The sequence below is a fragment of the Vineibacter terrae genome (genome assembly GCF_008039615.1).
Lineage (GTDB): Bacteria > Pseudomonadota > Alphaproteobacteria > Reyranellales > Reyranellaceae > Vineibacter > Vineibacter terrae.
The window spans coordinates 55,055-111,468 of sequence record NZ_VDUZ01000025.1; the positions used below are offsets into that span (position 1 = coordinate 55,055).

The following is a 56,414-nucleotide window of genomic DNA, read 5'->3' on the forward strand; positions in this document are numbered from 1 at the left end:
ATAGTAGTTCGCAAGGAAGTGGACCTGTGCATGCAGCACGTTGTGCAGGACCCTATCCGTCGGCGACGGAACGAAGAACCGGCGGCCCTGCACGACGATCTGGTCGGCACGCCGCCACACGTCCTGGGCCGGAAGGACATGCGGGGTGTCGATCAGCTCGAAGTGGAGGTCGACCGCTCCCGGCTCGCCCGGCCGCGCAAAATCGCCATAGGCGTGATGTCCGGCCGGGTAACGGGCGATGGCTCGATAGCCCAGGTTGTCAAGAGTTGTGAAAACCCGGTCAGCGGCGTGTCGCGGCACCAAGAGGTCGAGATCGCGGATCATCCGGGCGCTTGGCGCGGGAGCGCTGAGCAGCGTGGCACCGCCCTTCAGAAGCAAAGCATCAACCCCGGCATTGCCGAGCGCGCCGATCAGCTCCAAGGCCTGTTGTCGCAGGCAGTCGTTGCGGGCTGCATTGCTCTGATGCAGCAATGCAAGATAGTCGCGCACCGCGTCGGGGATATCCGCCAACCTCCCGGTTCTTTCAAGCGCGGCATGGAGGGCAGGCCCAACGAGGTGCTCGTTCGCCAGCGCGATTGCGTAGCTCCAGGTCGTGTCGTCGATTTTGCGCAGCCGCTGCAGGTGGCCCGCCGCATCCGTCCGAAGGCAGTCGCAAACAAGATGCAGCGCGCGCAGGGATCTGATCATGGCGCCAGGAGGCGCAACCGCTCCACGGCCGCGTCGAGTCCGTTGAATCGCAGCTCGAAGCAGGAGATCGTGGCGATCCACTGCACCAGTTGCGCAATTTTCTCGGGGTCGAGCGTGTCGAGCGGACAACATTCACGCAGCAGGCGGGCCAGCGCCTCGGCGCGGCTCAACGGCACAAGCTCGGCCGGCGATTGGCGGATACGCCGCGGAAATACGATCCACTCGACCGGTGTTTGCACATCAGGCGCGATCCGAGGTGCCGTCTCCGCGGGCAGCAAATAGCGCACACGCTTCCCGTCGGGACGATTGTGGATCGGTTGCCGCGCCAATTGCGGTAGCTGCTTGCGCAGCAGCCGCCAGGCGCCTGGCTTGAGGCAGATCGCAAAGGGCATCTGCCGCGCCGCCAGCGTATCGTGCGCGAGAACGATGGTGTCATCGCCGAGAAGACCGCAGCCCGCCATGACCAGCGCCGCGGTCAGCGTGCTCTTGCCGCTGCCGGAGGCGCCAGGCAGCAGCAGACACCGTTCACCCAAGGTGACCCCTGCAGCATGGATGGCGTAGGCGGCGCGGCTGTGTCTGAGGGCGAAGCGGACCAGGGAGATTTTGACGAGCGGAGCGAGTTGGTCGCGCCGCTGGCACCGCTCGATGGCGCCATCCGGTCCCTGGAGGATGAAGCCGTCCCGATCGGCGGTGATCTGAATGGTCAGAGCGTCGGAGATCTCGGCAGTCACCAAGTGTTCGACCAGCGGCGTGAGGTCGCTCAGGAGATCACCGGGCGATGCCTGCAGCCGGAATGCGGTATCAAGCAATCGCAGGGTGACGGTGTCGCTCGTGGCAGGCCCGCCGAGGCTGCCGCCAGTCGTTTGGCGGAGGAGGCCGAGATCCTGCCACTGCCGCAGGATCGTGCCCAGGTGAGCCTTGGCAGCATCGGGATCGAAGCCGAACGTCTGCTCAAGGCCTTGCTCGATGCGCGCGAAGCCGAACCCTTCCTCCAGGCAACACCAGACGTAGGTCGCCGTGGTGTTGAGGCTGTAGAGCTGATGTGTGCCGGCATTGAAAAGCACGCCGGCCTCGTCAAGGAGATGCAAGGTCACGTCAGGAGCGGGGCCTTGCTGGTGATCGGCTCTTGGTTGCATCGCCTCGCTCGGCCGCTGGCGGGATCAGCTTGCCGTTTGATGATGCAATAGCCCCGTCCTCACCGGATGTGTGATGACCATTTCGGGGCCGCGTGACGCTCAATAATCAACGTATATGTTGATTATCAACAGAGCGTTTGATAAAATACGCCATGCAGGGAGTTCCGGCCATGCTTCAGGTCGTCGGCGGCGCGGACCCCGCTGCGGATCTGCTCGACCGGGTGTTCTTCGCGCTGTCGGATCCGGTGCGCCGTGCAATCCTGGATCGTCTGGGCGAGGAAGCGTTGCTGGTCTCGGAGCTTGCGGCGCCGTTCGATATCTCGCTGCAGGCGGTATCGCGCCACATCCAGGTCCTGGTGCGCGCAGGCCTGGTCCGGCAGGAGCGGACCGGCCGTATCAGCCGATGCAGCCTCGTCGTCGGACCCATCCAGGCTGCGGCGGTATGGATCAACCACTACAGCAAGTATTGGCAGGCACAGTTCGACACATTGGCGGCGGCGCTGGAGGAGATCGAAGAACGGCGATCCGGCGCGGCGCGGCTCACGACGCTGCGGAAGCGGCCGCGACGGCGCTTGCCGGACCCCTGATGCGCTGCGACGCGCGAGGAGGCTGGCGTGAAGAGCGGAATCATCCCGCGGGGAACGGCCCGAAGCATGCGTCGGCTATTCGTGAGGAATCTCACGCCACAACGCGACGTGATCAGTCGGCAACGGATGGAAGGGAGTGAGCGCCATGAAATATGTCGATGCCACCCGGCGTCTCGCCGAGCACCGTGACCGTATCGCGGCCTTGCGCGAGGAGATGCGCAAGATGCAGGACGCGATCGAGCCGCAGGAGGTCGCCGACTACAGCCTGGCGACGCCGCAGGGCGAGGTGCGGCTCTCGGCCCTGTTCGGCGACAAGGATGACCTGTTCGTCATCCATAACATGGGCGCTTCGTGCCGCTACTGCACGATGTGGGCCGATGGCTTCAACGGCGTCTACGATCATTTGGCGAGCCGCGCCGCATTCGTGGTCTGCAGCCCCGACGCGCCGGCGGCGCAAAAGCGCTTCGCCGACAGCCGCGGCTGGCGCTTTCCGATGGTGAGCCATCAGAACACCAGCTTCGCGGCCGACATGGGCTATCGCGCCGAGAATGGCAGCCACCAGCCCGGCATCTCCGTCTTCAGGCGTGACAACGGGCGGATCATGCGCGTGTCCGACACCGACATGGGGCCGGGGGATGCGTTCTGCTCGGTGTGGCACTTCTTTGACATGCTGCCCGGCGGGGCGGGCGATTGGGCACCGCAATTCAAGTACCGCTGACCTGTTGCCCGCGGAGCGTATGCCATGGCTTGGCGCAAAGCGCCGCCGCAGCTCGTGTCGCTGTTCGATAGCGTGGTACCGCGCGATCCTCGGGTCGTGCGGCGGCCGATGTTCGGCTATCCGGCGGCATTCGCCAACGGCAAGCTGTTCGCGAGCCTATTTGAGGACAGCGTCGTCCTGAAGCTGTCGCCGGAGGATTGCGGCCAGCTGCAGGCGGCGCACGGCGCGTCGGCGTTCGAGCCGATGCCGGGCCGGCGCAAGCGCGAATACATCGTGCTGCCCGAGGCATTGCTGTCGGATCGTGTTGCGCTGGATCGCTGGCTGTCGCGGGCGCTGGATTACGTTCTGTCGCAGTCCAGCGCCACGAAGAAGGCGCCGCGCGCCGCATCGCCCCGCAAAGGCAAGCGGTAGCGGGCGGCCTTCAGGCCGTCGCGCTCCAGCGATGGTCGGCGCGCAGCGGTGAATCTTCCTTCACGAACAGCAGATCGAGCTGGGCCAGCGCGCTGTCCAGCGGGCGGCGGCCGCCGCCCAGCACGTCGTAGATGACGAAGCCGCGCTGGCGCAGGAAGCTGACCACCTCGGCGATCTCCGGCCCGTCGTGGATGGTGGCGATGACGCTGGCCTCGATCAGGATCGCATCGACATCATGGATGCGCTCGCCCATGCCGCGCAGCACGCTCATTTCCGAGCCCTGGACGTCGATCTTGCATAGCGCCGGCCGCTCGAAGCCGTCGATCACCTGGTCGAAGCGCTGCACCGGCACCGGGTACCGGCGCGTCGGGCCGAGCGGTCCGACCTCCTCATAGAAGGTCGAGCCGCCGATATCGTTGGTGCGCACCCCGATCTCGAGCTCGCCCTCCGCGTCGCCGAGCGCGACATTGAGGATCCGGGCATCGAGCTGCTTGGCGATCCGTTCCATGTAAGGCAGCGATTCGCGCGTCGGGTCGATCAGGTAGTACTGCGAGTCGGGGAAGACGGCATAGAGCTCGGGCGTGCCCTGCGCGACGCCGATATCGAACACGGTACGCGGCTCGAAGCCCTGGGCGCGGAGGTTGCGCAGGACGAAGGGCCATGCCGGCACCACGCCGACCACCCGATGCAGCACCAGCGTCGAGTAGCTCAGCATGCGCTTGATCACGGCCTTCGCTGGATTGCGCACCATCATGCCTGTCGTCATGGTCATGCCGCCTCACGTGCAGTGGAAACGCCGCCCTGCGCCCGCCAGGCGAGGGACCGTCAGCAGATGTAAGGGGGCAGCCCGCCGATGGTCAGCAGGGGGCAGTGACGGAACACGGAATGATCACCGCCTGGACTCGCGCGATCCCGGGCTGCATGCTTCGTGCTGGAAGGCAAGGGAGGACACGGTGGACGAACGCATCGAAAAGACGCTGATCGACGTGGCTGACCTGGTCAAGACCGGCCAGCAGGCAGCCGCCGCTCAGGAATCGGCCTGGGCGGGCCTCGAGCAGCTGGCTGTCGCCCTGGGCGTGCTGGCCACGCATTGCGCCGCGCTCGAGAAGCGGCTGCAGGAGGTGGAGAGCAAGCTGGCGCATTGAGCCGCTCGAAACGGCCCAAGCTGGCGCGTGGCGGCAAATGACAGCAGGAAGCGCGGCGGCTTCCTGGCTGGTTCGTACGGCCTCAGCGCTGGCCCTGGGCGGCGCGGTCGCGGTTGATCAGCTCGACGACTCCGTCCGCCGCGGCCAGCGCCACGATCGGCGCCAGCTTGTCCCAATTGCCCTCGAGGCTGCCGGCCTGGACCGTGTTGGCCTGCTCGAGGTCGCCGATCTGGGTGCCATCGCCGCGCTTGATGATCCAGCGGATGACAACGCGTTGGCGCCCCTCCGCCGGCGCCGCGAGCGCGACGCTACCCTGAATCTGGAACACGGTCGCCTCGGTGCGGTCGACCAGCACCATCTGGCTTTCGCCCATGGCCCGGCGCATGGCTGACGCGAGCGCCTTGTTGGCGGTGTCTGGACCACCGGTCACCGTCAGCACGCGCACGCGCGGCGCGTTGCTGGCAGCCGCCAACACAGGCGGCGCGGCAGAAGGCGGCGCTTCCGGCCCGGGAGGAGCTGCCGGGGGCGATGGTGCGCCGGGTGGAGGGCCGCCCGGCTGGTCGGCGGCCGGCGCTGGTGCGCCGGGGCCGGCGGGCTCGCTGCTGGGGGGCGGCGGCAGTGTGCCCGGCGGCAACGCATCGGGCAGCGCGGCGATGGGGACATTGGCAAGATCGCCGCGGCCGAGCTGGCGGCCGATGCGGAATGCGGCTTGCGTGGCGATGCGCGAGATCAGACGGTCCTCGGCGTTGAACCAGTCCTGCGGGCTGCCCAGCACACGCTGATCGTTGCCGGCGATGCGCGTGCCGCGTTCGTCCTGCACGGTCCAGGTGATGTCGATCTGCACTGCGCCGTCCGCGTCGCGTGTCGCTACCGTGGCGCTGATTCGCTTGAGGCCGCGCGCCGTGGCTGGTATGGCGACGATGCCATGATCGCGCAGGGCCAGAGCCAGCGCCGTTGCGATCTTCTCGGCGACCTCCGTCCGGGGGCCGACGGGCGGCGTGATGACGAATTCCGGCGCTTCGGCGGTTTCAGGCCCGACGCCCGGCGGCGCGGCCGATGGTGCCGAGAGCCTGTTGTCGGGCGCGAAAGGGCGCGGTGTCTCACCGCACCCGATCAGGGCAACCGCCATTGCGCCCGCGATCGCTGCGCAGCGGATCAGCTCAGACCAGCGCACAGGTGGCCACCAAGCCAAGCAGGCAGAGAAAACCAAAGATCACCAGATAGGGCATGGGGCCGATGCTGCTTCAAATCATACGAACATGGATCATTTGACCAGGGCAATGGCCGACAAGCCGCGGCCGTAGTCGCGTATGCCGTTGAGCGTGTTGTAGCGGAAGCTGAAGAACTGTTCCTGGTTCGGGAGCGTGTCATGGCCGCTGGCCTCGGCCGACGCCACGCCCAGAAGAGCGAGCCGGCGCAGCAGATAGCCCGGCAGGTCGAACATGTGGTGGCCGGCACGGCGCGACGGGGTGAAGAACGCGCCGTTGGCCCTATCCTGGGCCGTGAACGGCGCCGGAAATTCCGGCCCGACCTCGTAGGAAGCGTGCGCGATGCAAGGGCCGACGGCGGCGTGGATCGATCCGCGTCGCGCGCCCAGCCCCTCCATGGCCGCGACTGTGGCATCGACGACACCGGCCAGCGCCCCGCGCCAGCCGGCATGGGCCGCGCCGATCACCCGGTTCTCGTGATCCGCCAGCAGAACCGGCGCGCAGTCGGCCGACAGAACGCCCAAGGCGATGCCGGGCTTGTCGGTCACCAGGCCGTCGGCCTGCGGCGCGCCCGGCGATCGCCACAGGTTCGAGCCGTCCACTGTCAGAACCTGCGTGGAGTGGATCTGATGCAGGGTCAGCAGGCGCTCCGGCTCGAGCCCGAACCGGCCGGCGGCACGCGCCCGGTTCTCGGCGACATTGGCCGGCGAATCGGCCGAGCCGTAGCCGCAGTTCAACGAGGCGAACAGGCCCGTGCTGACGCCGCCCTCGCGGGTGAAGAAGGCATGTTGCACGTGCGGGATGCGGGCAAGGTTGGGCAGCGTGATCACGGTCCGGGTCCGAAGTTCGGGTCGCAGGCCATATCGGGTGTCGGGAAGCCGGGCGCCGCCGGCATCGCAGGGTCGCGCAGGGCAAGGACGCGGAACAAGGTGCCCATTCGATCCGGCGCGATCAAGCGCGCCATGGCGTCGTCGATGTCCTGTGCTTGCCGCGGCGTGGCGCGAGCCCGCAGCGCCTGTGCTCGATGCGCGATGCCCAGCGCCTGCAGAAAGTACCCCTGGCTGGTCGGGCCGTCGATCGCCGCGCCGGCCTCGCGCGCCGCCCGCGCAAGGGCGGCGAAGTCGACATGGGCCGTCAGGTCGCTCTCGCCGATGCGCTCGAAGACGCCGACCTTGGCATGGCGATGCACGGCCTGCAGGGTGTCGCCGTGCCCGCCGGCCTCGTAGCCGTAGTCGATGACGAGGGCTGCGCCGCGATGACGCACAAGGCGGTCGGTGATCGCATGCATGACAGAGAGCGCTGCCGGCGACACTTCGGCGACGGCACCGGCCGGCATTCCGGCGCGGTGCGCCGCATCCAGCAGCGCTGACAGCGGCGACGGGCCCGGCGCCACGGCGAAGGCGAAGCCGTCCGGCGATTGGGCCTGGCCGGCATCGCGCGCCAGCCCGATCATGCGCTCGCACCAGCCGGAGTGCGTGCGCACGAGCTGCCGGATCGGCAGGGCGTCGAAGAACTCGTTGGCGACCAGCAGCATGGCGACGTCGTCGGGCACATCTTCGAGGCGCTCGTGCCATGCGCAGGCCGGCACCGCCCCCGCCAGGGCTGCGCGCTGCCGGTCGCGCAGCGTGGCGTCGATCTCGACCAGATGCAGGCGCAGCGCGGCATGGAAGCCGGGCACGCTGCGCGTGGCGCGCAGCGCGTCGACCAGCAAGGTGCCGCGGCCGGGGCCGAGCTCGACAAGCCGCACCGGGTCGGGACGGCCGATCGCGATCCAGCGTTCGGCAAGCCACGCGCCGATCAGCTCGCCGAACATCTGGCTGATCTCGGGCGCCGTCACGAAATCGCCCGCCGCCCCGACAGCGGCCGCCCGCCGGTAGTAGCCGAACGCGGGATGCGCCAGCGCTTCGACCATGAAATCGGCGACGGTGATCGGGCCGGCCAGCGCGATGCGCCGCTGCAGGCGGGTGGCCAGCGCCGTGCTCATGCGGCCGTGGCGGCCGGTGGCCGGCGCAAGGCACGCACGATCAGCCAGGCGCCGAACGCGACCAGGGGCAGCGACAGCAGCATGCCCATGGTCAGCCAGCCACCCAGCAGGTAGCCAAGATGCGCATCCGGCTCGCGCCATAGCTCCCCGGTCATGCGGGCAAGGCCGTAGCCGCCCCACATGACGCCACATATCAGTCCAGGGCGCCGCCGCAGCCCGAAAACGCGCCACAGCACCACCACGATCGCGAACAGCAGCGCGCCCTCCAGGAAGGCCTGGTAGAGCTGGCTGGGATGGCGCGGCACCTGCAGCGGATCGCGCGGAAAGATCATGGCCCAGGCCACGTCGCTGGGCCGGCCCCAGAGCTCGCCGTTGATGAAATTGGCGATGCGACCCAGCATCAGGCCGATGGGTGTCGCGATGGCAATGACGTCGGCGAAGGCGAACAGCTCGATCTTGTGCCGCCAGGCGTACCAGAGCACGGCCGCGGTCACGCCCAGCAGCCCGCCATGGAACGACATGCCGCCTTCCCAGACGGTGAAGATCTTCTCCGGGTTCGCCAGATAGAATGCCGGCTTGTAGAACAGGACGTAGCCCAGCCGGCCGCCCAGGATCACGCCCAGCGCGGCGTAGAACAGGAAGTCGTCGACCTGCTGCGGCTTCATCACGACCGGGGGCTGCACCACGATGCGCCGTGCCAGCCACCAGGCGAACACCAGCCCGGCGACATAGGCCAGCGCATACCAGCGGATGGCGAACGGCCCGATCGCGATCAGGACCGGATCGATGTCGGGATAGGGGATGACCAGCGGACTCATGCGTCAGGGGTTTACCCAGCCCGCCGCCCGCTGTCATCAAACCGTGTGTGGGCAATGGGTTAGGCCGGGCCATCCAGCCCTTCCGTGCCCCCACACGGCGAAGTGTCCGCGTCATGGAAATTCGCGAGAGTAAATCAATCGAATGATTGACTAAATCACGGCAAATGTCTAAAATTGCGGCAACGGCACAGGATGTCGGCTCGTGACAACTGCGAAAATCCCGCCGCGGCGCGCGCCGGCCCGAGCTGGCAAGCACGAGCCGCGCGTTCGTGGCGCGGCGGACGGCGATGCGACGCGGCAGCGGCTGATCGAAGTGGCGCTGGACCATTTCGGCCGCCGCGGGTTCGAGGCCACCTCGACGCGCACCATCGCGCAGCAGGCCAGGGCCAACATCTCGGCGATCCTCTACCATTTCGGTGGCAAGCACGGCCTTTACATCGCCGTCGCCGAGCACATCGCCGATTTCATCGGCAGCCGCGTCGCGCCGCTGCGGATCCAGATCGAGGCGGCATTGGCGAATGGCAGCGTTGATGCCGATGGCGCCGTCAGGCTGGTGGAGGCGGCAGTCGCGCGCATGACGGCGCTGATGGCCGAGCCCCAAACCGAGGCTTTCGCCCGCTTCATCGTCCGCGAGCAGCAGGAACCGACCGAAGCCTTCGCCGTGATCTACGATCGGGTGATGGGCGTCATGCTGCCGCTGCTGCGCCACCTGGTCGCCATCGCCACGCATGACGATCCCGCAAGCGAGACGGCCGGAGTGCGCACGATCACGATCGTCGGCCAGCTCCTCGTCTTCCGGGTCGCACGCGCGGCCGTGCTGCGCCAGATGGCGTGGCAGGAGGTCGGTCCGTCGCAGGTGCAGGCGATCACCGCCATCGTCCAGCGATCGGCGCGCGCCATGCTGCTCACGGCCCGGGCGGAGAACACGACATGATGTCCTTCCTGTGCGGCTGGGCCATCGTCGCCAGCCTGTTCTCGGGGTGCAACGACGCCAGGGCGCCCGTCGTCACCGGCTACATCGAGGGTGACTACGTGTTCGTCGCGCCGGTCGAGAGTGGCCGCATTGCGCGCGTGGCGGTGCGTCGCGGCCAGCACGTGCGGGCAGGGGAGGTCCTCGCCGAGCTGGTGACTGACGACGTGGTCAACGCGCGTGCCGAGGCGGCCGGCCGGCTGAAGGAAGCCGAAGCCAAGCTGGAGAACCTGCTGGTCGGCAAGCGCCCGCAGGAGATCGCGGTCACGGAGGCGACGCTGGCGGCGGCGCGTGCCGACGCCGTCGAGGCCGAGGCCAACTATCGCCGCCAGATGGAGCTGGTCGACCGCAAGGTGGCGTCCGAAGCCGTGGCCGATCAGGCGCGCTCGCGGCGCAACCAGGCCAAGGCGCGGGTCGAGCAGATCGAGGCCGAGATCGTGGTGTCGCGGCTGGGGGCGCGGCCGCAGGAAATCGAAGCGGCGCGCCGCGCCGTCGAGGCCGCCCGCGCGGCCCTGAGCCAGACCGAATGGCGGCTTGCCGAGCGCACGCTCAAGGCGCCGTCCGATGGCCTCGTCGATGACGTCGTACGCCACATGGGCGAGACGGCTGGCCCGACCGCGCCCGTGATCTCGTTCCTGCCCGACGGCGCACGCAAGATCCGATTCTACGTGCCCGAGCCGCTTCTGGCACGGGTGCGGATCGGCGGCCGCCTGTCGTTCGGCTGCGACAGCTGCGCAGCCGGGCTGCAGGCGCGGGTCACCTATATCGCCAGCACGCCGGAGTACACGCCGCCAGTGATCTATTCGGTCGAGAGCCGGCAGAAGCTGGTGGTCCTGATCGAGGCGGCGCTGGACGGCGAGGCGGCGCGGCTGGCGCCCGGCCAGATCGTCGATGTGCATCTGGCTCCGGTCGGCGCGCCATGAGCGTCATCGCCGTCGAGGGCCTCACCAAGCGCTTCGGCACGCGCACTGTCGTGGACAACGTCTCGTTGTCGGTCGAGGAGGGCGAGATCGTCGGCTTCCTGGGGCCCAATGGCTCGGGCAAGACCACCACCATCCGCATGCTGTGCGGCCTGCTCACGCCCGACGCCGGCACCGGCACGTGCCTGGGCCACGACGTGCGCAGCGAGGCGTGGAAGATCAAGCAGGCGGTGGGCTACATGACCCAGCGCTTCTCGTTCTACGAGGACCTGACGATCGCCGAGAATCTCGACTTCGTCGCCCGCCTCTATGCGCTGCGGCCGCGGCAGGCGCATGTGGCGCGCACGCTCGACGCGCTCGGCCTGACCCATCGCCGCGATCAGCTGGCCGGCGCCCTCTCGGGCGGCTGGAAGCAGCGGCTGGCGCTGGCCGCCTGCGTGATGCACCAGCCGCGGCTGCTGCTGCTCGACGAGCCGACGGCCGGCGTCGATCCCAAGGCGCGGCGCGAGTTCTGGGACCAGATCCACACGCTGGCCGGCGACGGCGTGACGGTGCTGGTGTCGACCCACTACATGGACGAGGCCGAGCGCTGTCACCGCATCGTCTATATCTCCAGCGGCAAGGTGATCGCGCGCGGCACGGTCGAGGAGGTGGTCGCGAACTCCGGCCTGGTGACATATGTCGCGCGCGGCGGCGACCTGCACGCGCTGCAGACGCGGCTGGAGGGCGTCGACGGCATCGAGCAGGTGGCGCCCTTCGGCGCCACGCTGCACGTCGTGGGCTCGGATCTCGGCCGCCTGGAGGCTGCGATCGCGCCATACCGCACCGATCCGGCCACCGCGTGGAGCCGCGGCGAGACCAGCCTGGAGGACGTCTTCATCCAGCTCATGGCCGGAAAGGACCGGCCGTGACGGGTGAACCAAACCTTTCCTTCCCCCGGAAGGGGAAGGTGCCCGAAGGGCGGAAGGAGGATGTCAGACGAGAGCCGATGTCGGCGGGATGGATCGAGTTCGATCCCACATCCCTCTGCGCGCCATCTTCGCCCTCCGGGGCAGGGGAAGCGCATATGGCGCGACGCCGCGCTGGCGCCCTTTCTGTCATCCCGAGCGCAGCGAGGGATCTCCTGCGAATAGCGCACCGTGCGCCTTGCCGCAGGAGATCCCTCGCTGCGCTCGGGATGACAGGAGGGCCATATGCGATCGCCCTGCCCCCCGGGGGAAGGGAGGGCGCGCCATGACCCGCATCTCGCTTGCCCGTATCGGGGCGGTGCTGGTGAAGGAGCTGATCCAGATGAAGCGGGATCGGCTGACCTTCGCCATGATGCTGGGCGTGCCGCTGATGCAGCTCTTCCTGTTCGGCTTCGCCATCAACACCGATCCCAAGGACCTGCCGACGGCGCTGGCCGTGGCCGACCAGAGCCGCTTCGCCCGCACCTTGACCACGGCGCTGCAGAACTCCGGCTACTTCCGCATCACGCATGTGGTGGGCAGCCGTGCCGAGGTCGAGCGGCTGATCGCCACCGGCGCCGTGTCGTTCGCCGTCACCATCCCCGACGGCTTTGGCCGCACCCTGCTGCGTGGCCAGCGGCCGCAGCTTCTCATCGAGGCCGACGCCACCGATCCGGCGGCCGCCTCCAACGCCGTGGCCGCCGCCGTCCAGATCGGCGAGAGCGCGCTGGCACGTGATCTGATCGGCCCGCTGGCGGCGCTGAACGCCGGCCTGCCGTCGTTCGAGACGGTGGTGCATCGCCGCTACAATCCCGAAGGCATCACCCAGTACAACATCGTGCCCGGACTGCTGGGCGTGATCCTCACCCTGACCCTGGTGATGATGACGGCGGTGGCGCTGACCCGCGAGCTGGAACGCGGCACGATGGAGAACCTGCTGGCCATGCCGGTGAAGCCGATCGAGGTCATGCTCGGCAAGATCGCGCCCTATATCGGCGTCGGCTTCGTTCAGGTCGTGATCGTGCTGTCCATGGCCTGGCTGGTGTTCGACGTGCCCATGATCGGCTCGCTGGCGCTGCTGCTGGCCGTGATCCTGCTGTTCATCGCCGCCCTCACCATGCTGGGCTACACCTTCTCGACCGTGGCCCGCACCCAGATGCAGGCCCTGCAGATGTCGGTGTTCTTCTTCCTGCCTTCGCTGATGCTGTCGGGTTTCATGTTCCCGTTCCGGGGCATGCCCGGCTGGGCCCAGATGCTGGGCGAGATCATTCCGCTCACCTATTTCCTGCGCGTCGTGCGCGGCATCATGCTCAAGGGCACCGGCTGGAACGAGATCGCGCATGATGTCTGGCCGCTGGGCGTGTTCCTGCTGCTGATCGCCTTCGTCGCCCTGAAGCGCTACCGCACGACGCTCGACGCCGCCTGACCGTGCGGCGCGCGGTTCGTCATTGACAGGAGCAACCGCCTGTCCTGCATAAGGTGCGCCGGTGCAACCAGGCCGCGGGCATGTCGCACAACTTCGATCCGTTTCCGAAATATCTTCAGATCCGGGACATCATCACGCGCGAGCTGCGCGGCCTCGATGTCGGGACCAGGCTGCCGACCGAGGCCCAGCTTGCCGAGCGGTTCGCGGTCAGCCGGGAGACGATCCGCCAGGCCATCGCCACGCTCGAAGCCGACGGCATCATCACGCGGCGGCCCAGGGCCGGCACGGTGCTGGCGCGTGCGGTGCGGCCGGCGACGGACGCCCGGCTCACCGGACCGGTCGAGGATTTCGCCATGGTCGGCGTCGTCACGACGACACGGCCGGTCGGCGAGCGGCGCGCCGCCGCCGATCCCGAGCTCGCGGCGCGGCTCGACCTGCCGCCCGGCGGCAAGGTACTGGAGCTGCGCCGCCTGCGCCTGCGCGACGGCGTGCCGCTCAATCTCCTGGAGGCCTTCGTGCCGGCTTCCGTGGCGGCGTTCCTGGAGCGCCGCGACCTGCGCGAGACCCTGCTGATCCCGGTGCTGCGCGCGCGGCTGGACCCCGACATCGCCGAGGAATACCAGGAGATCGAGGCGATCACGGCCAGCGGGCTGATGGCGCGCCTGCTGGAAGTGCCTGAAGGCGCGCCGGTGCTGAGCGTGCGCCGCCGCTTTCTCGATTCGAGCAGAACACCGGTGGCCTATTTCAAGGTCCACTATCGGGCGGACCGCTACTTCTACACCATCAAGCTGCCCCAGAACCGTCGCGGCCCGGCCCGTCGGCCGCCGGCGCGGCCGCGATCGCCGGCTTAAAATCTTATTTGTATGGTCGACTTTACAAATAGGGCGATGCAGCGCTAGCTTCCGGTCGGTTCAACCCGACAAGCGGACCTTGATGCGATGGCCGATGCGCCCTGCCTGTGGCCGAACGGCGCCCAGTGCGCCGTGATGCTGACCTTCGATTTCGATGCCGAGACGATGTGGCTGTCGCGCGATCCGCTGAATGCGCGACGTCCGGCGCTGCTGTCCCAGGGCACCTACGGCGCCAAGGTCGGCGTGCCGCGGATCCTCGAGCTGCTGCGCGAGCAGGAATTGCCGGCGACGTTCTTCGTGCCCGGCTGGACCGCCGACCGTCATCCCGACAAGCTGCTCGCGATCGTTGAGGCCGGGCACGAGGTTGGGCATCACGGCTACGACCATGTCTGGCCCGACCTCGACAAGCCCGAGGAAGAGGAAGCGGAGTTCGTGCGCGGCCTCGAGGCGCTCGACCGCGTCGCGGGCATCCGGCCCAAGGGCTACCGCTGTCCGGCCGGCGAGACCACCGACCGTCTGCTGCCGCTGCTGATGAAATATGGGCTGCAGTACGACAGCTCCTACATGGATGACGTCTTTCCCTACGTGCACCGCATGCCCGATGGCAGCGACGGCCCGGTCGAGCTGCCGTGGAGCTGGTCGCTCGACGACGTGCCGTTCACGGTCTACTCGCTGCGCAACCAGCGTCCGATCCAGACGAACGAGCACATCCTGTCGATATGGAAGGCGGAGTTCCGCGAGATCTATCGCTGGGGCGGCCTGTTCGATCTCATCAACCATCCGCAGGCGATCGGCCGGCCGTCGCGGCTGGCGCTGCTGCGCGAGTTCATCGAGTATGTGCGCGGCTTCCCCAATGTCTGGTTCGCCACCGGCAGCGAGGTCGCCGCGGCCTGCCTGGCGCATCACCACGCGCGGAAGGCGGAGGCCTGAGATGCCCAACTCCGTCCGCGAGATCGCGACCAGTCCGCAACGCTTCGATGTGCTGCTGAAAGGCGGCGAGGTGGTCGATCCCGGCAGCGACCGGCGCGGCGCCTATGACGTGGCGATCGTCGGCGACCGCATCGCCGCGGTCGCACCCGATATCGCCGCGGCCCGGGCGCGTCGCGTCGTGGACGTGTCGGGCCGCATCGTGACGGCCGGCTTCATCGACATGCATGCGCATGTGTTCGACCACGGGACCGATTTCGGGCTTGATCCCGACGCGGTCGGGATCAACGCCGGATGCACGACCCTGGTCGACCAGGGCAGCGCCGGCGGCTGGACGTTCGACCCCTTCAAGGCCTTCATCATCGACCGCGCCCGCACGGAGGTGCTGTGCTTCATCTCGACGAACCTGTCCGGCACGCTGCGCGGCTGCAAGGGCGGCCCGGCCATCCAGACACCTGATTTCGTCGACGTCCGGGTGCTGGCCGATTTCGTCGAGCGCTTCCCGACCTTGATCAGGGGCATCAAGGCGCACGGCGAGTCCGGCAGCTGGTCGCGCTGGGGCGACCGCATGCTGCGCATGGCGCGCGAGGCCGGCGATCTGACGGGCCTGCCGCTGTACGTGCATACCGGCGAGCTCTGGCCGGTGGACGAGCGCAACCGGCCGGATCCCGACTCCGTGCTGGACGACGTGCTCGCGCTGGTGCGGCCGGGCGATATCCTGGCGCATGTCTATAGCGCCAAGCCCGATGGCATCCTGGGGCGACGCGCCGAGCCATCGGCCCGGTTCCTCGCGGCGCTGTCCAGCGGCGTCCTCACCGATATCGGCCATGGCGTGAACTTCAGCTTCCGTGTCGCCCGCGCGATGATGGCGGCCGGCGTCTACCCCGACACCATCGGCAGCGATGTTCACGGCGATTTCTTCTCCCATCGCAATGATGCCACCCTCGACTACAGCTTCTGCGGCACTTTCTCGAAGCTGCACGCGCTGGGGCTCGAGCTGGAGCACATCGTCGCCGCCGCGACGGTCACGCCGGCCCGGATCCTGGGCATGGAAGCCGAGATCGGCACGCTGCGCGCCGGCTCCCGCGCCGACGTCACGGTCCTGCGGCCGTTGACGGAAGCGTGGACCTACGCCGACGCCGAGGGCGAGGCCTTGCCGACGACGCTGCGCTTCGTGCCCGACATGGTCGTGCGCAAGGGCGAGGTCATCAAGTCGAACAATCGCCTGTTGCGGGATCTTTTGCCGTCGGCAGCCTGATACACAAATCTGGCACACGCATTGCTTCGTATTGGCGACGAGGATATTTGCGTGACGCAAGAAAGAGGGAGCAAGAATCATGGCCAGGACACTGAGGCGCCCCCTGGTGGCGTCGATGCTTCTTGCAGTCGGCGCCACCTTGTCCATGGCGGCGGCGCGCGCCGAGTCGGCTGACACGTTCCCGTCGAAGCCGATCACCATCATCGTCAATTTCGGCGCCGGCGGCCCGACGGATCTGCCGCCGCGGCGGATCGCGGCGTACCTGGAGAAGAAGTTCAAGCAGCCGGTCGTGGTCGAGAACCGCACGGGCGGCGCGGGCGTGGTCGGGCTGTCGGCGGTGGCGCGCGCGGCGCCCGATGGCTACACGCTGGGCACGTTCTCCGCCAGCCCGACCGTCATCGCGCCCCGCCTGCGGACCGTGCCCTACAATGCCCGCAAGGATTTCACGCCGGTGGCGCAGATCGCGGAGTATGCGATGCCGCTATGCGTGCTGCCGACCCGGCCGTGGAAATCGGTCGCCGACCTGATGGCCCACGCCCGAGCCAATCCCGGCGCCGTCACCTACAGCACGGTCGGCACGGGCAGCGGTCAGCATATCTTCATGGAGGCGCTGGCCAAGGCCGAGAAGGTGAAGCTGGCGCATGTGCCGTTCTCCGGCGGCGCCGGCGGCATCGCGGCATTGCTCGGCGGCCATGTGCAGGGCGCGCTCGATGCAGCCCTGGCCAAGCACGCCGCCACCGGCGAATGCCGCGCGCTTGCGTCCGTGGGCAGCGCCCGGCATCCGGCGCTGCCGGACGTGCCGACCTTCAAGGAGCTCGGCTACACCATCGACGCGGCGCTGTGGCTGGGGCTGGCCGGCCCGGCCGGCATGCCGCAGGCGATCGTGGACAAGCTCTCGGCCGCGATCCTCGAAGCCACCGAGGACCCGTCCTACAAGGATCTGCTGAAGCAGCTGCTGCTGGGCGACAAAACGGCCGGCAGCGCCGCCTTCCGCGCCCAGGTCGCGGCCGATGACGAGCGCATGGCCGCGATGATGAACGATCTCGGCATGACGGCCCCGAAGTGACGCTGCTGGTCACAGCGCTGCTGCTCGGGGTCGGCGTCTACGCCGCCATTGCCGCCACGCGGCTCGGCGTGTGGAGCCTGGGCGAGCCGGGCGCCGGCCTCTTTCCGCTGCTCTTCGCCGGCATGCTGGCAGGCCTGTCGGTGCTGCACCTGCTGCGCCACCTGAAGGATCGCATCTGGTCCGTCGCGGGCGGCGCCGATGCGCCGATCCTGCGATCGCGCCGCTTCGCTGCCTATGCCGGCGCGCTGACGTTGTATGTCGCCACCTTCGGCGTGCTGGGCTTCCTGATCAGCTCCATCCTGGCGTTCGGCCTTCTCATGCTGGTGGGCGAACGGGTGACCCCGGTCAGGGCGGCGGCGGTGCTCGCCGGCGCCCTGGCCACGAGCTACATCGTCCTGCAGTGGCTCCTGGGCGTGCCGCTGCCGGCCGGACCCTTCGGCTGAAATCGGCACCGCGAGGCCGCCGTGGACTTCCTGTCCAATCTGGAGCTGGGCTTCTCCGTCGCGCTGTCGGCGCACAACCTCCTGTACTGTCTGATCGGCGTGTTCCTGGGCACGGCCGTCGGCGTGCTGCCGGGCCTCGGGCCGGCGGCGACGCTGTCGCTGCTGCTGCCGATCACCTTCGGGATGCCGCCGACCTCGGCCGTCATCATGCTGGCGGGCATCTACTACGGCACCGCCTATGGCGGCTCGATCACCTCGATCCTGCTCAACATCCCCGGCGAGGCATCGTCGGTGGTGACCTGCATCGATGGCCACGAGATGGCGCGCCGCGGCCGGGCGGGTCCGGCGCTGGGCATCGCGGCCTTCGGATCGTTCATCGCCGGCACCATCGCGGTGGTGGCGATCTCCGTGGTCGGGCCGGCGGTCGCCGGCATGGCGCTGCGCTTCGGTCCGCCCGAGTACGCAGCGCTGGTCGTGCTCGGCCTGGTGCTGATCTGCTTCATGAGCGAGGCCGACATGGTGCGCGGCCTGACCATGGTGGCGCTGGGCTTGCTGCTCAGCACCATCGGCCTCGACCCGATCCTGGGCTCGGAGCGGTTCACATTCGGCAGCACCAGCCTGGCCGACGGCATCAACCTCGCGGTGCTGGCGATGGGGCTGTTCGGCGTCGCTGAGCTGCTGATGATCGCGACACGACCGCCGGAGCAGGCTGAATTCCTGCGCCAGCCCACGCGCCTGCGCGCGCTGCTGCCCAGCCGCGCCGATTGGCGTCGCAGCGCCGGCCCGATCGGGCGCGGGACGGTGATCGGCTTCATCCTCGGCCTGATCCCCGGCGGTGGCGGCATCATCGCGTCATTCGCATCCTACGTCCTGGAGAAGCGGCTCTCGCGCCGGCCGGAGGAGTTCGGCAAGGGGGCCATCGAGGGCGTGGCGGGGCCCGAGTCGGCGAACAACGCCGGCGTGCAGGCGACCTTCCTGCCGCTGCTGACCCTGGGCCTGCCGGCGAACGTCGTGCTGGCCATCATGATGGGCGCGCTGCTCGTGCACGGGATCACCCCGGGACCGCGGCTGGTGACGGACCACCCCGAGCTGTTCTGGGGAGTCGTGGCCAGCATGTATGTCGGCAATGTCCTGCTGCTGGTGCTCAACGTGCCGCTGATCGCCGTCTTCGTCAGCATGCTGCGGTTGCCCTATGCGATCCTGGCGCCGCTCATCCTGATGTTCTGCATCGTCGGCGCCTACAGCCTCAACAACAACGTCGCCGACGTCTACATGCTGGGTGTCTTCGGGCTGCTCGGCCTGGGCCTGCGGCTGGCCCGCTTCGATCCGGCGCCGCTGGTGCTCGCCTTTGCGCTCGGCCAGCTGCTGGAGCAGTCGTTGCGGCAATCCCTGCTGATGCGCCAGGGCAGCCCCGTGGTCTTCCTGGAGCGGCCGATCGCGGCATCCTTCCTGGCGCTTGCGGCGACGCTGCTGCTGGCCGCCGCATACAAGGAGCTGCGGCGGCGGGCTGCCGCATCGGTGGCAGGGGCGGCGGCATTGTAGGATGGACGCGGGGCGGCCGACGCTCCATATAGCGTCAGATCACGAGCCCGGAGCGCCGGCCATGCAGACCCGAAACCCGATCCTGGACGACATCGCCAAGGTGGCCACCGGCGCAGCCAGCGCCTTCAGCGGCCTGCGGGGCGAGATCGAGGCGCGCGTGCGCGATCAGATGGCGAAGCTGCTGGATGGCATGCACCTGCCCAGCCGCGAGGAGTTCGAGGTGGTCAAGGCCATGGCCGCCAAGGCGCGCGAGGAGAACGACGAGCTGCGGGCCCGCATCGCGGCGCTGGAGGCCAGGCTCGCCCAGGCCGGTAGCGACGCGGAGCCCTGATCGGACGGCGCCCGCAACGCAGGCACCGCTGTCATCCGGGATGATGGTGGGCCATGCTTGGACGTCATGACCGTGCGCAGGCCAGATCCGGTGTTCGGTCAGGACTCGTGACCTGTATTTTTCCCCATCCCAAATCGACAGAATCCACAGCATAGATTCTTGCGCCTGGATTCCCTGCATGGCAGGCTGCCGCTATATCGAGTGGGGCCGATACGGTCATCCACAAGATACGGGGAAATTCTAACTGTCCTGATGGTCACCTTGACCGCCGGACCGTCCGATGGGGCGGGTGGTGGTCGCCATCGGGATTCCGGGAGATCGGCTGCATGGCGTTATCGCAGCGGGAGCGTACCCGACCCAGGCCGGTCAATCCGCTGGAGCTGATCGAACAGGTCGTGCAGGCCAATGACTGGCCGTTCGACCGGACCAGCGAACGCGAGATTGCCGCCGAGGTCGCCGGCAAGTGGTGCGACTACCGGCTGTTCTTCGCCTGGCGCGATGATGTGCATGCGCTGCATTTCACGTGCGCCTTCGACGTGCGTGTCCCACCCGAGCGGCACCGTGATGTCCATGCGCTGCTGGCGATGGTGAACGAGAAGCTATGGCTGGGGCACTTCGACCTGTGGTCGGAGGAGAACCTGCCGATGTTCCGTCATTCCATCCCGCTGCGCGGCACCACGGGGCTTTCCATTGAACAGCTCGAGGATCTCGTCGACATCGCGATCGGCGAGTGCGAGCGCTTTTATCCGGCCTTCCAGTACGTGGTATGGGCCGGCAAGACCCCAGGTGAGGCGCTGACGGCGTCGATCCTGCACACCGTGGGTGAAGCCTAGGGGTTCACAAGGTCCGACGCCCCCTCACGTCGGTCGCGTAGTACGCGTGGTGTATCGCGTGGTGCGCGTAGTAGATAAGTACAAGAACGAATGTCAGCTCTCGACTCCGCGCCGGCTCCCTCCCGGCGCGGTTTCGTTTTGGGCTCAGCCGCTCGCCGGGCGGCTGCCGTGCGGCAGCTCGCCGCGCAGGCGCCGGGCGATGTCGACCAGGCGCGGGCCCCAGGTCTGCTCCAGCTTTTCCTTGGTGAGCACGAACATCGGCCCGGTGAGGTTGAGCGCCAGCGTCGTCGCGCCGTTGGGGTGCAGCAGCGGCACGCCGGCGGAATTAATGCCCTGCGTGTACTCGCCCAGCCCGAGGCAGAAGCCCTGCTCGTGCACGTCGCGGGACGCCCTCTGGATGCGGCGCTGGATGCGCGGCCAGTCGACCGGATTGGCCTGGCGGATCTGATCGAGCACGGCGGCGCGCTCGACCGCCGGCAGGCCGTGAAGGCAGGCCCAGCCCATGCTGGTCGAGATGATCGGGATGCGCATGCCGATCGACACGTTGCGATAGACGGCGGCTTCGCCGCGGGCATATTCCATGTAGACCATGCTCAGCCCGTCGCGTGAGCCCAACGCCGCGGTGCCGCCGCTCTCGCGCGCAAGCTCCTGCAGCAGGGGGCGGGCCAGCACGTGGATCTCGGTGTTGGCCAGCACCGCGAAGCCCAGCGACAGGACGCCGGGGGCGAGCTCGTACTTGCCGATGTCCTCGAGATATTTGAGGTAGCCCAGCTCCGACAGGGTGAAGGTCAGGCGCGATACCGTCGCCTTGGGCACGCCGGTCCGCTGGGCGAGCTCGGCATTGCCGAGATAGGTCTCGCTCTGACGGAACGAGCGCAGGATATCCAGCCCCCGCGCCAAGGCGGTGTTGAAGCGCGGGTCGGTCTTCTTCCTGCCGGTCTTGCCCGAAGCGGCGCTGCCGCCACCCGCGGCCTTGGCCTTGTGACGCCTGCGCACAGGCAAGGCTCCCTGTTCAGTGGACAGTCGATCCTCGATAGCCGGCCTGACCGCGCACCGTCAACGTTCCCAGGCGGCGGCGGGGCCGGGCCGGCCTACGCCTCGACCTTGCGCTCGTCCCAGCTCATGCCGAGCTCCTGGTGGGCCTTCTTGAGGTAGCGGCGGTCGAACAGGCCTTCGAAGGCGAGATCGCCCTTGCCCGGCAGCAGCCCGCCGTCCGCCAGAATCTTGCGGTAGCGCTCCACGGTCGACCGCGGCACGTCCAGCGCGTTGACGTATTCCAGCTCGCGGCCGACATAGCCGGCCCGGAAGCCGTAATACGTCTCGGTCAGGAAGTCGTCGAACTTCAGCTGCTCGCTGATGAAGCGCTTGATGTTGGCGCCGTTGTTCTTCTCGATATCCGCCTGCATGTACTGCCGGGTCTTCAGCAGGGCCTTGACGAAGCGCACCACCGTCGCCTCGTTCTGCTGCAGCCAGTCATCGCGGCCGACGATCACTTGGCTCATGTCGACCTTGACGCCGGTCATCTGGGTGCCGGTCATCAGGGTCTCGACCGGCGTCTGCTGCCGCAGCCGCACCAGCTCGGTCGAGGTGATGATCGCGGCATCGACCTCCCGGCTCATGATCGCGCCGCGCATCTGGGTGAACGGGATCGTGAGGAAGGTGACATCCTTCGGGTTGACGCCGGTGGCGGTCAGCAGGGGGCGCAGCGCCAGGTACCAGGCGGCCGAGAAGCCCGGAGTCGCAACCCGCTTGCCCTTGAGGTCGGCCAGCGTCTTGATGCCGCGGTCCTTCGGTGCGGCGAGGAAGGCTGCCTCCCACGGGTGGCCCGTGCTGTCGGTGAAGGTGTACTCGAAGCACGAGACGATCTTCAGCTTGCCGCCCAGCGCCATGAGCTGCAGGAACGATGGAATGCCGACCCCCGCCATCTGGATCTGCCCCGACGACACCAGCTGCAGCATCACGGCGCTCTCGCTGGCGTTGACGACGTCGATCTTGAGCTGCTGCGCCGCAAAGGCGTTGATGCCGTTGGCGGCGACGAACGAGGCGATCGGCGATGCCGGGCTGTAGCCGAACTTGATCGTCGTGGGCTCGGCCGGCTGCGCCCGGGCCGGCGCGAATGCCAGCGAAGGCATCGCCGCGAGCATGGTGAGCAGTGTGCGTCTGTCCATTCTTGCCTCCTTGCAGGGGATCGGCTGTGGCCGCTTGTGCGCTTGCGGTGGTCAGCCCCTCTTGTCGTCCCAGGTCAGGCCCAGCTCGCGATAGGCGCGCAGCAGGTAGCGGTAGTCGACGGTCTGGTCGAAGCTGGGTGGCGTGCGGCCTTGCAGCAGGCCCGACCCGACAAGGGTGCGGGCGTTGGTGTCGATCACGGCCCGCGGTATTTCCAGCATGTTGATGAAGTCGAGCTCGCGGCCGGCATAGCCGCCGCGGAAGCGATAGAAGGTGTCGGTCAGGAAGTCGTCGAACTTGAGCTGATCGCGGATGAAGCGCTTGATGTTGGCGCCGTCGTTCTTCTCCACGTCGTTCTGCATGTAGAGCCGCGTCTTCAGCAGCGCCCGCAGGAAGCGCACGGTGACCTCCTCGTTCTGCTGCAGCCATTCGGCGCGTGCGAACATGGCCTGGGTCAGGTCGACCTTGAGGTTGCTGAGCTGCGATCCGGTCATCAGGATGTCGACGCCCAGGCGCTGCGCGGTGCGCACGTACTCGGTCGAGGTGATGATGGCCGCGTCGACCTGGTCGAGCACGATGGCGCCGCCCATCTGCGGGTACGGCATGGTGAGGAACGTGATGTCCTTGACGTCGACATTGGCCTCTCGCAGCCGGTCGCGCAGCATCAGGTACCACGACACGTAGCTGTCGACGGCGACCCGCCGCCCCCTGAGATCCTGCAGCGACTTGATGTTGCGGTCCTTGCGCGTGATCAGGAACACGGCCTCCCACGGGTGTCCCGACTTGTCCGTGAACATGTACTCGAAGGCCGAGATCGCCTTCATCGCTGCGCCGGCGGCGATCGCCTGCTGCATCGTGGTGATGCCCACCCCGCCCATGTCGACATGCCGGGCGATCAGCGCATCGCGCAGCCCGGCCGTGTCCTGGAACCGCTGCACCTCGAGCTTGACGCCTTCCTTCGCAAAGGCATCGGTGCCGACCGCCGCGATGAACGTGCCGATCGGGGCCGAGACGTTGTATCCCAGGCGCAGCGGCAACGGTCCCGGCTGCGCCGCGACCGGCAGGACGCCCAGTCCGGCGGCCAGCGCCAGCAGCACCCCTGCGATACGTGCGATCATCGTTCCTCCCGTGTTCCTGACGCTGCGGTTCAGTCCAGCGTCTTGGCGTCGTCCCAGCGCAGGCCGAGCTCGGCATGGGCGCGCTTGAGGTAGGTGAGGTCGACGGCCAGGTCGAAGCCGGCAGGCTTGGCGCCGCGCAGCAGGCCGGCGCCCTCCAAGGTGCGGGCATAGACGTCGACGACGTGGCGCGGCACGTCGAGATCGTTCACGAACGCCAGCTCGCGACCGGCGTAGCCGGCGCGATAGCGATAGAACGTATCGGTCAGCAGATCATCGAACTTGAGCTGCTCGCGGATGAAGCGCTTGATCGTGGCGCCTTCGTTGGCGGCGATGTCCTGGCGCATGAAGGCGCGCGTGCGTAGCATCGCCTTCAGGAAGCTCACGGCTAGGGGCTGGTTCTCCCGCAGCCAGTCGTGGCGCGCCACGATCACCTGCGTGAGGTCGAGCTTCAGCCCGGTGAGCTGCGATCCGGTCATGACGACGTCGACCGGCAGGCGCTGGCCCAGGCGCACGTATTCGGTCGAGGTGATGGTGGCGACGTCCACCTGGCCCAGGGTCAGCGCGCCGGCCATCTGGGTGTAGGGCATCGACAGGAAGGTGATATCGCGCACGTCCACGCCGGCGTCGCGCAGGGCGAGGTACCAGGTCGACGACACGCCGAGGATCGCCACCTTCTTGCCCTTCAGGTCCTTCACCGAGCGGACGGCGGCATCCTTGCGCGCGATCATGAAGACCGCCTCCCAGGGATGGCCGGACGTGTCGGTGAAGGTGTATTCGAAGGCGGCGATCATGCGCAGCTTCTGCCCCAGCGAGATCGCCTGCAGGGCGCCTGCGAAGCCGATGCCGCCGAGCTGCACCTGGCGCGAGGCGATGGCATCGAGCGCCGCCGCCGGCTCGGAGAAGCGCTGCGTGTCCAGCCGGATGCCTTCGCGCGCGAAGGCATCCGTGCCGGTGGCGGCGATGTAGGTGCCGATCGGCGCCGACGGGTTGTAGGCGAACCTCACGGGTACGGCTTCCGCCTGCGCCAGCGCGGCCGGCACCGTCCCGAGCATGACCAGGGGTGCCGCCAGCAGCAGGGCGCGGCGGGCGAGGGCCGCAGCCGGCAAATCCTGCGTCACCGCTCGGCCTGCTCCTGCCAGCGGAACAGGCGGCGGCCCAGCGCCTGCAGCAGCCGGTCGGCGATGAAGCCCATGGTCGAGACCGTGAGCACGCCGGCGAACATCAGGGTCGGGTTGAACGTGCGCTGGGCGAAGATGATGAGGTAGCCGAGCCCTTCGTTGGCGGCGATCAGCTCCGAGGCCACGATCAGCAGGAAGGCCGTGAGCATGGCGGTCCTGAGGCCGGCGAAGACGAACGGCATCGCCGCCGGGAAGACCACGGTCCACATCACCTGGCGGCTGTTGGCGCCCTTGGTGCGGGCGTTCCAGATGAAATACTTGTCGACGTTCTTCACGCCGGCATAGGTGGCGATCACGATGGGAAAGAAGCAGCCCAGGAAGATCAGCGCGATCTTCGAGGCGTCGCCGATGCCCAGGAACACCATCATCAGCGGGAAGATCGCGAGCTTGGGCGTCGGGAAGATGGCCGAGATCAGCGGATCGACGAAGCTTTCGATCGCGCGCACGCGGCCCATCAGGATGCCGACCATGATGCCGACGGTGGCGCCCATCGCGAAGCCGATGGAGGCGCGGCCGAAGCTGTAGGCGATATGCACCAGCAGGTCGTGCGTGACGAACATCTCGACGTACCAGGTTTGCAGCACGTCGCTCAGCGCCGGCACGAACAGCGGGTCGAACAGGCCGATGCGCGAGCACAGCTCCCACAGCAGCAGGATCAGCGCGACCGGATAGTAGCGCGCCACGGCATGGAGCCAGCGCACGAGGCCGGCGGGCAGGGTCGGGCGGCTGGACGGCCGCGGCAGGGGCGCCGCCTGCGCGGCGCTATCGGGCTTCATTGCATCATCTCCAGCGTTTCGGCCCGGATCGACGCCCAGATGTGCCTGCGCAGCGTGCCGAACTGCGGCAGCGCACGGATCTCCTCCGCCCGCCGCGGCCGCGGCAGGTCGATGGGCACGATCTCCTTGATGCGTCCGGGCCGCGTGGCCATCACGATGACGCGATCCGACAGCAGCACGGCCTCGTCGATGCTGTGGGTCACGAACAGCACCGTCTTGCGATCGCGCTCCCACAGGCGCAGCAGCTGCTCCTGCAGCACCTCCCGCGTCAGCGCGTCGAGCGCGCCGAAAGGCTCGTCCATCAGGAAGATGCTGGGATTGCACGCCAGCATCTGGGCGATGGCGATGCGCTGCTTCATGCCGCCGGACAGCTCGCGCGGGAAGTACTCGGCGAACTCGCCCAGTCCGACGGTCTCAAGATACTGCCGCGCGATCCGCCGGCGCTCCTGCCTGGATGCGCCGCGCATCTCCGGACCGTAGGCGACATTGTCGATCACGCGGCGCCACGGGAAGATGCTGAAGTTCTGCAGCACCACGCCGCGCTCGGGCGATGGCCCCGTGACGCGCTCGTCATCGACGGTCACGGTGCCGTCGCTGGCATCGAGCAGGCCGGCCACGATGTAGAGCAGCGTGGACTTGCCACAGCCGCTGGGGCCCACGATGCTGATGAACTCGCCGCGCGTGGCCGCGAACGATACGTCCTTCAGCGCCTGGAGCTGGGCACGGCTTGCCGTCTGGAAGCGCTTGTTGACATGGTCAACCGAAATATGCGGCGCGTCCGCCTGGCCCGTCATCGTTCCACCCTGTGCCGCGCGCCGGCGGCTTTTTGTTGTGGGGTGCGAGACGGGAATCCGCGGCTCCCTCTCGCCGGTCGGGCGATGCCCTCGATCGGCTCCGAACGAGGACATTCAAGACAGTCGAAAACTGCTTGTCAATGGAATATGGAATTGATTTCCATTTTTGGATTGATCACTCATGCCGCGTCGCGTGCCGCCTGGATCAGGCCCGGCCGCACATAAACCGTCCCGTCGAATAGGGCGCGAGCCGTCCGCAGCAGGCCGGCACGCTCGACGATCGGCGCATCTTCGCTGCCGCCGACCTCGAGCGAGACGGTGAACTCACCGGTCGGGTGCTCGACAGACAGGTGCTTGACGCGGCCTTCCGGCATGCGCGCCACGGCGTGCGCCGGCGCGCCGGGCAGCACGCAGGCGGTCGCCACCGACACGGCTGCGAACACGCCGATCGCGGCATGGCACTCGTGCGGGATGAAGCTGCGCGTGCAGACATGGCCGCCGGCACGCGGCGGCGCCAGCAGCGCCATCTTCGGCACCACCTTGCGGCTGACGTCGCCCAGGCCCATGAGCCGGCCGGCGGCCAGACGCAGGGTCTCGATTCGCGCCTTGAGCGCCGTGTCCTTGTCGAGCGCGGCGCGGTCCTCGTAGCCGGAGATGCCGACAGCTTGCGCCTGCAGCACGACTACCGGCATGCCGTTGTCGATGCAGGTCAGCGCCACGCCATCGACGATGTCGACGATACGGCCAGTCGGCAGCAGGCTGCCGCAGACCGAGCCGGCGGCATCGAGGAAATTGATGCTGATCGGCGCGCTGGTGCCGGGCACGCCGTCGATGTGAGCGTCGCCGTCATAGGCGATGTCGCCGTCGGGCGTCCGGACCACCAGCTCGGCCAGGGTGCCGGTGTTGACCGTGCGCACGCGCACGCGGGTTTCCGGATGGCGTGCCGCGATCAGGCCGCGCTCAATGGCGAAGGGGCCGATGCCGGCCAGCAGATTGCCGCAGTTCGGCGTGGTGTCCACGACCGGCTGATCGATGCTGACCTGGGCGAACAGGAAGTCGATGTCGGCGTCAGGCTGCTGCGAGCGGCTCACGACCGCCACTTTGCTGGTCAGAGGATGCGCCCCGCCGACGCCGTCGACCTGCCGCGGATCGGGCGAGCCCATGGCGGCCAGCAGGACGCGATCGCGCGCATCAGGTTCGCGGGGCAGGTCGTCAGCCAGGAAGTAGGCGCCCTTGGAGGTGCCGCCGCGCATCAGCATGCAACGAATGCCGGTCTGTCTCATGGCCATGCCCTCACGATGGTCGACGGTGGCGGCCTGATCCTACCCATACGCGATCATGCACGCTCGCCGCCGGCGCGGCTGTCGTAGAAGCGGTCGAGGAAATCCATGTGGCGCGTGCGCCAGCCATGGCCGGCGCCAATCGCGCCGCCGAGCTCGAGGTAGGGATCGTTGGCGGTGTCGTAGACGGGCCAGGCGGGCAGGGCGCCGCCATTGGGGTCGCCAGTCGTTGCGAACCGCGCCCAGGCGCCGATCATTGCGTCGGACACGTGCGTGTCGCGGGCATCGAACGGCAGCGCTGCGCCGGTGCGCGATGCCGCGAGGTTGCCGAACACGTAACCCACCTCGTCGCCGTGGTTGGGTGGCGTCGGGCCGCCGGCGCGATGGCGTGTGAAGGCATAGCGCCAGGTGCGGGGTTGCTGACGGATCGAGGCGCGTGCCACGCCGCGGACGCCGAAATTGAACTGCGTGTCGGCGAACACGCAAGCCACGGCGGCACGCACGTCGCTGTCGGTCTCCGCCGGATAGAGCGCGAGGGCCTCCTCGGCCATGGCACCGAAGCTTTCCGCCAGCAGCGTTCTGTAGTCGGCGCGCGTGCGCACTGTCCATTGCGCGGTCAGCATCGAGCCTTCGTCGCTGTTGTTGCCGATGATCATCGGCACGGCCTGGAAATGGCCGTCGCGATAGGCTGGCCGCTCGTCCTGCGGCAGCACGCAACCGTCCCAGATCGGCCGCAGCAGCCGCGGGCTGGTCAGGCCGCGCATCGCCGGCACGGCCTGCGCGGTTTTGGCGAAGAGCTCGGCGGCGCTGAGCTGGCGCAGCGCCGCGAGCGACGGCGCCAGGCTGCTTCCCAGCGCCTCCGCCTCGGCCAGGCGTGCCAGCGGGCGGAAGCTGCCGGGGCTTTGCAGGATGACCTGGTGCATCAGCCCGTCCGTCAGGGGCGACGTCGCCAGCAATGCCAGCGATGCCGAGCCCGCCGACACGCCGAAGGTCGTGACGCGCCCGGGATCGCCGCCGAACGCGGCGATGTTGCGCTGTACCCATTGCAAGGCAGCGATCTGATCGAGCAGGCCGTAGTTGCCGGAAACGCCCTGCGGCGATTCGCGGCTCAGCTCGGGATGGGCGAGGAAGCCGAACAGGCCGACGCGATAATTGGCGGCAACCACCACGACGCCGCTTCGCGCCAGCTTCTCCCCGTCCGAGCGGGCGTCGGCCGAGCTCCCTGCCGTGAAGCCGCCGCCATGCAGCCACACCATCACCGGCAGCTTCTCGTCGGCACGGCGCGCCGGCGTCCATACGCTCAGATGCAGGCAGTCCTCGTCCTGCCCGGCGCCGCGCGAGGCGGCGCTGGGCGCTTGCGGGCAATCGGGGCCGAAGGCAGTGGCGAGCCGGTCTCCCTTCCATGGCACGGCGGGTTGCGGCGGCCGCCAGCGCCGCTCGCCGACCGGCGGCGCAGCGAACGGGATGCCCTTGAAGCAGCGCACCGGCCCGTCGCTGCCGATCACGGACCCGCTGTCGATCCGCACCGGGGCCGTGCGCGTGCGCCCGTTCCCGTCGTCTTGCCTCGCTGCGTCGGGCATGGCCATGACCTCAACGCCAGGCGGCGAAGCAGAGGCCCGTGCCGGTGCCGGCCGGCGTGCGATAGCCGGGCCGGTAGACGATCCAATCGAGGTCGAGCGTCTCGACGGCGCCGGCGACGCAGATCCAGTTGCGGATCTCCGAGCTGCCGGAATTGAGCTTGTTGCGCGGCAGCGCGTGCAGGCTTTCGGCGTTCTTCTCGCGCAGCGCCCTGACCACCGTGCCGTCGAGCTCCTCGTCGACTGTGAAATGGCTCAGGCCGCCGGATGCGATGATGCCGATGCGGGTGTCGCCGGGGAACGCTTCGACGGCGCGCCGGATCGCCTGGCCCAAGCGGTAGCAGCGGCGTGGCGTCGGCTGGTTGGGCGGGTAGTAGGTGTTGAGGAAAACCGGCACGACGGGCAGGACCGACCCGTTCATTAGCCGCTTGTGCACGAAGCCGAACGCATGGCCCTCGCTCGTGCCGTCGGGCAGCGCATTGGCGGTGGCGATGTCGAAATCGTCGTCGATCAGCGACTGGATCAGGTGACGGGAGAGGCGCGAGTCGACCGGGAAATCGCGTGGTTCACGCTCTTCATAGTAGCGGGCCGAGGCGCGCATGAACCACGGGTCGTCCGGCTGGCTCTGCCGGCGCGGCGCGTTGCGGATGGTCTCGCCGTAGTAGATCAGGACGCTGGGCAGGTTGTTCTCGAAGTAGAGCTCCTTCTGGTCGTCGCCGACGACGATCAACGCATCCAGCGCAGAGCCCTCGAGCAGGTGTGTGATGTCGGCCATGCACCGCGTCGCCGTGGCATGGCTTTCGGCCATCCGCTCCGGCGCGAGATAGGCCGCGATGTGCGGACCGGCCGCGGCGACCAGCCCGTCATAGGTGATGCTGCGGCCCTCCTTGTCGAGATGCGGCCGATCCTTGTCGCGTTCGACGAAACGCGGCCAATCCTGCAGCGACGCATTCAGCATCGGTGTGTGCGATGTGCCAATACCGAGGACAAGCTTTGCCATCGGGTATTTCCTCCTGGCCAGCACTCGTTCGCGACCGTGCCGATCGGCGAGTCACGTCGTCTGTGGCTTCGTTGGCGGCGACGATACGCAGCCGCTTTGGGGTGGTCAATTTGATTTGGAATTAAGTTTCATTAAAGGTCATATGTGCGCATGCTGGAGGCCGTTCAATTGACCGCTTGAAAAATATGGAATATCGTTTCGAAATTATAGACATGAATGCAGCGGACCAGCCGGCACGATGTCGGCATCGTCATCGCCGATAGGGAGAGAAGCCGTGAGCATTGCGCGCGACAGCGAAGACCTGACCCGCGTGGGTCCTGGCACGGTGATGGGCGACTTCATGCGCCAATACTGGCTGCCGGCGGCGATGTCGTCGGAGCTGAAGGCCGACGGTGATCCGATGCGGCTGATGCTGCTGGGCGAGAAGCTGATCGCCTTCCGCGACAGCAGCGGCCGGGTGGGCGTGATGGATCATCGCTGCCCGCATCGCTGCGCGTCGCTGTTCCTGGGCCGCAACGAGGAGAACGGCCTGCGCTGCGTCTATCACGGCTGGAAGTTCGACGCCGACGGCAACTGCGTCGACATGCCGAGCGTGCCGACGCACCAGGACTTCAAGGACAAGGTCAAGGCCAAGGCCTACAAGGCCGCCGAGCGCAACGGCCTGATCTGGGTCTACATGGGCGATCGCAAGGCAGCGCCGCCGCTGCCGCTGATCGAGCCGTCGCTGCTGCCGGCGCACGACATGACGGTCAACTTCGTCCAGCGGTCGTGCAACTGGCTGCAGGGGCTGGAAGGCGACATCGACACGTCGCATTTCGGCTTCCTGCATGTCGGCGAGAAGAAGGTCGAGGATTTCGATCCTGACGACATGCTGCGCTACACGGTGCTCAACCGCGCGCCGGAGTATCATGTCGCCGACTCGCCGTGGGGAACCACCTATGCCGCCTACCGCCCGGCCGAGGAAGGCGGCACGTACTGGCGCTTCGCCAACTACATGTTTCCGTTCTGGACGCAGACGCCGCAAGGCGAGTTCGCCACCCATGTCGGCGCGCGCGCCTGGGTGCCGATGGACGACAACAACACCATGTTCGTGCACCTGCACTGGGCGTCGGCCAAGCCCAGCGTGAAGCCGATCAAGAAGGACGGCACCGTGCTGCTGCACGTCAATCGTGTCCACGACTACCAGCCCAACACCACGGACTGGTACGGACGCTGGCGGCTGAAGCGCAACGAGGCCAACGACTGGGGCATCGACCGCGAGGCGCAGCGCGACGGCCGAATCTTCACCGGCATCAACAATATCCATCTGCAGGACCAGGCCGTCACCGAGAGCATGGGGCCGATCACCGATCACGCCTTCGAGCATCTCGGCCCGTCCGACCGCATGATCGCCCGCACCCGCCGCCGGGCGCTGCAGGCGGCACGGGCGTTCCGCGACACCGGCGCGGCGCCGCCGGGCGTCGATGATCCGAATGTCTTCATGCAATCGCGCAGCGGCTACTTCATCCTGAAGGACGGTGTCGACTGGCGCGACGCCTATGCCCAGCAGGTCGGCACCGCCGAACGGCCGGCGCCGATGCCGCAGGCGGCCGAGTAGACGGGCTCGGGGGCACCAAGCTGCCCGTGGACCACCTGATCGACATGCGCCTCGCCACCATCATCTTTGGCGGCGAGGGCAGCAACCTGTTCGAGCTGCGTCGCCCGGACGGCGGCGTCGTGCCGCCCTTCACCGCCGGCGCGCATGTCGACCTGCACCTGGCGGACGGGCTGGTACGGCAATACTCGATCGCCAATGCGCCGGCCGAGCGCGATCGCTACCTGCTGGGCATCAAGCGCGAGGCGCAGGGGCGCGGCGGCTCGCGCTTCGTGCACGACACGGTGAAGGTGGGCGCGATCCTGAAGGTCGGCCTTCCCCGCAACAACTTCCCGCTGGTCGAGGCAGCCGCGTCATCGGTCTTCGTGGCCGGCGGGATCGGCATCACGCCGATCCGCAGCATGGTGCATCGCGCCCAGGCCATCGGCCAGGACTGGCGGCTGCACTATGCCGTCCGCCGGCGACCGGAAGCGGTGTTCGCGGCCGAATTGCTGTCGCTAGGCGATCGCGTGCACTTGCATGTCGACGATGAGAACGACGGCCGGCTGCTCGATCTTCCTGCAGTGGTCGCCGCGGCGCCGGCCGGCGCCCATCTTTATTGCTGCGGCCCGGCACCGATGATGGCTACCTTCAAGGCCGCCGCAGCCGGCGCTGTTCCGGCCGAGCGCACGCATCTCGAATACTTCACCAGCGATACCGCGCCGGCCGTGCAAGGCGGCTTCGTCGTAGCGCTGGCGCGCAGCGGCCGGCGCATCGTCGTGCCGCCGGGCACCTCGATCCTGGAGGTGCTGCGCGCAGCCGGTTTGCGCGTGCAGGCCGCCTGCGAGCAGGGCGTCTGCGGCACCTGCGAGACCCAGGTGCTGGAGGGCACGCCCGACCATCGCGACATGATCCTCTCGGACGACGAGAAGGCCGGCGGCCGCAGCATGATGATCTGCTGCTCGGGCAGCCGCAGCGAGGTGCTGGTGCTGGATCTGTGATTGTGAGTCGTCCCCCCCCCACGCAGTTGGGGAGGTGCCCCGCAAGCGCTTGAGGGGAACTCCGTGGCCGTGGGAATGCCGCGCTGGTGCCCTTTATGTCATCCCGAGCGCAGCGAGGGATCTCCTGCGGCAAGACGCATGGTGCGCCATTCGCAGGAGATCCCTCGCTGCGCTCGGGATGACAGCCGGACCATTTGCGATGGCCCTGTTATCTGCCCCTTCGGGCACCCTCTCCGCAAACGGGGAAGGGGAGCGTCAATATCGCACCGCCTTGGTGTCGACCGGCGAGCGCAGCGACACCCGGCACGGAAAGCGCTCGCAGGCGATCTCGACCTCCCAGCTTCCGGCGGCCAGCCACGCTGCATCGACCCCTGCCTCGTGGTGGACGTAGCCCAGCCCGACGCTGCGGCCCAGCGTATGGCCGAACATGCCCGACGTGGTCATGCCGACACGGCTGCCGTCCCGCCAGATCGGCTCGTCGTGCAGCAGGACAGCCTCCGGATCGTCGACGACGATGGACACCAGCCGGCGCGACAACGGTCGGCCGCGCTGCGCCTGCAGCGCCGCGTGGCCGATGAAGCCACCAGGCTTGTCGAAGGCGACGGCGAAGCCGAGGCCCGCTTCCAGGGGCGTGGTCTCGTCGGTGATGTCATGGCCGAAATGGCGGTAGCCGCACTCCAGGCGCAGCGAGTTGAGCGCATGATAGCCGGCCAAGGTCAGTCCGTGCGCGTCACCGGCTTCGAACAGCGTGTCGAAGACCTGGGCTGCGAACTCGATCGGGATGTACAGCTCCCAGCCCAGCGTGCCGACATAGGTGACGCGCGACGCCCGCACGCGGGCATGGCCGATGTCGACCTCGCGCGATGTCATGAACGGGAAGGCGCTGTCGGCGAAATCGTCCGGCGAGAGATCAGCCAGGAGCTGGCGCGACCGCGGCCCCATGACCCCCAGGACGGCATGGCCCGACGTGACGTCCGTCACCGTGCAGTGTGCGTCGTCAGGCGTGTGCCGCCGCAGCCAGGCGAGGTCTCGGGTCTGGCAGACCGCCGAGGTGACGACGAGGAAGCTGGTGGCGTCGATGCGGGTGACCGTGACGTCGGCCTCGATGCCGCCGCGCGGGTTGAGCCACTGGGTGTAGACGACCCTGCCGGGCGCCACGGCGATGTCGTTGGCGCAGATCCAGCCTAGCACGCTCTCGGCATCGCGCCCCTGCACCAGGAACTTGCCGAACGAGGTCTGATCGAACAGCGCCACGGCCTGACGTGCGGCCCGGTGTTCGGCGCCTGAGGCCTCATGCCAGTTCTGGCGACCGTAGCTATACGCGTACTCCGCCGCCTGGTCCGGCGCCGCGAACCAGTTGGCGCGCTCCCAGCCCGCCGTCTCGCCGAAGCAGGCGCCCAGCACCGCCAGCCGGTCGTAGAGCGGCGAGCGCCGCACGCCGCGGGCGCTCTCGACCTGCCGGTGCGGCCAGTGCATGGCGTAGAGCAGGCCCAGGGTCTCCGTGGTGCGCTCACGCAAATAGGCACGGTTGGCCTGGAACGGCATCGCGCGCCTGACGTCGACATCCCACAGGTCCATCGGCGGATGGCCGTCGACGATCCATTGCGCCAGCACCATGCCGGCGCCGCCCGAGCTCTGGATGCCGATGGAGTTGAAGCCGCAGGCAACGAAAAAGTTGCGCAGCTCCGGCGCTTCGCCCAGCAGATAGCGGTCGTCGGGCGTGAAGCTCTCTGGCCCGTTGAAGAAGGTGCGGATGCCGGCTTCGCCGAAGCGCGGCACGCGTGTCGCTGCCTTCTCGAGCTGTGGCTGGATGTGATCCATGTCGACGGGCAGCGTGCCGAAGGCGAAATCGTCGGGTGCGCGCCGTTCGTCCCAGGGGCGCGCCACCGGCTCGAACCAGCCCACCAGCAGCTTGCCGGCATCCTCCTTGAAGTAGTTGGCGCTGTCGGGGTCGCGCAGGACCGGCGTGTCGGGCGACAGGCCCGCGATCGGCTCGGTGACGACGTAGAAATGCTCGGCCGCATGCAGCGGCACCGCGACGCCGGCCATGCGGCCCACGGCGTGGCCCCACAGGCCGGCACAGTTGACGACGATCTCGGCCGTGATATCGCCGTGGCTGGTGCGTACGCTGGCGACGGTCCCATTGCGGGTCGCGATGCCGCGTACGCTCACGCCTTCGACGATGCGGGCGCCCCCGGCGCGCGCGCCGCGCGCCAGGGCCATCGCGGTGTCGACCGGATTGGTCTGCCCGTCCTTGGGGATGAACAGGCCGCCGACGAGGTCGTCGACATGCAGCAGCGGCCACGCCGTCTTCGACTCGGCTGGCGTCAGCAGATACGCCTCCAGCCCGAAGTGACGGGCCATGGAAGCGCCGCGCTTCAGCTCGGTCCAGCGGCCGTCGGTCGCCGCCACCGCCAGCGATCCACGCTGCCGGAAGCCGGTGGCGACCCCGGTCTCGGCCTCCAGGCGCGCGAACAGCTCGGCGGTGTACTTTGCCAGCCGGGTCAGGTTGTGGGTCGCCCGCAGCTGGCCGACCAGCCCGGCCGCATGCCATGTCGTGCCGCTGGTGAGCTTGTGGCGCTCCAGCAGCAGGACGTCACGCCAGCCGAGCTGCGTGAGGTGGTAGGCAACGCTCAGCCCGGCGATGCCGCCGCCCACGATCACCACCCGGGCCTGTGCCGGCAAGACGATGTCGTCGCTCACGTTTTCGCCCCCCCGATACCGTTTGCAACGCTGGCCGCTCTTGGTCAGACTGAACCACGGTTCACATGAAATGGGCGATGAGGGCAAGCAGCATGCGTGTGGGCGTCGAAGTGGGCGGCACTTTCACCGACCTGGTCGCGGTCAGTGGCGGCCGGGTCGTGGTCACCAAGGTGCCCAGCACGCCGCGCAGTCCCGATATCGGCGCGCTCGATGCGCTGCGCGCCTCGGGGCTGGACCTCAAGGCGATCGCCGACCTGGGGCATGGCTCGACCGTGGCCACCAACGCTGTGCTGGAGCGCAAGGGCGCCAAGGTGGCCTTTGTCGCCACGGCGGGGTTCCGCGACCTGCTGTTCCTGCAGCGCCATGACCGGCGCAACATCTACGACCTCGCCTACCAGAAGCCGTCACCGCCTTTGCGGCGGCGCGACTGCTTCGAGGTGCCGGAGCGCATGCTGGCCGACGGCACGGCCCAGGCGCCGCTCGACGAGGGCGCGGTGCAGTCCCGGCTGGTGCCGGCCCTGAAAGCTGGCGGCTATCGCGCCGTCGCGATCTGCCTGCTCAACGCCTATGCCAACCCGGCGCATGAGCTGCGTGTCGCCGAGCTGATCCGCGCCGAGTTGCCCGAGATCCTGGTGACGTGCTCGCACGAGATCGTACGCGAGTTCCGCGAGTACGAGCGCGCCTCGACCACCTTGCTGTCGGCCTACGTGCAGCCGGTGATCGACGGCTACCTCGATCGGTTCGCGCGCACGCTGGCGGACGACGGCTTCGCCGGCCGCTTCACCGTGATGCAGTCCAACGGCGGCCGCCTGCCGGCCGACGCCATGCGCCGCAGCGCCATCACCGCGCTCTATTCCGGCCCGGCGGCCGGCGTCGTGGGCGCTACGCGCCAGGTCGAGCGCTCGGGCTTCCGCAACCTCGTTACCTTCGACATGGGCGGCACCAGCACCGATGTGTGCCTGGTCGAGAACGGCCGCCCGTCGCTGGCCTCGGAGACCGAGATCGACGGCCTGCCGATCCGCACGCCGGTGCTCGACATCGTCTCGGTGGGGGCCGGCGGCGGCAGCATCGCCTGGGTCGATGACGGCGGCATGCTGCGGGTCGGCCCGCAGAGCGCCGGCGCCGATCCCGGACCGGCCTGCTACGGCAAGGGCGGCGGCGATGCCACCACCACCGACGCCCATGTCGTGATCGGCACCATACGGCCGGGCTCGTTCCTGGGTGGGCGCATGATGCTCGACGCCACAGCGGCGCACCAAGTGTTCGAGCCGATCGGCGCCAAGTACGACATGAGCATCGAGCAGGCGGCGTCCAGCGTGCTGCGCCTGGCCGACGCCAACATCGTGCGTGCCATCCAGCTCGTCTCGACCGAGCGCGGCCGCGATCCGCGCGACTACGTGCTGGTGCCGTTCGGCGGTGCCGGCCCCTTGCATGCCGCCAAGGTGGCTGAGGACCTGGGCATCACCACCATCGTCGTGCCGCCCAATCCCGGCGTGATCTCGGCCTATGGGCTGGTGGCGTCCGACTACACCAAGTTCGATACCGTCACGCGCAAGATGAAGCTGGACGACGCCGCGGCCGAGGATGTCAGCGACCGCTTCTGCGAGATGCGCATCCGGCTCGCCGCCCAGTTCCGCGACATGGGGCTGGCCGGCGATCTCGCCTTCACGCACATGCTGGAGATGCGCTTCGTCGGCCAGGCCTTCGAGGTGCCGGTCGAGATCGAGGCGGCGCGCGTGGAGTCGCTGGACGTCGCCTACCTCGCCGAGCGTTTCGCCGACGCCCATCATCGCGTCTTCATGCATGGCGCCGGGCTCGACCGGCCGATCGAGATCGTGGCCCTGCGCGTCGGCGCCACCCTGCCGATCGAATCGCTGCCCACCCTGGAGCGCGAGCGCCAGCCGCCGCGCGCGCCGCAGACGACACGCGTCTTCGAGGGCGATGGCTGGGTCGATTGCACGCGCTATGCCGCCGAGGCGATGGTGGCCGGCCAGGCGATCGCCGGCCCGGCCGTGATCGAAGGCTATACCGCGACAACCTATGTGCCATCCGGCTGGTCGGCCACGGTCGACGCCGCCGACAACATGGTGGTGACGAAGACATGTCGTTCCCCGCAATGAACACACTGTCATCCCGAGCGCAGCGAGGATCTTCGGCGAATGGCGCACCGTGCGCTTGCATCAGGAGATCCCTCGCTGCGCTCGGGATGACGGTTTGAACGGAGTGCGCCTATGACCATGAACCCGATCGACTACGCGGTGATCAGCCAGGCGCTGGTGGCCGGCGCACGCGAGATGGGCGTCAAGCTGATCCGTTCGGCCTACTCCACCATCCTGCGCGAGGCGCGCGACGGCTCCGCCGGGCTGATGGATCGGCACGGCAACACCGTGGCGCAGGCCGAGCTGATCCCCATGCAGCTCGGCCCGATCGGTGAGACCTTGCGCGCCTGCCTGCGGCGCTACCCGGTCGAGACGCTGCAGGATGGCGATTTCCTGATCAACAACGATCCGTTCGAGGGTGGCCAGCACATCCCCGACGTCTTCATCTTCACGCCGATCTTCGTCGACGGCCAGGTCGTAGGCTTCGGCGCCAGCGTGGCGCACCATCTCGATCTTGGCGGCGGCGCGCCGGGGCTGAACATCCATGCCAGCGACGTCTACCAGGAGGGCCTGCGCATCCCGCCCTCGAGGTACAATTTCGAGCGCGACTGGAATGGCGGCGCCTTCGAGCGGCTGGTGACGGCCAATGTGCGCGTGCCCGACCTCACCATCGGCGACTTCAACGCCCAGTTCGCGGCCAACCATATCGGCGCGGCACGCGTGAAGCAGCTCTGCGCGCGCTACGGCGCCGCGGCCGTGATGGACGTGATGCGCGAGATGCAGGACTACAGCGAGCGCCGCGTGCGTGCCGCCATCGCGCAGGCGCCCAAGGGCGTCTACTACGGCGAGGACGCGGTCGACGACGACGGGCTGAGCGACACGCCGCTGGTGATCCGGACCAAGGTCACGATCGCCGACGACGGCGTCGAGGTCGACTTCGAGGGCACCTGCGCGCAGGTGAAGCGCAACCTCAACTGTCCCTACTCCTCGACCTTGAGCGCCGTGCTGTCGTGCGTGAAGTCGGTGCTGACCAGCCCCGACATTCCCTACAACGAGGGCATGGCGCGGCCGATCAAGGTCAAGGTGCCGTATGGCAGCCTGATGAACCCGCGGCCGCCGGCGCCGGTGCGGGCACGCATGGTGCCGGCCTTCCGCGCCTTCAATGCTGTGATGAAGGCGCTGGCGCAGGCGCTGCCAGAGAAGGTGATCGCCTGCGGCTTCGACACCACCACCGCGCTCTGCCTGTCGCGGCTGAACGAGGCCGGCTACTCGGTCTATCTCGAGATCTTCGGCGGCGGCTATGGCGGCTCGAGATCGGCCGATGGCTGCGATGCCGTCGACGGCCCGCTCAGCAACTGCTCCAACGCGCCGGTCGAGTCGCTCGACCTCGACTATGACTGGTTCCGCGTCGCCGGCTACACGCTGGAGCCGGACTCCTTCGGCCTGGGTGCGCAGCGCGGCGGCGCCGGCCTGCGCCGGCGCTACGAGATCCTGAGCGACGACGTGCAGCTGGCGATCTACTCCGACCGCTTCCGGCTGGCGCCCCAGGGTCTGTTCGGCGGCGAGCCCGGCAAGACCGCCGACTGCAGCGTGATCCGCGCCGACGGCGGCCACGCCGCGTTGCGCTCCAAGGCCGCCGTCGACCTGCACAAGGGTGACATTGTCGAGATGTCGGTCGGCGGTGGCGGCGGCTACGGCCACCCCACCCAGCGCAGTGACGCCCTGATCGACCGCGACCTGGAGGACGGCATCCTCACCCGCGACCCGCGGGCGGGCCGGCGTCTGGCGGCGGAATGAATAGCGATGACGTAGTCGCCAGCAATATCAACCAAGTTCCGAGTATACTCGAAACTGTAGTTTCCCGCGCAGCTTTTTGCTGGTTTGATTCAACCTTTTCAAGGTCCCTCTGATCGAGGACTCGCTGACCCGCTTCTTGCTCGGGAGACCCGATAGCAACGCTAACTCGAACTGCGCTGATTCCAGCCAGTTAACATTTTCTTTGTATCCCATAATTGCCTTGGCTTGTGTTTTGTCCCTGAATTTCCTGAGTAAAGCTCCATGTCCATTCATAACGGCGCAGGCAGAGAATATGATGACTTTGCCACGTGCACGCCCTTCGAGTTGATCGGCAATCCAATCCAAATTCCTGGTACCATTCATTAGGTTAGTTTTGGCGAAACTCTTGACGCAAACCTCCGCGCCCCCGCCGTGCATCGCTAAATATATGTAGGGATAGGAGGAGTATTTTTTCTGAGTACACTCTCGCAAAAGAAAAGAGAGTTCATCTGCAGTAGAAAAATCGCGATGAATGTAAGGTGTACCTGTTGCACTTCGGAGAAGTGCGAGTACGTGCTTCGACAGAAGGCTGCTGTTTTCTTGTGTCATCCCAGTGGGATGTTTCTATGCAAAATATACCTTTTGTCGGCATGTTGGCCTCCGATCCTTGTTCTGGTTCCGGATTTCGACGACGACTATCCTAACCTTAGCCTAACTTCCTCAGCTTGGACTTTGGGAATAATTTTGACTTTGGTGGCCTGTTCCCGACTCACGCCGAGCGCGTCAATGCCGGCCTTCATCAATGGCTAGGCGGCGCATGGCTGCGCCGGGCTGCCTTGCGGGCCGGCGCTGGCCGGTGCGCCGCCGGCCGGATATACCCGATGCGGGATCTTGCGCAGCGGGAGGAAGACATGCCGTTCGATCTGGCTGAAGAGCATCGGATGCTGCGGGACGTGGTGGCGAAGTTCGTCGACAACGAGCTGATGCCGCTGGAGAAGGCGGTGCTGGACCGCGAGATGTCGGGCGGCAAGGTCGGCCTCACCGCAGCCGAGGAGGCGCCGATCCTGAAGAAGTGCAAGGAGCTCGGCCTGTGGGGGCTGGACGCGCCGGAGGAGTTCGGCGGCGCCAACCTGCCGGCGGTGGCGTTGATGGCTGTCAACGAGGAGATCGGCCGCACGGTGGTGCCGTTCACCTTTCCACCCGACTCGCCCAACCTTCACATGCTGATGGCGACCGCCAGCCCGGTGCAGCGCCAGAAATACCTGGAGCCCTATGCCCGCGGCGAGGCCGTTTCGGCGATCGCCATCTCCGAGCCCGGCGCCGGCGGCGACCCGGCCGGCATGATCACCCGCGCCACCCAGGACGGTGACGACTGGGTGATCAACGGCCGCAAGATCTGGATCAGCCGCGTGCCCTCGGCCGACTTCACCATCGCGATGGCGCGCGTCGAGGGGTCGGCCGGCCGCCATTCGGGCATCACGGCCTTCATCATCGACAAGGGCACCAAGGGCTTCGAGATCGCGCGCGAGATCCCGATGCTGGGCGGCCAGCGCACCTACGAGGTCGTGTTCGACGACTGCCGCGTGTCGGGCGAGCAGATGCTGGGCCGCATCGGCCAGGGTTTCGCGCCCATGCAGCTGCGGCTCACCGTGCGCCGCCTGCAGATGGGGGCCTGGTGCATCGGCATGGCGCGCCGCGCGCTCGACATGATGTGCGAGCACGCCAAGCAGCGCGTCACGTTCGGGGCCAGGCTGGCCGACCGCCAGGCGATCCAGTGGTGGGTGGCCGATGCCGCCACCCGGATCCATGCCTGCCGCCTGATGGTGATGGATGCCGCCGCCAAGCAGGACGAGGGCCGCGACGTGCGCACCGAGGCATCGATGATCAAGGTCTTCGCCACGGAGATGGCGACCGACGTGATCGACCATGCCATGCAGACCTTCGGCGCCATGGGCGTGACAAAGGAGCTGCCGCTGCAGCTCATGGCCGCTAAGGTGCGCACGATGCGCGTCTACGAAGGTCCGACCGAGGTGCACCGCATGGTGATCGCGCGGCGCATCATGGGGCTGGGGCGGTAAGTTTCACGCGCTGTCATCCCGAGCGCAGCGAGGAATCTCCCGCGGACGACGCACGGTGCGTCTTTCCGCGGGAGATCCCTCGCTACGCTCGAGATGACAGTCTTTGATGTTACGCCGTCTGCGCGCCGCGCACGAGGCGGCCGGGCAGGGCGCCTGTGGCGACGCCGCCGCGCTGGGTGATCACACCGGAGATGATCGCAGCCTCGTAGCCTTCGGCGCGCTGCGTCAGCCGGCGGCCGCCGGTCGGCAGGTCGTAGACCACTTCTGGCGCGTGCAGGGTCAGGCGGTCGAAGTCGATCACGTTGATGTCGGCCTTGTAGCCCGGCTTGAGCACGCCGCGATCGCGCAGGCCGACGGCCTCGGCGGTCTCGCGCGCCTGGGCGGAGACCACCCATTCGATCGGCAGGCGCTCGCCGCGCCGGCGGTCGCGCGCCCAATGGGTCAGCATGTAGGTCGAGAAGCTGGCATCGCAGATGATGCCGCAATGCGCGCCGCCGTCGCCCAGGCCGGGGATGGTGTCGCGGTGCGTCAGCATCGCGCGCGCCGCCTCGAGATCGCCGTCGCTGTAGTTCAGGAACGGCACGTAGAGCATGCCGGTGCCGTCGCGCTCCAGCAGCGCGTCATAGGCGATCTCCTCCGGCCGCCGGCCGGTGCGCTGGGCGATGCCGGCGAGGCTGTTCTCCGGCGGCTGCTCGTAGTCGGGCGGATCGCCGAGCAGGAAGATCTTGTCGTAGTTGCCGATGCGCATCAGCACGTCGCGATCATCCGCCGGCTGCTCGGCCAGGATCGCGGCCCGCACCTCCGGCTTGCCCAGCTCGACCACGCGCTCCTTCAGCGGCAGGTGCGCCAGCTTGCGGTAGGTCGGGTGCGTGAAGAACGGGTTGCGTGACAGCTCGAAGCCCAGCAGCAGGCCGACGGGACGGCCGCAGACCTGGGCCTTGATCGGCAGCCCGTCGTTGGAGGCCCGCTCGATCAGGTCGAGCGTCTTGCGCCAACGATGCGGCGCGCGGTCGGTCTGCGCCAGCGAGATCGACAGCGGCCGGCCCGACTGCTGGACCAGCCGGCGCAGCATGGCGAACTCGCCCTCGAGGTCGCGCAGGTCGCTGACCACCTGCAGCACGCCGCGGCCGGCGTCCTTCAGGCCCAGCGCGATGTCGGTGAGCTCGGCTTCCTCGGCGGTCAGGGTCGGGATATGCCGGCCGTCGCTGGCGCGATGGTTGATCGTGCGCGACGTGGCGAAGCCCAGCGCGCCGTCACGCATCGCCTGCGCCGCCAGCCGGCGCATGGCCTGCCGGTCGTCGGCGGTGGCCGGCTCGCGGTTGGCGCCGCGCTCGCCCATCACGTAGACGCGCAGCGCGGCATGCGGCAGCTGGGCGGCGATGTCGATGTCGTAGCTGCGGGCCTCGAGCGACCCCAGGTAGTCGGCGAAGCTCTCCCAGGTCCACGGCAGGCCCGCGGTCAGGACGGGCTCGGGGATGTCCTCGACGCCTTCCATGAGGCGGATCAGCAGCTCATGGTCGGTGCGCTTGCAGGGCGCGAACCCGACGCCGCAATTGCCCATCACCACCGTGCTGACGCCATGCAGCGAGGAGGGAGTGATGCGGTTCGACCAGGTCACCTGGCCGTCGTAGTGCGTGTGGATGTCGACAAAGCCGGGCGCCACGACCTTGCCGCGCGCGTCGATCTCCTCGGCGCCCTTCGCCGCGATGCGGCGCTCGACGGCGACGATGCGGCCGCCTGCCACTGCGACGTCGCCCTCGAATGGCGCTGCGCCGCTGCCGTCGACAATCGTGCCGCCGCGGATCACGAGACTGGGGTCGGTGGACATGGCGCCTTACTCCGTTGAAATATTCAGCGCCCTTATCCTACGCCTGCTGTCAGGGTATGCACGTCCGCGCGTGCATACCTCCCCTGTCGGATTCCCCTCCTGACGCTCGCCAGTCGAAAGAGGATCGAAGCTCGGCTGCGCCCGTCGGGAGCAGCCGCATCTCACATCGCGCTTTGCAGGTAGTTCTGCAAGCCGACGGCCTTGATCAGGTCGAGCTGGGTTTCGAGCCAGTCGATGTGCTCCTCGGTGTCGTCGAGGATCTCGCGCAGCAGATGGCGGGAGACATAGTCGGTGGCCGTCTCGCTGGCGCCGATGGCCGTGATCAGGTCGGCCCGGCCCTGGCGCTCCATCTCGAGGTCGGCCTTCAGCCCCTCGGGCACGTCCTCGCCGATGCGCAGCCGGCCGAGATCCTGCAGGTTGGGCAGGCCTTCGAGGAAGAGGATGCGCTCGATCAGCTTGTCGGCGTGCTTCATCTCGCCGATCGATTCCTCGTATTCCTTCTTGGCGAGGCTCTCATAGCCCCAGTTCTTCCACATGCGCGCGTGAAGGAAATACTGATTGATCGCCGTGAGCTCGTTCTTCAGCACCGCGTTGAGATGCTGGATGATGGTGGGATCGCCTTTCACGCTCACTCTCCTGTGCTCCCGGTCGCGCCGGTCGCGTCCGCCTCAGGGGGAGAGTCGTCGGTTCCCTGTCAGATTGCAATCCCCGCGCTTAGTGTATGGTTTTTGAGAATGAGAGTGATTACTCGGCGGCCAGCGGCCATAGCCCCTCGGCGGAGGTGTCGCGCGGCTGGCGGATGATGCGCGCGATGTCGAGGCTGCATTTGCCGCATTGCGGTCGTGCGCCGCAGCTGCGGTAGACCTCGCCCACGGTGCGGCAACCCCGGCCGACGGCCTCGCGCACAGTCCGCTCGTTCACGGCATTGCAGATGCAGACGTACACGGTCACCTCGATATGGCAGGGGGCGGCAGACGGCGGAAGCCGAGCCAGAGCACAAGCGCCAGGGTGGCGCCGTAGGTGAGCAGCTGGGTTGCCGATGGCTGCGACATGTAGCCCAGCAGCGTGTGGAGGAAGCGGCCCAGGTCGCTGCCTTGCGACAGGAAGTCCTCGGTATCCCAGACCGGATCGAGGCCCGACGGCAGCCAGCCGGCGCCGCACAGGATGCCGATCGCCTGCGACGCCAGGCCGGCACCCAGGAATGCCAGCAGCGCGGCCACGGCATTGAACACGCGGCCCAGCGACGCCGCCATGACGCCGCGATAGAGAAGGATGCCGACGGCCACGCCGCCGGCGATGCCGATCGCGAAGCCGGCGATCACGCTGGCCATGCTCTGCTGGCCGGCCACCCCGGCGCCGACCAGGAACACGGCGAGCTCAGTGCCGTCGCGCAGGATCGACACGCCGATCGCGGTGGCCATCAGGTAGCGCGGCGCCGTGCCGGCGGCGATGCGGCGGCCGGTGTCGCGCGCCTGGGTCGCGATCTCCCGTCCGTGCGAGCGCATCCAGGCGATGGTCCAGGCCACCAGGCCGGCCGTCGCCAGCAGGATGAAGGCCTGGAAGATGTCCTGTCCGGAGCCGGCCATGGCATCGGCCAGCTGCTCGGCGAAGAAGGCGATGATGCTGGCGCCGAGGATGCCGGCGCCGGCGCCCAGGGCTGCCCACAGCCACCGTCCGGGCACGCCGCGGGTGGCCGCCAGCAGGAGCGCCGCCACGACCACGATTTCCAGCGCCTCGCGGAAGACCATGACGGCGACCTGGCTCATTTGGCCACCACGTCGTTCTTCACCACCACCTGGCCCTGGGCCGTGTCGGGATGGAACTCGCCGAAGAATTTGTAGTTGCGGTTGGCGCGCAACGGCTTGACCACGAACTCCGCCGTCTTGCCGGGCGGGATCACGCGCTCGATCTTCAGGCCGACGCTCTCGAACTCCTCGGCCGTCGAGTCGGCGTTGGTCACGATCAGCTTCAGCGCCCGGTTGGGCGGCACCTCGATCATCGCCGGCTCGAACTTGTGGTCGCGGATGGTGATGCGCACCTCGAAGGGCGTGTCATCGGCCCGCGCCGCGGGGATGACGTCGTTCACCAGGGCGCCGAATCCCACCGCCAGCAGCAGGAGGCCCATGATCAGGCGCAGTCTCTTCAAAACGGACATCATCCGGTGACCAATCGCCAGCAAACGCGACTCAATCGCACTTGTGCTGCCACCTATTTGGCCTATCCTGGGCATAATTGCAAGTCACTCGCAGTTGCGTAAATGTGAGGTACTGGGCCATGTCGATAGCCAATCCGGGAGTGGGGGCAGGCTTGGGGTGGAAGCGGGCGCTGCCGCTGGCCGCCGCGGCCCTGGTGCTGGTCGCCACCGCCCAGGCCGCGGGCGGAGCGCCGCCGGCGCCGTTCGACCCGAAGGATCCGGCGCTGCTCTGCCGCGGCTTTGACGGGAAGATCGGCCGCAGCGCCGCGCTGCGCGCGCTGGCGGCGGGCTTTGCCGCCGACGTGCATTTGGCCCAGGCCGGCAAGGTCGACGTCGAGGACGAGCTCGACCTGTTCGAGAAGCTGGGCCTGATGGAAGGCCACCTGATGATCGGCAAGGCCCTGCTGGATGCCAAGATGCAGAGCGACGCTCTGCCGCACTTCGGCCATCCGATCAGCGAAATCTACGACTACATCAAGCCGCTCTTCCTGGCGCGCAACTACCCGCAGTTCGATCGCGAGCTGCGCGACCTGGAGGCGCGCGCCAAGAGCGCGCCCGGTGCGCCGGCCACGGAAGCGGCCTACGCCGATGTGCTCGCCAAGATCGACGGCCTGCGCCGCACGATCCCGGCCAGCCTCATCAACTCGCGGGGCTTCGTCATCCGCGGCATTGCGCTGATGATGGAGGCCTCGGCCGACGATCTCGGCGAGTCGTTCGAGAAAGGCCGGATCGCCAACAAGGTCGAGTACCACGATGCCATGGGCTTCGCGCAGTATGCTGACCGCGTGCTGACGGCCAACCGGGCGCTGCTCGGTGATGCCGCCGGCAAGATCGCCGGTGAGCTCCGGTTCGCGCTGTCGGCTTTCCCGTCGCTGGCACCGCCGGCGAAGCCGCCCCATGCCCCGGCCGATCTCAAGACAGCCGCCGAACGCGTGAAGGAGCTGGCGAAGTAGCGCCTATCCGTCCTGCTCCGAGGCTGCGGTATTCACGCATCGTCACCGTCATCCCGAGCGTCACTGTCGTTCCGAGCACCACTGTGATCCCGAGCGCAGCGAGGATCTCCTGCGAGTGGCGCACCGTGCGTTTTTCGCAGGAGATTCCTCGCTGCGCTCGGGATGACTGTTCTGATTCTTTGGCCCAAATTCTTTGTAGACATGCAAGTCGAGTTCGCAGCATTTGCGATGGCGTGCCGCACGTTATTTGAATAACTACCGCGTGTGAATTCATATTTCTAAGCATCACTATTAGTGATCCAAATAATATCTGAACATTTCTTCGAATAGAGCAGGCGCTCTGATGTCAGAAAGCTGACGTAAATCTGACGTAAATGCGAATGACTTGCACTTGCGTCTTGATGATTGTGCCGGCTACTCTGCCAGTGCGAATCGCTTGCAGTTGCGCGGGCGAGGGGGAAGCCGGCCATGGCAGCACACTCACGCTTTTCCAGGCATGTCCTGGCGCTGACGGCGAGCGTCGGCGCCGGGCTTCTGTTGGCGGCGACGCAGGCCGCAGGCAGTCCGCCCGCGCCGCTGCCTTTCGATCCGCGCGATCCGGCGCTGATCTGCAAGGGCATGAACGGCAAGGTCGGGCGCAGCGAAGCGCTGCGCCGCCCGGCCGCGGGCCTTGTCGATGACGGCGCCGTGCAGCTGGCCGATGCGACCACGGGCAACATCGATGCCGAGGACAATCTCGACCTGTTCGAGAAGCTGGGCCTGATGGAAGGCCACCTGATGATCGGCAAGGCGCTGGTGGACGCCAGGATGCAGCGCGATGCGCTGCCGCATTTCGGCCATCCCGTGCGCGAGCTCTACGACTACCTCAAGCCGATGTTCAAGGCGCGCCATTATCCGGAATTCGAGCGCGAGCTGGCCGACCTCGAGCAGCGCGTCAAGCGCACGCCCGAGGATCCGGCGACGACGGCGGCCTACAATGACGTGCTGGCCAAGATCGACGGGCTGCGCCGCACCATTCCCGCCAGCTTCAGCGGCTCGGCGCGGTTCATGACCCAAGGCATCGCGCTGATGATGGAAGCGGCCGGCGGCGATCTCGGCGAGTCGCTGGAGCGCGGGCGCATCACCAATACGGTCGAGTACCACGACGCCATGGGCTTCGCCCGCTACGCCGACAAGGTGCTCGCAGCCAACGCGGCCCTGCTGTCGGCCAATGCCGGCCGCATCGCGGCCGAGATGAAGACGACCCTGGCTGCCTTCCCGTCCCTGGCACCGCCGTCGCGTCCGACGCGCAGCGTGTCCGACCTGATGGGTGCCGCCAGCCGGGTGAGGGATATGGCGAAGTAGGCCTAGCAACCGCGGCCGGCATGCCGCGCCACATCGGGGGGACCTGAAGCATCATGGGTGTATTTGGGGCAACGTGCCGGCGGATCATGGCCGGCGCGACGGGGGTGGTGCTTGCCTTCGGCGTGGCGGGTTTGGCGCAGGCGCAAACGCGGTCGATCCCGCGCAGCGAAGCGTCGCCGGCGCCCAGCGGCGATGGCGGTGACGTCGTGTTCGGCGGCAGCTACTTCCTCAACCTGCAGCTCGACCGCACCCTCAACAAGAGCGCCGGCGTGCGGCCGTTCTCCAACCTGTTCTTCGAGCTCGACGACCTGAACTGGTACCTCAATATCGGCCAGTACTTCTCGCTCAACGGCGGCATCAAGATGGACCAGGTGCGGACGGTCTCGAAGTCCAGCGCCTTCCGGGCCGAAGGCCTGCGGGTCGACGAGTTCTATGCCACCGTCTATCTCGACCCCTTCCGCTTCTATGGCGGCAAGATCCACCCGCGCTTCGGCAAGGCGTGGGATATCATGCCCGGCCTCTACGGCGCCGACTTCGCCGAGGACTACGAGCTCGAGGAGAAGATCGGCATCGGCGCCGCCTTCGACTTCCGTGATCCGCTGCTGGGCCGCCACACCCTGGCGTTCGAGACGTTCTTCGAGGATACGACTCCCCTCAGCAACTCGCTCTTCTCGCGGCCGCGCATCACCGATCCCGATGTGATCCGGCCCAGGCGTCTGCGCCGCAGCGACGGCGGCGTCGGCAACACCGGCACGCTGTTCGACAATTTCACCGTCACCCTGGACGGCGGCCGGATCGCCGATCTGCGCGGCTTTTCATACAATATCGGCTACGAGCAGCGGCGCGGCTCCAAGGTCGGCGGCGAGCCGACGGAGCGCGGGTTCGTTGCCGGCATCAACTGGGAGTTCCTGATCACCCGCCGCATAACCATGACGCCGCTGCTGGAATTCACCTACCAGCACAACCCCGGCGGCGTGGCGGGGCACACCAAATGGCTGACCGCCGGCCTTGCCTTCGAGCTGGGCATGGGCTGGACCACGTCGCTGTATGGCACGCTGCGGCCGGTGAAGGACAAGACGATACCCGACAGCTACACCGACCATCTCATCGGTTTCTCTGTCGCCTATGACCTTGGCACGTTGCTCAAGCGCGAGGTGCGGTGGCTCAACGGCCTGGGCATCGAGGCCGGCTACAAGCACGAGCGGATCGCGCGCGACAGCCTCAACACGGTCGGTGTTTCGCTGAACTACGAGCGTCGTTTCTGATATGACGGAAGACCGGCAGCCGCCTGCCGGTCCGGATCGAGAGCAGGTAAGCATGTGGTCGCTTCGTACGGTGGGATTGACGCTGGCAGCCGGCCTGCTGGGCGGCGGGTTGACCTTCGTGATGGCCATCGCGGCCCCCAGGATGGGGGCAGGTCTGGTGCCGGGCTTGCCCGAGGGCACCCAGTTCGGCCTCGATGGACCGGAACGGCCGCGCCAGATCCTCAGGGCCGAGGCGGCGGGCGGCAAGCAATCGTGGCTGGTCGCGCTGGGCAACACGGCCTTCAGCGCTCCCAGCCTGTTCGGTCCCAAGGCGCGCGAGGCCGGGCTGTCCTGCGATACCTGCCATCGTCAGGGCGACGCCAACCCGCGCTTCTTCATCCCCGGGGTCTCGGCCCGGCATGGCGGCCTCGACACGACGACGTCGATGTTCAACCCGACGCAGGATGACGGCGTCGCCAACCATGTCGACATCCCCAGCCTGCGCGGCGTGCGCTTCACTGCGCCTTACGGCCGCGACGGGCGCGTCGCCTCGCTGCGCGATTTCGCGCGCAATGTGATCGTGCAGGAGTTCGGCGGCCCGGAGCCGGCGCCGATCATCCTCGACGCGCTGGTTGCCTACATGGAGCAGATCGAGTTCCTGCCCAACCCGCAGATCGACCGGCTGGGCCAGCTCACGGCGGCCGCCAGCCCGGCCGCCAAGCGCGGCGAGGCGCTGTTCAAGCAGCCGATGGCCGGCATGGGCGGACGCAGCTGCGCCACCTGCCACGTGCCCGACGCCCAGTTCGCCGACGGGCGGCGTCACGACGTCGGCTCCGACGGCATCTTCAGGACGCCGACCCTGCTCAATGCGCGCTTCACCGCGCCCTATTTCCATGACGGGCGCTATGCCGGCTTTGCCGACGTGGTGGCGCATTTCGACAAGGCATTCACGCTCGGGCTGACGGCGGCGCAGCAAGCTGACCTGGTGGCCTATCTCGAGGCGGTCGGCGATGCCGACCAGCCGTTCGAGCCCATGACTCGCCAGAGCGAGATGAGCGAGCTGGCGTCCTATGTCGCCGTGATCGACGACGCCATCGGCCGCGGCGACCAGCCGGCCATCGATCTGGTGGTCGACACCGTGGTGTACGACCTGCGCTTCATCGCGCGGCGCTTCGACAACCGCGATCCGCGCACCGGCCGCATCCGCCGGCCGGACCGACCCGACGTGGCGCGCATCGCCGAGGACCTCGCCGCCCACATGATCAGCATCGGTGCTCTGGCCCGGGCCGGCGACGCCGACGGCGCGCGCCAATCCCTGCGCCTGTACCGCGAACGCGCCACCGCCCTGGTCGCCAGCTATCCGCAGAACTAGCCGGTCAATGCTGTCATCCCGAGCGCGGCGAGGGATCTCCTGTGAATGGCGCACCGTGCGTCCCCCGCAGGAGATCCCTCGCTGCGCTCGGGATAACAGGTGTGGGCCAGCGGACAGGAATCACGACGCGGCCGCCGGCCAGCTGCCCGTGCGCGCCAGCACCGGTGAATAGTCGCCGAACGTCCAGCGCAGCGGCAGGGCGCCGGCGACGCGGCGTCCTTCGGTCAGGCGGAAGCGCAGCAGCCGCTGGGCGCCCGTGAAGCGGCGCACCTCCTCGCCCTCCCAGACGATCTCTGTCGTGCCGGTGAGGTAGACGAGATCGCCGTCGTCGAAGTCGACGAACAGCAGGCCGGCGCGTGGATTGATCAGCAGGTTGCCGTAGGTGTTGAAGTAGGAGTTGCCGGCGAAGTCCGGCACCACCAGCGTGCGCTCGTCGTCGACGCGCACGAAGCCGGGCTTGCCGCCGCGGTGCGAGACATCGATGCTGCCGGCAGTCCCGTCATGGAACGAAGATGCGATGAACAGCGTGTCGGCCGTCGCGATCAGGTCGCGTGTCGCGCAGTCCAGCGAATCGAACTGCGACAGGGGCCGCGCCGTGTCGGGATGGTCAATGTCGGCGGTGAGGTCGGAGGTGCGCGTCTGGATATATTGCGGACAGTTGCCGAAGCTTTCGGTGACGCGGATCTCGATGCCGGCATCGTCCACGGCAACCACCTTGCCGTTGGCGCGGTTGCGGCGGCGCGTATGCAGCTCGATGCCGAGCAGGCCGATATCGATGCCCGGCCGCAGCGTGCAACCCAGCGGATCGCCGAACAGCGGCTGGGTCGCGATCCGCAAGGTGCGCGCGTCCGGCGTCGAGACGAAGCCCGGCCGTCCGGTCAGCACCGAAGCCCAGGGCTGCCCGTCGCTGTCGACCGTGCCGGCCAGCAGCATCGGCAGCTGGGCGAAGAATGTGCGGTGCTGCTCGGGCATGTGATCGCGAATGGCGCGCCGGCCGGCTTGCTCGGCGCGCTCGCGCACGCCGGCTCGAAGCTGCGCCTCGCGTTCGCCCGCATGAAACGGTGCCGCGCCGGGTGAATCGTTGTCGACCATCGCCACCTCCGTGGGACACTCACGAAGTGGACGCAAGCAGCCGGCCGGTCAAGGCAGGCAGCCGCCTGAGCGCATGAAACGTCGTCATGGGTACCGGCCGTGGGTTCATGCGAGCGGGCCGCCGGGGCCCCGCGTGCGCGCCGTGCGTTGACCATCGCCGGGCGCGGTCCTAGCGTAGGGCCGAGCAAGGGAGGGTATGATGCCCGTACGCGTCATCGGCATGATCGGTGTGACGCCACCGGCTGGCGCCGCCTCGGTGCATGTCATCAAGGGCGGCATTTCGACCGACTACCTGCGCGCTTTCGCGCAGGCGCACGAGCAGGCCGGCTTCGACCTCGTGCTGGTGGGCTACACGGCGTCCTCGGCCGAAGGCTTCCTGGTCGCGCAGTATGCGGCGGCCCACACCTCGCGTCTGGGCTATCTCATCGCGCATCGACCGGGCTTCGTGGCGCCGACCCTGGCGGCGCGCAAGATCGCGACCTTCGACCACCTGACCAGCGGCCGGCTGGCGCTGCACATCATCTCCGGCGCCAGCGATGCCGAGCAGGAGGGCGACGGCGACTTCCAGCCCAAGGAGGTGCGCTACCGCCGCGCCGGCGAGTATATCGAGGTGATGAAGCGCGCCTGGTCATCGCAGCGGCGCTTCGACTTCGAGGGCGAATTCTACCGGGTGAAGGGCGCGCAGTCCGACGTGCGGCCGCTGCAGTCGCCGCACCCGCCGCTGTTCTTCGGCGGCTCGTCGGAGGGTGCGCTGGCGATGGGCGCGCAGCACTGCGACGTGTTCGCGATGTTCGGCGAGCCGCTGGCGGCCACGCGCACGCGTATCGCCGAGTTCCGCGCCCGCGCCGCCGCGTTCGGCCGCACGCCCACCTTCAACATGTCGTTCCGTCCCATCCTGGCATCGACCGAGGATGCCGCCTGGGACAAGGCGCGGCGCATCCTGGCCTCCGTCACGACGCAGCAGAACGCCACCGGCTTCGACAACCGCAAGACGCCGCTCGACCACTCGGCGCGGCGCCTGCTCGATTTCGCCGCGCAGGGAGACGTGCATGACGCGCGGCTGTGGATGCCGATCGCCGAGGCCACCGGCGCGGTGGGCAACACGTCGTGCCTGGTGGGCACGCCCGAGCAGGTCGCGCAGGCGCTGCTGGAATACTACAAGCTGGGCGTGCACTCGTTCCTGATCCGCGGCTTCGATCCGTTCAACGACGTGAGCGCGTTCGGACAGGAGCTGATCCCGCTATTGCGCGACGGCGCCGCGGCGCTCGACCGCGCTGCCGCGGCGTGACCGCAACGCGGGTGCTGCTCCCGCCGCAGGACCGTGTTGCGCAAACGTGAGCGGCGGTGCGCGCATACGCCTTTCCCGGCCTGGGCCGGGAAAGGGTAAGAATCGCGATCTTGGCATGCCGGCCGCCGCCGGCTTGTGGACGGAGGGAAGATCATGAAGCTCTACTATGCACCCGGTGCCTGCTCGATCGGCATTCACGTGCTGCTCAACGAGATCGGCAAGCCGTTCGAGGCCGAGAAGGTCGACCTCGCCGGCGGCAAGCAGTACCAGCCGGAATTCACCAATGTTAATCCCAAGTCGAAGGTGCCGACCCTGGTGCGCGACGACGGCTCGGTGCTGACCGAGTTCCCGGCCATCGCCACCTGGCTCGCGCGCACCAACCCGGACAAGAAGCTGCTGGCCGACGACGCCGAGGGCATGGCGCGCACGTTCGAGATGCTCGACTACGTCGTCGCCTCGGTGCACATGCAGGGCTTCTCGCGCCTGTTCCGGCCGGCGAACTACGCGCCCAGCGAGTCCGACCACGACGCGGTCAAGGCGCGCGGCCGCGAGATGGCCTCAAAGGCCTTCGCCATCATCGACGAGAAGCTCAAGGGCAAGGACTACGTCACCGGCACGTTCTCGATCGCCGATTGCGCGCTGTTCTATGTCGAGCTGTGGGCGACGCGCATGAAGATCGCGATGCCGGCCAACGTCGCGGCGCATTTCGAGCGCATGAAGGCGCGTCCGGCCGTGCAGAAGACGCTCGCGGACGAAGGCCTGGCGGCCTGAGGCAAATACCCTGAGCGCGGGCCCCGGCCCGTGCTCAGGGTTTCTCACGGCACGATGTGGTCGCGGCGCAGCGCGCCCAGGATCCGCAGCAGTGCCGTACGGTTGTCCTCCTGCGCGGCGAAGCCCAGCCGCCGCGCCTTGTCGTTCGACGAGCCGTCGTCCCAGGCGACCGAGAACAGGCCCTGGCCGTACTGCCAGTTGACCAGCTCCTCGAGGTGTCCCTCCGCCAAGCCATATTTTCGCTGAATGCGGGGCCAGAGCGGCTCGTAGCGCGGCATAAGCTGCGTCAGGGGCTCCGGTGCCGGCCCTGCAGGCTCCATGCCGAAGAAGGCTGCGACCGCCGGCCACAGGTCGCGCCAGCGGAACGTCGCGCCATTGGTGAGGTTGAGATCCTGGTTGCGGCAGGACGGCGCCGTCGCCGCCCACGCAAGCGCCTGGCCGAGCAGATCGGCGGTCGTGGCCTGGGATTGCTTCTCGTAGTTCTGCGGCGTGCCGGGGAAGGCAAGCTTCTCGCCGGCCTCGCGCAGCAGGGCGGCGTAGACGCCGATCAGCGTCACCAGATTGTTCCCCGTGCCGCGGGAGTAGCCCCACACGGTGTGCGGGCGCAGGGTCGACCAGCCCCAGGCGCGTCCACGCTGGCGTGCCGCCAGGGCATCGTGCTGGTCGAAATAGAACAGCGGTGCCGGGCCGCGCGGATCGTCCTCCCGGGCCGGCACGGCATAGGGGCCGGCATGGCAGCCGTACCATTTCGTGCCATGGACCAGCGCGACGTGCTGCAGTCCCGCAGCGCCGGCCTCCAGCATGTCGATCATGTTGTGCAGCAGCCGGGCGTTGAGCTCCGCCTCGGCTGCGGCATCCGCGGCCGGTGCCTTCGCGGTCAGGAAGGCATGGGTGACGCCCGCCACGGCCTGCGGTCGCCCCAGCAGGGCATCGCGGTCAAGCATGTCCAGCGCCAGATGCGTCACCCCGGGCGGGCCCTGCGGCCGGCGCCCGATGCCGATCACGCGCCAGGCGCCGGTGGCAGCGAGGTATGACGCCAGGCGATGGCCGACGACACCGCCATCGCCGACCACGAGCGCCGTACGTGTCACCGCGCCCGCCGCGCCTGCTTGAGCGGGCGGCAATCGAACATCCCGGGCCGCCGGGTCGGATCCTCGCCGGGTGCGAAGATGCGAGACTTCTGGAGCTTCTGCGTCGCGGTCACCGGCAGCTCGTCCAGGAACAGGACCCAGGCCGGCGCCTTGAAATAGGCCAGGCGCTGCAGCGCGAACGCGGTGATGGCTTGCGCCAGCTCGGCGTTGCCGGCCACGCTGTCGCGCAGGACGACACAGGCCAGCACCTCCTCCTCGCGCAGATCATCCGCGATCGGCGTCACCGCCACGCGCGCGATATCCGGGTGCTGGTGCAGGCAGGCTTCGACCTCGGCGGCGGCGATGTTCTGGCCGCTGCGCCGGATCATGTGCTTCTTGCGGTCGACGAAGTGGTAGAGGCCGTCATCGTCGCGGCGCACGATGTCGCCGGTATGGAACCATCCGTGACGCCACGCCTCTTCCGTGGTCGCCGCGTCCTTCCAGTAGCCGGCAAACAGGCCGCGCCGCGGGTCGCTGCCGCTGCGGCGCAGCACCAGCTCGCCCTCGGTGCCGGCCGGCACCTCGGCATCCTCCTCGTCCACGACCTTCAGCTCGACCTCCGGCAGCGGCCTGCCGAAGGTGCGCGTGTCGATCCGGCGCGGCTCGGCGTTGGCGGCGCAGGCGATGCCCACCTCGGACATGCCCCAGACCTCGACCAGCGGGAAGCCGAAGCGGCTCTCGAACGCGGCATGGTCCGCCGGATCGATGCCAGCGCCGACGCCGAACTTCACCGCGTGCGCGCGGTCCAGTCCGGATGGCGGCTGGCTCAGCAGGACCGGCGCCACGATACCGAGGTAATGGACCATGGTGGCGCGGGTCTGGCTCACCTCCTGCCACCAGCTCTTGGGATGGAAGCGGTCCGGGAAGATCATCGCGTTGCGCGACAGGATCATGGCCGGGTTCGAGATGGCGAGGCTGTTGGCGTAGAACAGCGGCAGCGGGTTGTAGAGACGCTCGCACGCGGTGCCGATGCGCATCACGCCGCCGGCGGCGAGATAGCGCTGCGCGGCGAAGAAGAAGTAGGCGTTCGTCAGCAGGCAGCCCTTGGGCAATCCGGTCGTGCCGGACGTATAAAGGATGGTGCCCAGGCTGTCGTGGTCGGGGCGGCTGGCCAGCGCCGGGCGCCGCGCCGTCGGCAGCGCGTCGTCGAATTGCGCCACGTCGACGACCTGCGCGCCCGATGCGATCGCGGTGACGGCGCCCTGCAGGTCGCCCAGCCGATGCGCCAGCCCGATCGCCAGATCGCACTCGGAATGCCGCAGCAGGAACGTCAGGTCGTCATGGCGGTAGTCGGGGTTGACCGGCACCACGCAGGCGCCCAGCCGGTTGAGCGCCAGGAAGTGCAGCATGAAGGCCGGACGATTCTCCAGCAGCAGCGCCACGCGATGGCCATGGCCATAGCCCGCCGCGGCGTAGCGGTCGACCAGGCGCTGCACGCGGCCGGCCACGTCGTCATATGTCCACTCCAGCCCGGCCGGATCGTAGTCGCGTTCCGGCCGGGCAGGGATGACCAGGCAGGGTGACCGGCCCGACTGCGCGGCGCCGGTCTCGAGGGCTTCGCACAGCGTCCGCATGGCCGTCCTCCTAGGCGTTGCCGGCGGGCACGAACGTGACGCCGCTCTTGCCGATCGCCACGCCGTCATCGAAGCACGGCGTCACGGCCATGCCGATCGCCAGCGATTCGGGATCGGCGGCGACGTTCGCGATCAGACGCACGCCGGGCGCGTCCGGGAACTCGACCAGGGCCACGATATAGGGCAGGCGGTCGCGCCAGGCCGGGTCGAAAGCATGCCGCACCGTGGTCCAGGAGTAGAGGCTGCCCGTGCCCGCGATCCGGCGCCAGCTGATGACGCTGCTGCGGCAATGCGGGC

General features: G+C 68.1%; 54 protein-coding genes (2 of these 54 running past the window's edge). 27 read left to right on the forward strand and 27 right to left on the reverse strand.

The window, feature by feature from the left end; all coding sequences use genetic code 11:
- Nucleotides 1–687, reverse strand: the 5' portion of a protein-coding gene (locus FHP25_RS21200) for a nucleotidyltransferase domain-containing protein (protein ID WP_178133673.1). 444 nt of this gene lie to the left of the window's left edge; 687 of the gene's 1,131 nt are visible here — the first part of the coding sequence; the start codon lies at nucleotides 685–687; its stop codon lies beyond the left edge, outside the window.
- The gene (locus FHP25_RS21205) at nucleotides 684–1,751 is read right to left on the reverse strand and encodes a PqqD family peptide modification chaperone (protein WP_178133674.1); all 1,068 of its coding nucleotides are present in this window, start codon (nucleotides 1,749–1,751) and stop codon (nucleotides 684–686) included. Before FHP25_RS21205 ends, FHP25_RS21200 begins: the two co-directional genes overlap by 4 nt.
- Before the next feature lie 242 nt (nucleotides 1,752–1,993).
- Between FHP25_RS21205 and FHP25_RS21210 the strand changes: the two genes are divergently transcribed.
- The 3 genes from FHP25_RS21210 to FHP25_RS21220 all read left to right on the forward strand — a co-directional run bounded on the left by FHP25_RS21210 (nucleotide 1,994) and on the right by FHP25_RS21220 (nucleotide 3,539).
- Nucleotides 1,994–2,410 (forward strand): ArsR/SmtB family transcription factor, encoded by a 417-nt coding sequence (locus FHP25_RS21210; protein ID WP_178133675.1) that lies wholly within the window; start codon nucleotides 1,994–1,996, stop codon nucleotides 2,408–2,410.
- Nucleotides 2,411–2,555: 145 nt separating this feature from the next.
- Complete coding sequence (locus FHP25_RS21215; RefSeq protein WP_147848965.1) at nucleotides 2,556–3,128, forward strand: DUF899 family protein; 573 nt, start codon at nucleotides 2,556–2,558, stop codon at nucleotides 3,126–3,128.
- 24 nt (nucleotides 3,129–3,152) lie between these two features.
- Entirely contained in the window at nucleotides 3,153–3,539 is a 387-nt protein-coding gene (locus tag FHP25_RS21220) for a TfoX/Sxy family protein (protein ID WP_147848966.1), read from the forward strand.
- Nucleotides 3,540–3,549: 10 nt separating this feature from the next.
- Here the strand turns inward: FHP25_RS21220 and FHP25_RS21225 are convergent, their stop codons facing one another.
- Nucleotides 3,550–4,311 carry an FkbM family methyltransferase gene (locus FHP25_RS21225; RefSeq protein ID WP_147848967.1) on the reverse strand — a complete coding sequence of 254 codons (762 nt, stop codon included), beginning with the start codon at nucleotides 4,309–4,311 and terminating at the stop codon, nucleotides 3,550–3,552.
- A gap of 181 nt (nucleotides 4,312–4,492) precedes the next feature.
- Between FHP25_RS21225 and FHP25_RS21230 the strand changes: the two genes are divergently transcribed.
- Nucleotides 4,493–4,684, forward strand: coding sequence for a hypothetical protein (locus FHP25_RS21230; RefSeq protein WP_147848968.1), 192 nt, complete (start codon nucleotides 4,493–4,495; stop codon nucleotides 4,682–4,684).
- Nucleotides 4,685–4,766: 82 nt separating this feature from the next.
- Here the strand turns inward: FHP25_RS21230 and FHP25_RS21235 are convergent, their stop codons facing one another.
- The 4 genes from FHP25_RS21235 to lgt form a co-directional block, all read right to left on the reverse strand.
- Entirely contained in the window at nucleotides 4,767–5,813 is a 1,047-nt protein-coding gene (locus FHP25_RS21235; protein ID WP_147848969.1) for a hypothetical protein, read from the reverse strand.
- Nucleotides 5,814–5,948: 135 nt separating this feature from the next.
- The gene (gene pgeF, locus FHP25_RS21240) at nucleotides 5,949–6,722 is read right to left on the reverse strand and encodes a peptidoglycan editing factor PgeF (protein ID WP_147848970.1); all 774 of its coding nucleotides are present in this window, start codon (nucleotides 6,720–6,722) and stop codon (nucleotides 5,949–5,951) included.
- A complete protein-coding gene (locus FHP25_RS21245; RefSeq protein ID WP_147848971.1) occupies nucleotides 6,719–7,876 on the reverse strand; it encodes a class I SAM-dependent methyltransferase in 1,158 nt (385 codons plus the stop codon). The genes pgeF and FHP25_RS21245 overlap by 4 nt, the downstream gene beginning before the upstream one ends.
- Nucleotides 7,873–8,694, reverse strand: a complete 822-nt coding sequence (gene lgt / locus FHP25_RS21250; RefSeq protein ID WP_147848972.1) for a prolipoprotein diacylglyceryl transferase — start codon at nucleotides 8,692–8,694, stop codon at nucleotides 7,873–7,875. Before lgt ends, FHP25_RS21245 begins: the two co-directional genes overlap by 4 nt.
- A gap of 202 nt (nucleotides 8,695–8,896) precedes the next feature.
- Between lgt and FHP25_RS21255 the strand changes: the two genes are divergently transcribed.
- From FHP25_RS21255 to FHP25_RS21310, 12 genes are all read left to right on the forward strand, one after another.
- Complete coding sequence (locus FHP25_RS21255) at nucleotides 8,897–9,628, forward strand: CerR family C-terminal domain-containing protein (protein WP_218578487.1); 732 nt, start codon at nucleotides 8,897–8,899, stop codon at nucleotides 9,626–9,628.
- The gene (locus FHP25_RS21260) at nucleotides 9,625–10,587 is read left to right on the forward strand and encodes an HlyD family secretion protein (RefSeq protein WP_147848973.1); all 963 of its coding nucleotides are present in this window, start codon (nucleotides 9,625–9,627) and stop codon (nucleotides 10,585–10,587) included. The genes FHP25_RS21255 and FHP25_RS21260 overlap by 4 nt, the downstream gene beginning before the upstream one ends.
- Complete coding sequence (locus tag FHP25_RS21265; protein ID WP_147848974.1) at nucleotides 10,584–11,495, forward strand: ABC transporter ATP-binding protein; 912 nt, start codon at nucleotides 10,584–10,586, stop codon at nucleotides 11,493–11,495. The genes FHP25_RS21260 and FHP25_RS21265 overlap by 4 nt, the downstream gene beginning before the upstream one ends.
- 322 nt (nucleotides 11,496–11,817) lie before the next feature.
- Nucleotides 11,818–12,957: an ABC transporter permease gene (locus FHP25_RS21270; protein WP_147848975.1), complete on the forward strand. Its 1,140-nt coding sequence runs from the start codon at nucleotides 11,818–11,820 to the stop codon at nucleotides 12,955–12,957.
- A gap of 80 nt (nucleotides 12,958–13,037) precedes the next feature.
- On the forward strand, nucleotides 13,038–13,808 hold the full coding sequence (locus FHP25_RS21275) for a GntR family transcriptional regulator (RefSeq protein ID WP_147848976.1): 771 nt from the start codon (nucleotides 13,038–13,040) through the stop codon (nucleotides 13,806–13,808).
- Nucleotides 13,809–13,895: 87 nt separating this feature from the next.
- On the forward strand, nucleotides 13,896–14,738 hold the full coding sequence (locus FHP25_RS21280) for a polysaccharide deacetylase family protein (protein WP_218578488.1): 843 nt from the start codon (nucleotides 13,896–13,898) through the stop codon (nucleotides 14,736–14,738).
- A gap of 1 nt (nucleotide 14,739) precedes the next feature.
- A complete protein-coding gene (locus FHP25_RS21285; RefSeq protein WP_178133676.1) occupies nucleotides 14,740–15,993 on the forward strand; it encodes an amidohydrolase family protein in 1,254 nt (417 codons plus the stop codon).
- Between the two features lie 79 nt (nucleotides 15,994–16,072).
- Entirely contained in the window at nucleotides 16,073–17,059 is a 987-nt protein-coding gene (locus FHP25_RS21290; RefSeq protein WP_147848978.1) for a Bug family tripartite tricarboxylate transporter substrate binding protein, read from the forward strand.
- Nucleotides 17,056–17,502, forward strand: coding sequence for a tripartite tricarboxylate transporter TctB family protein (locus tag FHP25_RS21295; RefSeq protein ID WP_147848979.1), 447 nt, complete (start codon nucleotides 17,056–17,058; stop codon nucleotides 17,500–17,502). The genes FHP25_RS21290 and FHP25_RS21295 overlap by 4 nt, the downstream gene beginning before the upstream one ends.
- Nucleotides 17,503–17,523: 21 nt before the next feature.
- Nucleotides 17,524–19,044, forward strand: a complete 1,521-nt coding sequence (locus tag FHP25_RS21300; protein ID WP_147848980.1) for a tripartite tricarboxylate transporter permease — start codon at nucleotides 17,524–17,526, stop codon at nucleotides 19,042–19,044.
- A gap of 61 nt (nucleotides 19,045–19,105) precedes the next feature.
- Nucleotides 19,106–19,375 (forward strand): accessory factor UbiK family protein, encoded by a 270-nt coding sequence (locus tag FHP25_RS21305; RefSeq protein WP_147848981.1) that lies wholly within the window; start codon nucleotides 19,106–19,108, stop codon nucleotides 19,373–19,375.
- Nucleotides 19,376–19,701: 326 nt separating this feature from the next.
- Complete coding sequence (locus tag FHP25_RS21310; protein ID WP_147848982.1) at nucleotides 19,702–20,208, forward strand: type III secretion system chaperone family protein; 507 nt, start codon at nucleotides 19,702–19,704, stop codon at nucleotides 20,206–20,208.
- 144 nt (nucleotides 20,209–20,352) lie between these two features.
- Here FHP25_RS21310 and FHP25_RS21315 read toward each other — a convergent pair whose 3' ends face one another.
- The 9 genes from FHP25_RS21315 to FHP25_RS21355 form a co-directional block, all read right to left on the reverse strand.
- Nucleotides 20,353–21,204, reverse strand: coding sequence for an IclR family transcriptional regulator (locus tag FHP25_RS21315; RefSeq protein ID WP_147848983.1), 852 nt, complete (start codon nucleotides 21,202–21,204; stop codon nucleotides 20,353–20,355).
- Between the two features lie 95 nt (nucleotides 21,205–21,299).
- Nucleotides 21,300–22,376 carry an ABC transporter substrate-binding protein gene (locus FHP25_RS21320; RefSeq protein ID WP_147848984.1) on the reverse strand — a complete coding sequence of 359 codons (1,077 nt, stop codon included), beginning with the start codon at nucleotides 22,374–22,376 and terminating at the stop codon, nucleotides 21,300–21,302.
- 51 nt (nucleotides 22,377–22,427) lie between these two features.
- Nucleotides 22,428–23,492, reverse strand: coding sequence for an ABC transporter substrate-binding protein (locus tag FHP25_RS21325; RefSeq protein WP_147848985.1), 1,065 nt, complete (start codon nucleotides 23,490–23,492; stop codon nucleotides 22,428–22,430).
- Nucleotides 23,493–23,521: 29 nt separating this feature from the next.
- Nucleotides 23,522–24,610 carry an ABC transporter substrate-binding protein gene (locus FHP25_RS21330; RefSeq protein WP_147848986.1) on the reverse strand — a complete coding sequence of 363 codons (1,089 nt, stop codon included), beginning with the start codon at nucleotides 24,608–24,610 and terminating at the stop codon, nucleotides 23,522–23,524.
- Entirely contained in the window at nucleotides 24,607–25,446 is an 840-nt protein-coding gene (locus FHP25_RS21335; RefSeq protein WP_147848987.1) for an ABC transporter permease, read from the reverse strand. The genes FHP25_RS21330 and FHP25_RS21335 overlap by 4 nt, the downstream gene beginning before the upstream one ends.
- Nucleotides 25,443–26,240 carry an ABC transporter ATP-binding protein gene (locus FHP25_RS21340; protein WP_147848988.1) on the reverse strand — a complete coding sequence of 266 codons (798 nt, stop codon included), beginning with the start codon at nucleotides 26,238–26,240 and terminating at the stop codon, nucleotides 25,443–25,445. Before FHP25_RS21340 ends, FHP25_RS21335 begins: the two co-directional genes overlap by 4 nt.
- Nucleotides 26,241–26,419: 179 nt before the next feature.
- Nucleotides 26,420–27,523 (reverse strand): 4-oxalomesaconate tautomerase, encoded by a 1,104-nt coding sequence (locus FHP25_RS21345; RefSeq protein ID WP_147849021.1) that lies wholly within the window; start codon nucleotides 27,521–27,523, stop codon nucleotides 26,420–26,422.
- A gap of 53 nt (nucleotides 27,524–27,576) precedes the next feature.
- Nucleotides 27,577–29,100, reverse strand: coding sequence for a carboxylesterase/lipase family protein (locus FHP25_RS21350; RefSeq protein WP_178133678.1), 1,524 nt, complete (start codon nucleotides 29,098–29,100; stop codon nucleotides 27,577–27,579).
- Nucleotides 29,101–29,110: 10 nt separating this feature from the next.
- Complete coding sequence (locus FHP25_RS21355) at nucleotides 29,111–30,097, reverse strand: DODA-type extradiol aromatic ring-opening family dioxygenase (protein WP_218578489.1); 987 nt, start codon at nucleotides 30,095–30,097, stop codon at nucleotides 29,111–29,113.
- Nucleotides 30,098–30,371: 274 nt separating this feature from the next.
- On the opposite strand from FHP25_RS21355, the gene FHP25_RS21360 reads away from it, so the two are divergent.
- Together FHP25_RS21360 and FHP25_RS21365 are read left to right on the forward strand one after the other, a co-directional pair.
- Complete coding sequence (locus FHP25_RS21360) at nucleotides 30,372–31,694, forward strand: Rieske 2Fe-2S domain-containing protein (RefSeq protein WP_218578490.1); 1,323 nt, start codon at nucleotides 30,372–30,374, stop codon at nucleotides 31,692–31,694.
- Between the two features lie 26 nt (nucleotides 31,695–31,720).
- On the forward strand, nucleotides 31,721–32,671 hold the full coding sequence (locus tag FHP25_RS21365; RefSeq protein ID WP_231712418.1) for a PDR/VanB family oxidoreductase: 951 nt from the start codon (nucleotides 31,721–31,723) through the stop codon (nucleotides 32,669–32,671).
- 255 nt (nucleotides 32,672–32,926) lie between these two features.
- Here FHP25_RS21365 and FHP25_RS21370 read toward each other — a convergent pair whose 3' ends face one another.
- Nucleotides 32,927–35,374 carry a GcvT family protein gene (locus FHP25_RS21370; protein ID WP_147848990.1) on the reverse strand — a complete coding sequence of 816 codons (2,448 nt, stop codon included), beginning with the start codon at nucleotides 35,372–35,374 and terminating at the stop codon, nucleotides 32,927–32,929.
- Between the two features lie 92 nt (nucleotides 35,375–35,466).
- Between FHP25_RS21370 and FHP25_RS21375 the strand changes: the two genes are divergently transcribed.
- Entirely contained in the window at nucleotides 35,467–37,494 is a 2,028-nt protein-coding gene (locus FHP25_RS21375; RefSeq protein WP_147848991.1) for a hydantoinase/oxoprolinase family protein, read from the forward strand.
- 111 nt (nucleotides 37,495–37,605) lie between these two features.
- Nucleotides 37,606–39,270 (forward strand): hydantoinase B/oxoprolinase family protein, encoded by a 1,665-nt coding sequence (locus FHP25_RS21380; RefSeq protein ID WP_147848992.1) that lies wholly within the window; start codon nucleotides 37,606–37,608, stop codon nucleotides 39,268–39,270.
- Nucleotides 39,271–39,297: 27 nt separating this feature from the next.
- Here FHP25_RS21380 and FHP25_RS21385 read toward each other — a convergent pair whose 3' ends face one another.
- A complete protein-coding gene (locus tag FHP25_RS21385) occupies nucleotides 39,298–39,858 on the reverse strand; it encodes a DUF6642 family protein (protein WP_147848993.1) in 561 nt (186 codons plus the stop codon).
- A gap of 302 nt (nucleotides 39,859–40,160) precedes the next feature.
- On the opposite strand from FHP25_RS21385, the gene FHP25_RS21390 reads away from it, so the two are divergent.
- Nucleotides 40,161–41,327 carry an acyl-CoA dehydrogenase family protein gene (locus FHP25_RS21390; RefSeq protein WP_147848994.1) on the forward strand — a complete coding sequence of 389 codons (1,167 nt, stop codon included), beginning with the start codon at nucleotides 40,161–40,163 and terminating at the stop codon, nucleotides 41,325–41,327.
- Between the two features lie 109 nt (nucleotides 41,328–41,436).
- On the opposite strand, the gene FHP25_RS21395 is transcribed toward FHP25_RS21390, so the two are convergent.
- From FHP25_RS21395 to FHP25_RS21415, 5 genes are all read right to left on the reverse strand, one after another.
- A complete protein-coding gene (locus tag FHP25_RS21395; protein WP_147848995.1) occupies nucleotides 41,437–43,155 on the reverse strand; it encodes an N-acyl-D-amino-acid deacylase family protein in 1,719 nt (572 codons plus the stop codon).
- A 161-nt stretch (nucleotides 43,156–43,316) separates the two neighbouring features.
- Nucleotides 43,317–43,781 (reverse strand): bacterioferritin, encoded by a 465-nt coding sequence (gene bfr / locus FHP25_RS21400; protein ID WP_147848996.1) that lies wholly within the window; start codon nucleotides 43,779–43,781, stop codon nucleotides 43,317–43,319.
- Between the two features lie 118 nt (nucleotides 43,782–43,899).
- Nucleotides 43,900–44,100, reverse strand: coding sequence for a (2Fe-2S)-binding protein (locus FHP25_RS21405; protein ID WP_147849025.1), 201 nt, complete (start codon nucleotides 44,098–44,100; stop codon nucleotides 43,900–43,902).
- Nucleotides 44,101–44,102: 2 nt separating this feature from the next.
- Nucleotides 44,103–44,921 carry an FTR1 family iron permease gene (locus FHP25_RS21410; RefSeq protein ID WP_147848997.1) on the reverse strand — a complete coding sequence of 273 codons (819 nt, stop codon included), beginning with the start codon at nucleotides 44,919–44,921 and terminating at the stop codon, nucleotides 44,103–44,105.
- Nucleotides 44,918–45,301: a cupredoxin domain-containing protein gene (locus tag FHP25_RS21415; RefSeq protein WP_178133679.1), complete on the reverse strand. Its 384-nt coding sequence runs from the start codon at nucleotides 45,299–45,301 to the stop codon at nucleotides 44,918–44,920. The genes FHP25_RS21410 and FHP25_RS21415 overlap by 4 nt, the downstream gene beginning before the upstream one ends.
- A 128-nt stretch (nucleotides 45,302–45,429) precedes the next feature.
- Between FHP25_RS21415 and FHP25_RS21420 the strand changes: the two genes are divergently transcribed.
- The 4 genes from FHP25_RS21420 to FHP25_RS21435 all read left to right on the forward strand — a co-directional run bounded on the left by FHP25_RS21420 (nucleotide 45,430) and on the right by FHP25_RS21435 (nucleotide 50,262).
- A complete protein-coding gene (locus FHP25_RS21420) occupies nucleotides 45,430–46,302 on the forward strand; it encodes a hypothetical protein (protein WP_178133680.1) in 873 nt (290 codons plus the stop codon).
- Nucleotides 46,303–46,770: 468 nt separating this feature from the next.
- A complete protein-coding gene (locus FHP25_RS21425) occupies nucleotides 46,771–47,646 on the forward strand; it encodes a hypothetical protein (protein WP_147849000.1) in 876 nt (291 codons plus the stop codon).
- An 86-nt stretch (nucleotides 47,647–47,732) separates the two neighbouring features.
- Nucleotides 47,733–48,911 (forward strand): hypothetical protein, encoded by a 1,179-nt coding sequence (locus FHP25_RS21430; RefSeq protein ID WP_147849001.1) that lies wholly within the window; start codon nucleotides 47,733–47,735, stop codon nucleotides 48,909–48,911.
- A 52-nt stretch (nucleotides 48,912–48,963) separates the two neighbouring features.
- Nucleotides 48,964–50,262: a cytochrome c peroxidase gene (locus FHP25_RS21435; RefSeq protein WP_178133681.1), complete on the forward strand. Its 1,299-nt coding sequence runs from the start codon at nucleotides 48,964–48,966 to the stop codon at nucleotides 50,260–50,262.
- A gap of 120 nt (nucleotides 50,263–50,382) precedes the next feature.
- Here FHP25_RS21435 and FHP25_RS21440 read toward each other — a convergent pair whose 3' ends face one another.
- Nucleotides 50,383–51,354, reverse strand: a complete 972-nt coding sequence (locus FHP25_RS21440) for a pyridoxamine 5'-phosphate oxidase family protein (protein ID WP_147849003.1) — start codon at nucleotides 51,352–51,354, stop codon at nucleotides 50,383–50,385.
- Nucleotides 51,355–51,553: 199 nt separating this feature from the next.
- Between FHP25_RS21440 and FHP25_RS21445 the strand changes: the two genes are divergently transcribed.
- Complete coding sequence (locus FHP25_RS21445) at nucleotides 51,554–52,642, forward strand: LLM class flavin-dependent oxidoreductase (protein ID WP_147849004.1); 1,089 nt, start codon at nucleotides 51,554–51,556, stop codon at nucleotides 52,640–52,642.
- 153 nt (nucleotides 52,643–52,795) lie between these two features.
- Complete coding sequence (locus FHP25_RS21450; protein WP_147849005.1) at nucleotides 52,796–53,413, forward strand: glutathione binding-like protein; 618 nt, start codon at nucleotides 52,796–52,798, stop codon at nucleotides 53,411–53,413.
- A gap of 44 nt (nucleotides 53,414–53,457) precedes the next feature.
- On the opposite strand, the gene FHP25_RS21455 is transcribed toward FHP25_RS21450, so the two are convergent.
- The 3 genes in view from FHP25_RS21455 to FHP25_RS21465 are tightly spaced (at most 10 nt apart) and all read right to left on the reverse strand, a layout consistent with a single transcriptional unit that may run on beyond the window.
- Complete coding sequence (locus FHP25_RS21455) at nucleotides 53,458–54,504, reverse strand: NAD-dependent epimerase/dehydratase family protein (RefSeq protein ID WP_147849006.1); 1,047 nt, start codon at nucleotides 54,502–54,504, stop codon at nucleotides 53,458–53,460.
- A complete protein-coding gene (locus FHP25_RS21460; RefSeq protein WP_147849007.1) occupies nucleotides 54,501–56,117 on the reverse strand; it encodes an AMP-binding protein in 1,617 nt (538 codons plus the stop codon). Before FHP25_RS21460 ends, FHP25_RS21455 begins: the two co-directional genes overlap by 4 nt.
- A 10-nt stretch (nucleotides 56,118–56,127) precedes the next feature.
- Nucleotides 56,128–56,414, reverse strand: partial view of a Zn-ribbon domain-containing OB-fold protein gene (locus FHP25_RS21465; RefSeq protein WP_147849008.1) — the 3' portion only. It continues 127 nt past the right edge of the window; the window shows 287 of its 414 coding nt (coding positions 128–414); its start codon lies off the right edge, out of view; its stop codon occupies nucleotides 56,128–56,130.

Bases quoted from the DNA above. Each gene is read 5' to 3' on its own strand.
- FHP25_RS21210 (WP_178133675.1), top strand. From the start codon at position 1,994: ATGCTTCAGGTCGTCGGCGGCGCGGACCCCGCTGCGGATCTGCTCGAC.
- FHP25_RS21215 (WP_147848965.1), top strand. From the start codon at position 2,556: ATGAAATATGTCGATGCCACCCGGCGTCTCGCCGAGCACCGTGACCGT.
- FHP25_RS21220 (WP_147848966.1), top strand. From the start codon at position 3,153: ATGGCTTGGCGCAAAGCGCCGCCGCAGCTCGTGTCGCTGTTCGATAGC.
- FHP25_RS21225 (WP_147848967.1), bottom strand. From the start codon at position 4,311: ATGACCATGACGACAGGCATGATGGTGCGCAATCCAGCGAAGGCCGTG.
- FHP25_RS21235 (WP_147848969.1), bottom strand. From the start codon at position 5,813: ATGGCGGTTGCCCTGATCGGGTGCGGTGAGACACCGCGCCCTTTCGCG.
- FHP25_RS21245 (WP_147848971.1), bottom strand. From the start codon at position 7,876: ATGAGCACGGCGCTGGCCACCCGCCTGCAGCGGCGCATCGCGCTGGCC.
- lgt (WP_147848972.1), bottom strand. From the start codon at position 8,694: ATGAGTCCGCTGGTCATCCCCTATCCCGACATCGATCCGGTCCTGATC.
- FHP25_RS21260 (WP_147848973.1), top strand. From the start codon at position 9,625: ATGATGTCCTTCCTGTGCGGCTGGGCCATCGTCGCCAGCCTGTTCTCG.
- FHP25_RS21265 (WP_147848974.1), top strand. From the start codon at position 10,584: ATGAGCGTCATCGCCGTCGAGGGCCTCACCAAGCGCTTCGGCACGCGC.
- FHP25_RS21270 (WP_147848975.1), top strand. From the start codon at position 11,818: ATGACCCGCATCTCGCTTGCCCGTATCGGGGCGGTGCTGGTGAAGGAG.
- FHP25_RS21275 (WP_147848976.1), top strand. From the start codon at position 13,038: ATGTCGCACAACTTCGATCCGTTTCCGAAATATCTTCAGATCCGGGAC.
- FHP25_RS21280 (WP_218578488.1), top strand. From the start codon at position 13,896: ATGGCCGATGCGCCCTGCCTGTGGCCGAACGGCGCCCAGTGCGCCGTG.
- FHP25_RS21285 (WP_178133676.1), top strand. From the start codon at position 14,740: ATGCCCAACTCCGTCCGCGAGATCGCGACCAGTCCGCAACGCTTCGAT.
- FHP25_RS21290 (WP_147848978.1), top strand. From the start codon at position 16,073: ATGGCCAGGACACTGAGGCGCCCCCTGGTGGCGTCGATGCTTCTTGCA.
- FHP25_RS21305 (WP_147848981.1), top strand. From the start codon at position 19,106: ATGCAGACCCGAAACCCGATCCTGGACGACATCGCCAAGGTGGCCACC.
- FHP25_RS21310 (WP_147848982.1), top strand. From the start codon at position 19,702: ATGGCGTTATCGCAGCGGGAGCGTACCCGACCCAGGCCGGTCAATCCG.
- FHP25_RS21320 (WP_147848984.1), bottom strand. From the start codon at position 22,376: ATGGACAGACGCACACTGCTCACCATGCTCGCGGCGATGCCTTCGCTG.
- FHP25_RS21325 (WP_147848985.1), bottom strand. From the start codon at position 23,492: ATGATCGCACGTATCGCAGGGGTGCTGCTGGCGCTGGCCGCCGGACTG.
- FHP25_RS21335 (WP_147848987.1), bottom strand. From the start codon at position 25,446: ATGAAGCCCGATAGCGCCGCGCAGGCGGCGCCCCTGCCGCGGCCGTCC.
- FHP25_RS21340 (WP_147848988.1), bottom strand. From the start codon at position 26,240: ATGACGGGCCAGGCGGACGCGCCGCATATTTCGGTTGACCATGTCAAC.
- FHP25_RS21345 (WP_147849021.1), bottom strand. From the start codon at position 27,523: ATGAGACAGACCGGCATTCGTTGCATGCTGATGCGCGGCGGCACCTCC.
- FHP25_RS21350 (WP_178133678.1), bottom strand. From the start codon at position 29,100: ATGCCCGACGCAGCGAGGCAAGACGACGGGAACGGGCGCACGCGCACG.
- FHP25_RS21355 (WP_218578489.1), bottom strand. From the start codon at position 30,097: ATGGCAAAGCTTGTCCTCGGTATTGGCACATCGCACACACCGATGCTG.
- FHP25_RS21375 (WP_147848991.1), top strand. From the start codon at position 35,467: ATGCGTGTGGGCGTCGAAGTGGGCGGCACTTTCACCGACCTGGTCGCG.
- FHP25_RS21380 (WP_147848992.1), top strand. From the start codon at position 37,606: ATGACCATGAACCCGATCGACTACGCGGTGATCAGCCAGGCGCTGGTG.
- FHP25_RS21385 (WP_147848993.1), bottom strand. From the start codon at position 39,858: ATGACACAAGAAAACAGCAGCCTTCTGTCGAAGCACGTACTCGCACTT.
- FHP25_RS21390 (WP_147848994.1), top strand. From the start codon at position 40,161: ATGCCGTTCGATCTGGCTGAAGAGCATCGGATGCTGCGGGACGTGGTG.
- FHP25_RS21395 (WP_147848995.1), bottom strand. From the start codon at position 43,155: ATGTCCACCGACCCCAGTCTCGTGATCCGCGGCGGCACGATTGTCGAC.
- FHP25_RS21410 (WP_147848997.1), bottom strand. From the start codon at position 44,921: ATGAGCCAGGTCGCCGTCATGGTCTTCCGCGAGGCGCTGGAAATCGTG.
- FHP25_RS21420 (WP_178133680.1), top strand. From the start codon at position 45,430: ATGTCGATAGCCAATCCGGGAGTGGGGGCAGGCTTGGGGTGGAAGCGG.
- FHP25_RS21425 (WP_147849000.1), top strand. From the start codon at position 46,771: ATGGCAGCACACTCACGCTTTTCCAGGCATGTCCTGGCGCTGACGGCG.
- FHP25_RS21430 (WP_147849001.1), top strand. From the start codon at position 47,733: ATGGCCGGCGCGACGGGGGTGGTGCTTGCCTTCGGCGTGGCGGGTTTG.
- FHP25_RS21435 (WP_178133681.1), top strand. From the start codon at position 48,964: ATGTGGTCGCTTCGTACGGTGGGATTGACGCTGGCAGCCGGCCTGCTG.
- FHP25_RS21440 (WP_147849003.1), bottom strand. From the start codon at position 51,354: ATGGTCGACAACGATTCACCCGGCGCGGCACCGTTTCATGCGGGCGAA.
- FHP25_RS21445 (WP_147849004.1), top strand. From the start codon at position 51,554: ATGCCCGTACGCGTCATCGGCATGATCGGTGTGACGCCACCGGCTGGC.
- FHP25_RS21450 (WP_147849005.1), top strand. From the start codon at position 52,796: ATGAAGCTCTACTATGCACCCGGTGCCTGCTCGATCGGCATTCACGTG.
- FHP25_RS21460 (WP_147849007.1), bottom strand. From the start codon at position 56,117: ATGCGGACGCTGTGCGAAGCCCTCGAGACCGGCGCCGCGCAGTCGGGC.